Consider the following 57,671-nt stretch of genomic DNA (forward strand, 5'->3'; position numbering starts at 1 on the left):
CAGTCATTTTAGTATTCCCATTGTTGGTGTCGTACCTGCCATTAAACCCGCAACATTTATCACAAAAAATAATGTGATTGGTTTGTTAGCTACACCGGGAACCGTCGAACGAGCTTATACAAGCACGCTGATCGAACAATTTGCTGCTGGAAAGAAAGTATTGCGTATTGGTTCAACTAAGTTAGTGACACTCGCAGAAGATAAGTTGATGGGCAAAGTCGTTAAACAAGAAGAATTTAATAAAATACTCGCACCTTGGTCATCAGCTGAACTAAAAGATATACCTGATACTCTGGTATTAGGCTGCACGCATTTCCCATTATTAAAAGAGGAAATAGCGGCTTGTTTTACAAAACCTATTCAGTTAGTTGATTCAGGCGAAGCCATTGCTTTACGTGTGCGACAGTTGTTAGCTAATAGCTTAATAAGCAATGAAAAGGGTGAATTTAAACAACCGTTATTGCACCAAGCTTTTTATACAAAAGCCTTTACTAACTTAACTCATTTATCTGCCTTACAAAAAAGCTTTATGACTTATGGTTTTGAAAGCCTGAGTTTTTTCGATTGTTAATAATTAGTAAGTCTGAGCAATGTTAGTTTTGATTTTACAATTAAAACTTATTTTTTAAGTACAGTATAAGTACCGTTCTTAAGCCCTTTAATTGTCCACTCTCCAACGGAGTAACGAATCAATCGTAATGTAGGAAAGCCAATATTCGCTGTCATGCGGCGTACTTGACGATTACGACCTTCAGAGATAGTTAAGCTGATCCAGGTAGTTGGAATATTCGCTCGTTCGCGGATAGGTGGATAGCGCTCCCAAATATCTGGGTTATCCATAATTTTTGCTTTTGCAGGTAAAGTCAGTCCATCTTTTAATTCAACGCCGTTGCGTAATTTCTGTAAATCAGCTTCTGTTGGTACGCCTTCAACTTGCACCCAATAGGTTTTTTCTGTTTTTTTGCCTGGCTGAGTGATATCTGCTTGAAGCTTTCCATCATTGGTTAATACTAATAAACCTTCACTGTCTCTATCTAAACGACCTGCTGCATAGATATTTGGAATGTCGATGTAGTCTTTTAGGGTTTCACGATCACTCTCTGGATTACCTTCATCGGTGAACTGACTTAATACATCAAAAGGTTTATTGAATAAAACTATTTTCTGCATTGAAGCGGGTAATGCTTTTTTAGGAACAAAGGTCTTATGAGCTGCTTTTTTTACATTAAAATGCGAGGCTTTTTTGGGTTTACGTTTAGGTGTTGTTTTGGCCGTATTCTGGCCTGCTTTAAATGTGTTATTGGTTTTTTTTAATGGAGGTTTATTCACTTGTTGCCCTTTAAAGCAGTCAAAAAAAGCATTGTAACAGAATAATCTCTGTAAGCAGCGCATCTGTTAAATGCTTTTTTATCAATCCTTAATCGCTGTTCCTTTGAACACTAACAGGCATTAGTTCACAAATATTGATCACATTTTTACTTAAATCGCGTTGTTCGTGCTATGAAACTGGATAATTTTCATATTTTCGATATGATATGCGCGTAATTATTACGTAACAATTTGATAACATTTTTTTACGTGATTGATTCACTTCATAATCTTTATGTTAAAGGGAATAAAATGACAGATAAATCAGCAAAAATCATCTATACACAAACAGATGAAGCACCAGCGCTTGCAACTCACTCTCTATTACCTATTGTTAACGCATTCACTAAAGCCGCAAACATTGTTGTAGAAACGCGCGACATTTCTGTAGCTGCTCGAATTATTGCAAACTTCTCTGATAAGTTACCGCCAGCACAGCAGCAAGCTGATACGTTATCTGAATTAGGTGATTTAGCAAAAACACCTGATGCAAACATTATTAAATTACCGAATGTAAGTGCGTCAATTCCACAACTACAAGCGGCAATCAAAGAATTACAAGAGCATGGTTATGCATTACCAGATTACCCTGAAGTGGCAACAACTGCTGAAGAAAAAGATGCACAAGCGCGTTACGCTAAAGTATTAGGTAGTGCAGTTAACCCTGTATTACGTGAAGGTAACTCAGACCGCCGTGTTGCAGACGCTGTTAAACAGTATGCACAAGATAACCCACATCGTATGGGGAAATGGTCTAAGGATTCTAAATCACATGTTGCAGACATGACTGACGGTGATTTCTACAGCTCTGAGCAATCAGTTGTATTAGGTCAAGATGACGATGTTAAAATCGAATTCACTAATAAAGCGGGTCAAACTACCGTATTAAAAGCTTCAACACCGGTATTAAAAGATGAAGTGATTGATTCATCTCGCATGAGCGCTAAAGCGTTACGTGCTTTCTTTGAAAAAGAAATGACCGATGCTAAAGAAAACAACATCATGCTTTCACTACACCTTAAAGCAACCATGATGAAAGTGTCTGATCCAATTATGTTTGGTCACGCTGTAACGGTTTACTTTAAAGATGTATTCGCTAAACACGCTGACTTATTTAAAGAGTTAGGTGTTGATGAGCGTAACGGTCTAGGTGATGTATACGCTAAGATCGCTAATATCGATGCAGCTAAAAAAGCGGAAGTAGAAGCAGATATCCAAGCGGTTTATGCAACTCGTCCTAGTTTAGCAATGGTTGACTCTGATAAAGGTATCACAAACTTACACGTACCAAGTGATGTGATCATCGATGCATCTATGCCTGCTATGGTTCGTTCTAGCGGTCAAATGTGGAATGCAGAAGGTAACCTTGAAGATACTAAAGCATTAATCCCAGATCGTTGTTACTCAGGTATCTACGAAGAAACAATTAAATTCTGCCGTGAAAACGGTGCCTTTGATCCTGCCACTATGGGTAACGTATCAAACGTCGGTTTAATGGCTCAAAAAGCTGAAGAATACGGGTCACACGATAAAACATTCCAAATCGCTGAAGCAGGGACGGTTAACGTTATCGATTCTGCAGGTAATACACTGATGTCTCACGATGTTGAGCAAGGTGATATCTGGCGTATGTGTCAAGCTAAAGACGTTCCAATTCGTGATTGGGTTCGTTTAGCAGTTAGTCGTGCACAAGCAACTGGCCAACCAGCTATTTTCTGGTTAGACGAAAACCGTGCTCACGATAAAAATTTAATCGCTAAAGTAAATACTTACTTAAAAGATCACGATACTACTGGTTTAGATATTCAAATTTTATCACCTGTTGATGCATGTAAGTTCTCATTGCAACGTGTTAAAGAAGGTAAAAATACTATCTCTGTCACTGGTAATGTTTTACGTGATTACCTAACAGATTTATTCCCAATCTTAGAATTGGGTACAAGTGCTAAAATGCTTTCAATTGTTCCATTACTTAATGGCGGTGGTTTATTTGAAACAGGTGCTGGTGGTTCTGCTCCTAAACACGTTCAACAATTTGTTGAAGAAAACCACTTACGTTGGGATTCACTAGGTGAGTTTTTAGCATTAGCAGTGTCCATTGAAGATATTGCTGCTAAAACGGGTAATGAAAAAGCAGTTATTCTAGCTGAAGCATTACATGTAGCTAACGGTAAATTCTTAAAAGAAGATAAATCACCTTCACGTAAAGTGGGTGAGTTAGATAACCGTGGTAGCCATTTCTACTTAGCAATGTACTGGGCAGAAGCGCTTGCTACACAAACTAAAGATACTGAGTTACAAGCACAATTCAAACCATTCGCTGACGTGCTATTAAGCAATGAAGCCGTTATTGTAAAAGAGCTTAACGATGCACAAGGTGTTGCAGTTGACCTAGGTGGTTATTTCGATACTGACCCTGCTAAAGTATCTGCAGCAATGCGTCCAAGTAAAACATTAAATGCTGCAATCACGGCAATTTAATTCTATTTTTAATACTAATTAACGAGTATTGAATTTAGTTTGAATTTCCGGCAACAGCCTTTTAAAAACCCATTAAGTGATTCACTTAATGGGTTTTTTTATAGTTAAACTATTGATTATATGAAGTGTTTGCATTCGTTTATAAAATAAACAAATGTTAATTTGTCATTGTCTTTACTAGTGGTTTGATACTATTGCTGTTAATTATTAAAAAATGAGATTTATTTTGGTAAGTTTCCTGTAAAATTAAAAAGTAATCGAATTTTTAACCCTGTTTTTAGGTTACAGTTATGACCTAACTTTATTTTTTGTTATTTAAATTAGCAAAAACAATTAGCTTATTATTTTAAAATGTACGCTCAGCAAAGGATTTTTAATGCGTCTAACTTTGTTCAAAAAGATTTTAATCGCAATGCTTTTTATCAGTACCTCTATGGTTGTTGGTATGGCGTGGTTAATTAATTCAAGTTTCCAAACCGGACTTCAGAATTATTTGAACCAGGGCGATGAAGAAAAATTGCAATTAGTTGCAGAGCAGGTTGCGCCTTATTATTCCATTGAATATGGATGGGAAAAGTTAAAACCAGACTCTTGGTTTATGATCTTAGAAGACGTCTTTGCTCGACCAAAAAAATGGTTAAAAGAACCTGCAAAATCTCGAGCTAACTATATTGACCGTTTAAGTAAACGTATTGAACTAGTTGATCTTGAATCAAAATTTATTTTTAAAAATCGTAAGTTAAGAACAAGCTTAGATTTAATTAAAGTACCTATTCAATACCAAGGTGAAGTGGTTGGCTGGGTTGTGACTAAAAAACATAACTCAATGTCTGGTGCGTTAGAGCAAAGTTTCTATCAGCAGCAACAAAGTAACTTTTTATGGATTGTATTATTGGTTGCGTTACTTTCATTCCTACTTTCTTGGATACTAGTGCATCATTTACTTACTCCTCTGAAACAACTTCAAAGTGCAGCAAATTCACTACAGTCTGGAGATTACTCAACTCGTATTGAAGTTAAAGGGGAAGATGAGTTGGCCGCATTGTCTTGTCGTTTTAATGAACTAAGCCGTAGCTTACTGCATCAAAAAGAATCTAGAGAGCAATGGCTTGCGGATATATCTCATGAATTACGTACACCTATTTCAGTATTAAAAAGTGAAATCGAAGCTATTCAAGATGGTATTCGTAAACCTGAGCCCAAGTACATTGATTCATTGCATAACCAAGTGCAAAACTTGAGTCAATTAGTTAATGATTTATACGAATTGTCATTATCAGACTCTGGTGTTCAATTTGACCTCTCTCAGCGTGTGAGCGTCAGTAATATATTGAAAACAAGTTGTGCTCAATACCAATTACGTTGCCAAGAAAAACAAATTGAACTGCAAACTTTTATTGATCCTAAGAATAAACACTGCATTCAAGGTGATAAAAAATCATTAACGCAACTTTTCTCAAACGTATTAGAAAATAGTTTTCGTTATACCGATGGCCCAGGGCAATTAAGAGTTCATTTAAGTAATAAAGATAAACAACTTTATATTTGTATTGAAGATAGTGCTCCTTGTGTACCAACAGCGGCATTACCTAAACTATTTGATCGCTTATTCCGCGTTGATGAGTCGCGTAGTCGTTTGAGCGGAGGCTCTGGTTTGGGATTATCTATTTGTAAAAACATAGTGCATGCTCATCAAGGTGAAATGACTGCAAATTATTCTAAATTAGGTGGTTTAGCTATTACCATTACTTTTCCATTAGCATCAGTTCAAGACCAATAAGGAATTAAAATGGCACAACATATTTTGATTGTGGAAGATGAGGAATCTCTGGCTCAAGTTTTATCTGAGTATATTTGCCAATCAGGTTTCACTGCAGATGTCATTAACGATGGTGCCGATGTCGTTGACTGGGTGAAAAGTAATTCAGTTGATTTGATCCTCTTAGATTTAATGCTTCCTGGAAAAAATGGATTAGATATTTATAGAGAACTACGTACATTTACTAATGTGCCTGTTGTCATGGCAACGGCTAGGATTGATGAGATAGATCGTTTAATTGGCCTCGAGTTAGGCGCAGATGATTATATTTGTAAGCCTTACAGTCCGCGTGAAGTGGTTGTTCGAGTTAAAAATATTTTACGTCGTACTGGCGAAGGTGGAAAAGTATCTGAGCACGTATTAAGTATTAACGATACAACCATGAAAGTGCTGGTAAAAGGTAAAGAGGTTATTTTAACCCGTGCTGAATTTCGCTTATTACAGCACTTCTATAAGCACCGCGAACAAGTCTTTAGTCGAGAGCAGCTTATGTCTCAAATCTATTCTGATAACCGTATTGTTACTGATAGAACTATTGATAGCCATATTAAGAATTTGCGTAAGAAAATTCAAGATGTGGATTCAGAAGTGGATTGTATCCAATCAATTTATGGTGTGGGTTACAAGTTCGCGCTATAAACTTTACTTCTTATCAATCAGCTTATACCTCCTATAGGCTGATTTTACTGCTTATGCTTTTTTTTTATAAAATATACTTATCCTTTATTTCTCCATATTTTCTCCACAATGAATCTCTATAGTCTCTACATCGGCTCAATGATGTGAGCCTTAATTTGAGAGAAGAGGTTAATATGAAAAAATTAATTATATTGGGCGGTGTTGTTTTAATGACTGCAAGTTCGTTTTCAATGGCGGGAAATGGCGGAAAAGGCAAGCCTACATTTGAAAGCTTTGATACTAACAGTGATGGTGTTATTACTTTAGCGGAAGCGAAAGGTCGATTTGCTAAACGTTTTGCTAATATTGATACTGATAATAGCGATACAATTACTAAAGCTGAATTTGATAGCATGATGGCTAACAAAGGCAATAAACAAGGCAAGTCTAAAAAAAGTGATAAACAAGGTGGTTTTAAAAAGTTAGATGCCAATAATAATGGTGAAGTAACTGAAGCTGAATTTAATGCAATGGTTGCAGCACAAAAAGTGAAACAGGCAAAGCGAATCGACAGTCGTCCTACTTTTGCTGCTTTAGATAAAAATAGCGATGGTGAGCTTTCTGCAGATGAACTAAAAGCAATGCGTGATCATAAAAAAGACCATAAAGGGCATAAAGGCGGCAAAGGTAATAAACACAATTACCCTGCATTTAAAACGCTAGATGCTAACGCTGATGGTCAATTATCTGAACAAGAGTATGCATTAATTACTAAAGCGAAAAGAGGCTCTAAATTAACTATGTTAGATGCTGATCAAAATGGTACTGTTTCAGAGCAAGAATTTAATGCAATGCTTGAAGAAAAACAGTTAAAACGAATTGAGCGCGAAGCAAATCGTCCAACATTTGCAATGATTGACAGCAATGATAACAGTGTAATTACTGAAGATGAATTCACAGTGTTTCAACAAAAACGTGCTTCAGAAATGAAAAAGTAAGTAAATTTTAATTTACTTAAACGTTTAAAGGCTTGGTGATTTAAATCCCAAGCCTTTTTCTTTTTAACGCTTATCGTTCGCCTAAACCGCTAAACCTTTTTATCCATTTATCTCCCCAATGATATAAAGATAAGGCGAATAAAATTAATGTACTTCCTATCAACAAATGCAGGCTTATTGTTTCATTATTAAAAATAACACCTAAGCTAATTGCAAAAATGGGTGTGATTAATGTCGTTAATGAAACGCTACTGGCGCTTAAATGCTGCAAAATATAATAGTAAGCAACAAAACCCACTAGCGATCCAAAAATACCTAAATAACTAATAGCAGAGAGAGCTTGGATAGACCAAGTGATGTCGTCTAGCATTTCGCCGAAACAATACCAAGTCATTAATAATAACAATGTAGAAACATATAAGGTGCCGATAGTGGTTGAGAATGCATGTATTTTAATCTCAATGGTTTTAACTAAGACGGCGCTTAAACAAAAACTAAAAACAGCCAATGTGATACAAGCCAGCCCTATTAAATAGTTGCTTAGATTGACATGAGACTGGTTAAGTGAAGCATTAATATTGTTATAGAAAATAATGCATAAACCAATAATTGCGAAACTTAAAGCAATCATTTTAACGCGACTAAAAGGATCTTCTTTTAATATTTTTTGAGCTAATAATCCAGACACTATAGGTGATAAACCAAACATCAAAGAAATCATACCTGAGCTAATATAGCGTGCAGATAAATAGCTTAATGTCATCGCAAAAAATACGCCAAGTGATGAATAACAATAAAGCTTAATAGCTTGTTTATGCAATGGTAAAGTTAATCGAGATGTGATTAAAACCACGCTCGCAATAATAGTTGCAATCAACATGCGTAAAAAGAGAGCAAGTAGCGGATCACCTAAACCATTACTCCAAACAATAGCAAGTGGGGTAGTTGACCAAACTAAAACAACACATAAAAATGCAACGGGAACATACATTAGCAACTCCTTATTAGTAAGAAGCAGTGCAAAAAAACGGAATGAGATTTAATAAAAGTAGACCGCAGTTTTCACACTGCGGAATATAAATTTATTTAGTAGACAGCAGGAAACAACAAAGCAATATTATTGATGCGTCGTAGCCAAAACTGAGTTGATTGTGTGATTTTCAACATAAGTGCCTAAGGAAAATAAATTGGACTTTGATAGTCTATTTTTATTTAAATGATGTCAATGGGTTTTATTTAAAGGAAGGATAAGTGATGTGGCACAAGATAAAAAAACCGCCATCGGGCGGTTTGATTCAGCAGTTTTATTTTACAAAATATAAACGATTAAATGCCTAATTCTGCGAGTAGATCTTCATCTGCACTTGAAGTCGCTTCAACCTGTTTCGGCGCAGCGGGTGCTTTGCTTTTTTCTTTTTCTTCTTCAAGTAAAGTATCTAAATCAAATTTTTCACGTTCTTCAAAGGTTGGTAACTTAATAAACTCTGTTTTATCCATGGCTAATTCAAGATAAAAAATATTGTTTTTTGAAGTAGAGAAGGTCACTCGACGCGCTTGAGGGCGATCTAAGTTAGTATCAATCGATAATAAAACTTGTTTATTAATGGTTAACATTTTTGGTTGGTTTTGAGTTATTGATGTATGTAGTTCATGGCCAATTGCACCAGTAAAATCACCCACCATTTGGTTCATTAACTCACCCATCACATCACTTACTTCATCGGCTGTGTGTGATGTCGCAAGTTCATTTGCAGGTAACCCCATATTAACCATGTAATCTGTGTACAGCTCCATCGCAGCTTCAGCGCTGAAGTTTAAAATGACTAATCCAGAGAAACCACCATCAAATAATACAAAACATCCAATATCGGGTTTTAAACAGGTTTTGTTAATTTTTTGTACCATTGCAGAATAATTAATCTCATGAGCCGTCGCACTGCTAAGTACTGACTTCATCGAGTTACATAAGACTAATAAGATATCGTCTGTTGTTATTATTTTTGTTTTAGCCATATCTGTTTATTTTTCCTAAAAACTAATTGAACAATTGTCCTCTTATCCTAGGCTATTATTGAAATATAGGTAGCTTTATATTGGATATTTTACAAAAATGTTAACAGGTTAGGCTTTTTATCATTAATCGGATAATTTTTAACAACTTAGTTTGTATTTATTATGAATCAAAAGGGCAGTGACCATTGCTGACAATAAATACTTTGCAACTCATGAGAGTGAGTAGATAGAAAGTGTCAAAATATAAGATTTAAAAGAAGATCGAATGAGGTTATTTTTTACTAATTCTTTTAAATTTGGTACATATAATATAGTTTTAAGGTGCTAAGGGAGTTAATTACTTTTTTTAGAAACCTCTTATAAAAAATTATTAATTAAGCAAGGCACATAGGTCGATTTACCTAATAAAATTAATGATGAAAATGCCGAGTTTAATCGCTTAGGAGCTGATGATGATTTGCGCGAAAAACACCGATTAACGGAAATTTTATGAATATTAATAAGTTTATTTATGATCGTTTGAAAAGCGTATTAGCGTTAAGCTTAATACTCTTATTGTTCTCTTGTGATGAGCAGTCGACAGAACAACCAGTGGAGCTAAATAATGATAGATCATTAGAGTCCACATTTCCTCTTAAAATACGCCAAGAAAATTATGGTGATTCGACAGTATTTTCTACACCAAGGCTTCAGTTTATAGCTAAACTCGGTTCAGATAAAAAAAATACACTTTGGTCTATGAAATTAGATGGCTCTGATCGCCGACAAGTAGCTAATTCTGAACTGATTTTTAATGGACAAACGATAGTACATACACCTATCCGTTCTCCTGATAATCGATATGTGGCTGTATCAATGGATGGGCCGGATGGTTTTTTTCGTGGCATCCTCGATTTAAAAGATAAAACAGCTACCCGTATAATGAAAGGAGGTGGTTATCCATTTTTTAATTGGACGTCTGATAGTGAGAATGTAATTTTTTATAGTGATGCAGAGCATTATAATTATCATTTGCCAACAAAGAATCTCACTAAACGACCTACTATTTACTCATCAGGACTGTTTTTGTTACCAGATGATAAAGAGTTTCTTGCGATGAAGAGCGATGGCTTTTGGATACATCACTTTGATGGAACAGTTAAGAAAAAGGTTAAATTGGATGTAGGAGAAAATCGTAGAATTAAATTCCCTATTATTTCTCCTGATGGGAAAATTATTTATTTTATTTCTGAAGGTAAAGGGCCAATACAATCTCATTGGGCTTCAGTGGATAGTGGAGAATTATTAGCTAGTGAAATATCTAAAGAGCTATTAGGTAGTTCTTCTGCTAAGCCTATATTTTCTGTAGATTTAGAGTCGCTATTGTTTAGGCGAGGTAATTATTATCGTCAAGTGAATCTTATAACCAAAGAAATAAAAGATATTAATATGAAGGAGTTGGGGTTATGGGAAATGTGGGGAATCGGTAAAATTTCTCTTATTAATTATACTCCGAAAACTGATTTCTAATTGAAGCTTAAATTGAATGCAATTTATTGTGGGTTTATTATGAATTAAAAGGGCAGTGACCATTGCTGACAATAAATAATAAATTCTTTTAAGATTGGGCTCTGATATTTGTCTTTATGCCATACCAAGTATAAATCTCGGGACATATCAATTTCGATAGGTAGAGTCACTAGTCTTTTATCCTGTAAGGCGTGCCTTGCCGCAGTGCGTGACATGCAAGATAAACCTAAGCCCGCTGCACTACAGTTAATAATTGCTTCTGTGGTACTTAGCTCAAAGGTGATGTCGAGTTCATTTAAATATTGTCCAATATGATGGATAAAAAAGTCGCGCGTTCCTGAGCCTTTTTCTCGTAAGATCCAAGATTGTTTATTTAAATCTTCAAGGGTGATTTTTTGTTTCTTTAATAGAGGGTGTTCAGGATTCGCAACAATCACCATTTCATCTTTTATCCAAGTTTCTGTATGTAATTGTTTGTCCACTAATAAACCTTCAACTAGAGCAATATCAAGTTCATAGTCTTTAAGCTTTTCTCCGATAGAGGTGCTGTTATCAATACACATATATTGGTCATGATGATCTTTGTTACTTCTAAACTGCGCCAACAAAATAGGTAATAAATGATTGCCTACGGTATTACTTGAGCCAATACGTATCTGACCTTGGAAGTTATGATTATCAAACAAACTGGTAATTGCTTGGCTACGTTCGATTTGTTCGTCGGCAAGGGGTAACAAAGCACTACCCATTTCATTCATTAATAAACGGTTATTTTTACGTTCAAACAGTTTGTGACCTAGCTGTTTTTCGAGTTCAGCTAACGCCATGCTCACTGCCGGTTTACTTAAGAATAATTTTTCAGCAGCCGCTGTTAAGGTTTTTTCTTGCGCAATAGTAATAAATACATGTAATTGTTTAAGGGTAATATTCATAAGCTGCCAAATGTCTGAAGTAAACGTTCTATTTTAATTAACCTGGTTAAGGAGAGTGTAAACTATTTTGAATGAGTGTAGGGCTTAAAGATTTGGCTTCTTGTTATTAAGGTCTAGTTAGTAGGTTAAAAACACGACATGCAATATGAATCACCGAGGATATTCTTACATGTCGTGTGAGTGGAGGCTTAGTTTTTTGCGTCTAAACCTTGCTGCCAGAAAGCGACTTCCATTCTGGTGGCTGTTTTAAATATCTTAATCAGACGCTGGCCACGTTCGCTGTGAATGTCTATTTCAGCTAATAGTTGATCAAAATGAGCGGTACTTTCTGCGACACTTTGTTGAAATTCATCACCGCCATATAACGCTATCCAAGTTGAAAACGGATTACCAACGTGTTTAGTACTTGGGTCTTTTGTCAATAAACGACCTATTTCAGCATAACCAATCGAACAAGGCGCAAGTGCTGCGTATAAATCCACAAGATCGCCGCTCATACCGGTATCTAAAACATAACGTGTATAAGCCACTGTGCCGTAGTCTTCATCTTCCACTTCTAAATCAGTTTCGGTTAATCCCCAATCACTACAATAAGTAACATGATGGTTAATCTCAAAGTCTAATAAAGCATGTACGCTAGGTAAGGCTCTACGCATATCTGCTAAGCTGTCGGCTTTATAAATTGCTAACGCATAAGCGCGTGCATAGTGTTTTAGGAATAAAAAATCCTGCTTCAGGTAATGTAAAAAACAAGGCTGCGCTAAACTGCCATTAGCTAGCTGCATAACAAAAGGATGCTGTGTATAAGCTTGCCAATCAGATTGGCAGCTTTTAATTAAATCTTGATGATTCATGATTTACTCGTTCTTATTCAAAGATAGGCATGTAGTTTTTTGCTTTTGGTAAGCGCTTGATAAGCTTGTTATCAAACATAAACTGCGCGTAATCATCGTAACGTTTTAAATCGATAGCTGCAGGGCGTAAAGCAAAACGCGTTAACGTATCACGCCATGCACGTTTATTTAGTTCATTGTTTAGTGTGTCAGGTGCGTAACTTACAAATTCTTCCCACGCTTGTTGTGGATGATTAACAATGTAAATAGTGGCTTGTTCGATAGCGGCATTAAAAGCGTTGATCATGTTTGCATCGTATTTATTGGCATTGGCTACAAAGATTAATTCATCGTAGGCAGGAACGCCGTGTTCTTCTGGGAAATATGCTTTAGCAGTAAATCCTTCAAGTGCTAACTGATTCGTTTCAAAGTTACGTAAACCACCCCAAATTGCGTCTACTTTGCCAGATGCAAGTGATGAAGAAAGCGCCCAACCTACATTGATAATATCTACGTCTTTATATTCCACATCGACAGTTGCTAACATTTTACCAATAATTGCTTCTTCACTACCTGAAATAGCGATACCGATCTTTTTACCTTTTAACGCTTTCAGTGAATCAATTTTTCCGTTATCTAACACCATTAATGTATTAAGTGGTGTTGCGATTAGGGTTGCAGAGCGTACTAATGGTAAACCTTCTGCAATATCAATAATTAAACTTGGTTGGTAAGTGATTGCTAAATCTACATTACCTGCCGCGACTAATTTAGCTGGTAAGCTTGGATCCGCTGGTTCTTGAATATCAACCTTTAAACCTTGTGCTTCAAAGTAACCACGTTGTTGTGCAATCACAATTGGGCCGTGATTTGGGTTAACAAACCAATCTAACATTAATGACACTTTTTGTGTATCCGCTTTTGCTGTGAATGAAAGCAGGGTACTTACTGCTAGTAATAAAGTTAAAATTGAGCTTTTTCTCATGTTGTGTACTTCCTTTTTTATTGTCTATTTGGTGTTTAATGGTTGTATATTTGTTTGTTTATAAAAGATCAGACTTCCCAAGGGATGAATTTTTTTAACAGTTTGTCGGTGATGAAATATAAACAGACGGATAACGCGGATAAGATAAATAAGGCGGCAAACATCTCATCAATTAACATGCGAGCGTTTGCTTGTAGCATCAAATAGCCAAGGCCTTCACTTGAACCTATCCATTCGCCAGCAACAGCACCAATAGGCGCGATCACCACAGCAACACGAATACCTGAGGCTAAAGTGGGTAAAGAAGCGGGGAATTGAATACGACGTAACATCTGCCATTTCGTTGCACCCATGGTTTTAGCTAAATCTAAATAACCCATGGGCGTGTTTTTTAAACCGTCATAACAGCAAGTGGTGACGGGGAAAAAGATAATAATCGCCGCCATTACGACTTTTGATGAAATGCCATAACCTAACCAAAGCATTAAAATAGGGGCAATGGCAAAGACTGGAATCGCTTGGCTGATGATTAAAATAGGTAGTAACCAACGCTTGAGTGGTTTAAACAATAACATTTGTAATGCAAAGCATAAGCCCATAGACAAGCCTAACAATAAGCCAAAAATGACTTCCTGTGCCGTCACTAAACTGTGTCGAAATAATACATCGTGGCGTTCAATAAGGCGTTCAAATACTGATAACGGTGCTGGTAAAATAAATGAAGGCAGTTCAAATATAATTACAATAGCTTGCCAAATGGCGATAATAATTAGAAAGCTAATCGTTAAGCGTAATAGCATATAAAGCGGCTTATCAACTTGATTAATGCTTTTATTAAATTGCTTATGTAAATTATTTTGAAGCTTAGCAATAAGAAGAAGGTTACTCATAATCTGCCTCCAATCGCTCAATAATGGTTTGTTGTAAAGCGGCCGATTTTGCATCACTATTTCTAGGTGTTGTAGTAGAAGGAAGTGTTAATGGTTCTGCAAATGCGGGAGTGCCTTGCATAATATAAAGCTGGTTGGCTAACCTAATTGCTTCTTGTGGATCGTGGGTAATTAATACAACAGTTTTATCTTTCAGTAATTCACAGGCTAGATTTTGCAATCGATAACGAGTGACTGCATCCAATGCAGAGAAAGGCTCATCCATTAATACAATGGGTTTTTCTTGCATCAATGTTCTTGCTAAAGCAACGCGTTGACGCATTCCACCTGAAAGCTGTTGTGGCAATAAAGTTTCTTTGTCAGTTAATCCCACTTGCTGTAATAACTGCTTTGCTTTATTAATTTGTTGCTGTTTATCGCTTTGCGATTTTTTAGTATTGGCAGAAAACTTTTCACTCAGTAATACATTATCTAAGACAGTTAACCATGGCATCAATAAATCTTGCTGAGCCATATAAGCCACTTGCTCTTTTAAATCAATTTCAGAGCTTGTCGATAATGAGCCAGAAAACTGTACTTTGGTGTTAAGTAAATTCGCCAAATATCGCAATAAAGAGCTTTTTCCACAGCCACTTCGACCAAGAATACAGGTCCAATTAGATGCTAGAATATCCATATTTAATGACTTTAATATAGGCTCATTACTGTCGTTATAACGTAGTGTTACATCTCGAATAATGATGCTTGGAGAGGCTTGTTGCTGATTCATCATTGGTTATTCTGTTTGTAAAAATGATGAACAGGACCGTGACCTTGGCCAATCGAAAGTTGATCCGCATAGGTCAATGCTTGTGTAATGTAATCTTTACCGAGTAGCACTGCCTGCGTTAATTCATGTCCTTGTGCAAGGTATGAAGCAATAGCGGAAGACAATGTACAACCTGTACCATGAGTGTTGTTGGTAATGATTCGTTTAGCGGTTAGTTGTTGTACTGAATTGGGGGAAATTAGTAAATCATTACTCTCTTTGTCTTGTTGTAAATAACCACCTTTTAATAATACTGCTTTTGCACCTAGTTGGCGTAATCCTTCAACCATAGATTGCATTGCTTGTTCATTGATTGAAAGTTGAGACCCAATTAAAGCTGCGCCTTCTGGTAAGTTGGGGGTGATTAAATCAGCCATTGGTAGCAGTTCTGCTTTTAAGGTGTCGATAGCAGATTTTTCTAAGAGAAGGTCGCCATTACGGGTTACCATGACAGGGTCAACAACTAAAAACTTAGGTTGGTACTGTTTTAACTTTTTAGCTACCACTTTAATAATGTCAGCATCCGCTAACATGCCCACTTTTACTGCAACAATATTTAAATCACTAAAAACCGCATCAAGTTGTTTTTCAACGTGTTCAAGAGGAATAGGGTGAATAGCTGAAACAGAGAGTGTATTTTGTGCTGTGATCGCTGTGATTACTGAGCAAGCGTAGCTTCCGGTTGCTGACATTGCTTTAATATCTGCTTGAATACCTGCGCCGCCGCCACTATCAGATCCTGCAATGGTTAATACGATCGGTGTAGTATGTTGAGTATTGGCTGTGTTAACTTTGGTCATAATCGCTCCGAATACTGCTCACACGGAACTAGACTGCTCAAAGCAAAAGCTCATCACAGCAAACCAAATAATCTTAATTAAGTTATGTTTATCAAATAACATTAACTTTTTAAGATTTAACACAATGAATACATTCATTCTATAAAGCGGTTTTATAGAAAGTAGAATAAGTTCAATAAGCGGTATTTGGACATAGTTCCCTGCGCCAGTACTAACTGTATCAGGTTCAACGGGTATCGATTATTCGATCTCAGCCTTTTGGCTCCCCGACTATAAGTGGCTAAATGATAACAACTTCTGTTGAAAGCGCAATTGCTATCATAAAGTGATTTTGAATCTCGTTTGTATAATACCAATCACGATAAATAGCTTACCTATTTTGCTGGCTAAAACAGCCCACTTCTTCGTTATATTTTTATTTTGTAGATGTCGTAAAAGGAACAGCCATTAAAGTATTAAAGTGTTTTTATTTAATACTACCGATAGAGGGTTAACGAAGTTAACCTCTCGAAAGGTGTCAATTTATACCTTGAATTGAACTGTTTTTTCTTCATAAAATTTAGATAACATATTTAACGCAATCGGTATAAATAAGTCATCGGTTTTTGTGAAACAAAAATGCCGCTATAAAAGCGGCATTTTATGGTTGAATAAAACGTTGAGATTTTAAAAGAACTTCTTAAGTTGATCTTTTAATTTATCTTTAATCTCATCAGCAGATTTTTCTTTTAGTTTTTCCTGTTGACGTTTTAGCTCAGCTGCAGCTTTGTCTTTTAAAGCTTGTTTTTTTGCTTCTAATTCTGATTTTAAAGCACTTTCTGTATCCAGTTTGATAGAAGGATCGGCAAAAGGGCCGCTAATTAATAAAGGTATGGAGATACCGCCGAGATCCGCATAACTAGTTTCTTCAGTTGTTTTAGAAAGCGGTGTAATACCCAATTTATAATCAAGCGTTTGTTTGATTGTATTTGCTGTACCTGTTCCATCTAAACGTATTACTGGCGATAACATAAGTAACTTCTGATTATTCACAATACCTTTCGCTACCGTAAAATCTCCACTCAATGAAGCGAAGTCGGTTTTCTTCACGCGTTTATCTTCAGGTAAAGTTTGACCTTTTAGCTTTGCTTTGAAAACTCGCACTTTCTCTGAAAGATTAATGCCATAAACTTCGCCATCGAGTATCTTAAAGCTGCCTTTTGCATTAACTCCCTGTTGGATTTTTGTTGCTGTTAAGCCTTGTCCATTAGCCACTAAATCAAAATTTGCTTTACCACTTAATATTTCAAGTTTTGCTGCATCTTTTAATAAAGGTAATAGGGTTAGGTCCTTTATTTTAATTGTAGCTTGGTATTTGTTTTTACCATTGGCTTCATTAACCCAAGCATCCAAATAAAGTGAACCATCATATAAATTGATAGTTAATGGTTTTATTGATGCTTGACCATCTTTAACGATTAATTTATTGGTTATTTTCCCAACTTTTATGTCTTCATAAAGTAAACCATCAAGAGAAAAATCTCCTCTGATATCAAGCTGTTTCAATATGCTTAGGTCAGGTTCAACTTGTTCTGTGGTTTCTTCTGTTTGTGCTACTACTGGAGTTACTGCTTCTTGCTCTGTTTCGCTGGTTTCTGTTTTTTCTGGCAAATACGGATTTAAATCCCAAACATTACCCTTTAATGTATAGCGAATAACTGGAATTGCTTGTTGTTTAAAACTCAGTTCACCATCAAGATGTAGTTGGTTTAATTTTGATTGTAGTGACGTTATATTTAATTGTTGCGCATTAAGGTCGTAACTAATATCCGTTTCAATTTTTGTATTTATTTTGTTTTTATGAATGGCTGGTGCATCCAATTCTGCATCTAATTTAAATTTTTGTATCACGATGTTTGCAAAGTCAGTTACGTTAAGTTCTTTAAAAGAAAGGTTCAATTCACCTTCTAACGCCTCACCATTTAAAGTATTGTTCAATTCAAATTGCCCAATTCTTGCTGTTTGTTTTTTTACATTTGCAGTCAGATTTGTTTTTAATGAAGTGTTTAATTGGTTGTTTTCTAAACTTGTACCATTTAAATTCCCCGTTAAGGTAAATGCTTCAATACTTAAATCATTATCGTCTAATACAAGCATGTCGTTGATTTTTAAATCTAGCTCACCTGTTAGAAAATCTCCTGAAAATAAGGTGTTGAGTGCAATCGTCTTAATGTTTAATTGTTTATTTTTAATTTGATAGATTAAACCCGTTTTAAAGCTTGTATTAATCGTGGTGTCAGGCAAAGCTTGACTTAATACTTTACTTTCAATAATTAAATCGGAAAGTGTTAATTGGTTTAAATCCGAATCTATCAATAAGTCCGTATCTATTGATATTTCAGCTTCTACTTGCTGATTTTTTATGAGCGTTGTTAAGCTGAAGTGAGATTGTTGATCAAAGGCAAACTCATCTAAAATAAGGCGTTGAATGGCTATTTGTTGATATTCACCTTTTTGATGATCGCTTATTTGAAATTGAGCATTGGTAATTGTGATACCTGATAAAGCAAGCTGAGAAAGGTAAGTGTTCGATGAAGATTCCGATGTTTTTTCTTCTACTTTATCTTCCGTTGGAGTGGTATTTTTAACCGTTTCAGTTGGATTGACTGCATCGACTGGATGTAAGTTATCTAAGTTTGATAAGCCATCTTTATTCGTAATAAGGTTAAACTCTGCACCATCTAAAATAACTTCACCAATTTCTAGTTTACCTGTTATTAAAGGTAAGATATTAATTGAAACGGCTGCTTCTTTAATGGTTACAAGGGTTGTTTCTTCAAATTCTGGGCTGTTTTTTAAAATGACTTCGCCACTAGCAAAGCCTAAAACTGGATAGAAACTCCAACCAATATCGCCAGCAATTAATAAGTCTCTATTAAGTTTGTTTTTAACTTGCTCTTGAATTTCTTGTTTGTAATCGTTGGGATCAATAATGGCGATCGCAAGAACAACGCTGACAAATAGAAGGGCAAAGGTAATCGATGCCAATTTCAAAAACAATTTCATTAAACTATCCTTATTACAGAATTAAATGCTGAGGGTAAAGTCATAAGACTCAGATGTCTCAATAGTGTAATGCCTTTAAAACTTTATGACCATTATTTCATCATGTAATAGGCAATTCAGTCGTAAACTTTAACTGCTGCATAGCAAAACTTGAATTTACATCGGTTAAACCGGGGACGTTATTTAACAACTGCTGATAAAAGAGGTCATAGCTACGTATATCTTTAACAATTACTTTTAACAAATAGTCATATTCACCCGCCATTCTATAAAACTCTAATACTTGTGCGAATGTCTTTACTTGTTGTACGCATTGTTTCAACCATTCTTCAGAATGTTGTTGGGTTTTTATTTGCACAAAAGCAACCAGTTCAAGGCCAACTTTTTGAGGATCTATTAAGGCCACTCGTTTCTGAATGATGCCTTCCTGCTCTAAACGTTTGATTCTGTTCCAACATGGAGTGCTGGTTAAATTTAACTGCTCAGCTAATTGTTGTAATGATAATGAAGCATCTTGTTGCAATAGGGCGATAATCTTTTTATCTGTGCTATCTATATTCATGGAGATCCTTAGTCCTTAAGATTTATTTTCTTTAAAATCTATTTAAATGGAAATTTATTCTTTTATTTTTTCTTTATCAAGATTTTTAAGGCGTTAATTCTTTTTGTCGCAGGTTAACATTAACTTTTAAGTAAATGGGATAACTATGAATATTCAACGTCAATGGGTCGCTGAAGCGATTGCTAAAATTCAGGCTGATTTTCAACGCAGTGCAGATACACATTTAATTAAACTTGATTTACCTGACTTACAAGGCATTGATATCTATTTAAAAGATGAAAGTACGCATCCAACAGGAAGTTTAAAACATCGTTTAGCGCGTTCATTATTTTTATATGCATTATGCAATGGAAAAATTAACCAACACACTACGATTATTGAAGCTTCCTCTGGCAGTACGGCTATTTCTGAAGTTTATTTTTCTCGTTTGTTAGGGCTACGATTTATTGCCGTGATGGCGAAATCTACAAGCATAGAAAAAATCAAGCAAATACAGCATTACGGTGGAGAATGCTTTTTGGTGGATGCTACAGATCTTATTTATGCAAAATCAGAAGCGCTTGCTGAAGAATTGCAAGGATATTATATGGATCAGTTTACTAACGCAGAACGAGCGACTGATTGGCGCGGTAATAACAATATTGCCGATTCTATTTTCAAACAAATGAAAAATGAACCCAATCCAATCCCTAAGCATATTGTAATGAGTGCTGGTACAGGCGGGACGAGTGCAACTTTAGGTCGTTATATTCGTTACCATCAATTAACCACTGAGTTAACTGTTGTTGACCCTGAAAATTCGATTTTTTATGACTATTTTTTAACGGCTAATAAAGCGCTAACTCACAATAAGTATAGTTTGATTGAAGGAATTGGACGGCCTCGTGTTGAACCTTCATTTATCACATCAGTGATCGATCATATGATGCGTATTAGTGATAAAGAGTCGATTGCAACCATGTTATGGCTGGAGACATTACTAGGTAGAAGAGTCGGCCCGAGTACGGGAACAAATATGATGGGAGTACTTAAAATAGCGAAAAGAATGCATGAGCAAGGTGAAACAGGATCAATTGTCACCTTACTCTGTGATCGAGGAGACCGTTATCACAAGAGCTATTACAACCCTCAATGGGTTGCCTCGCATATTGGTGATATTAGCCAGCAACAGAACAACTTAACTGGATATTTTGTTTAACGTAAAGTGTGCTATCTAAACATTTTTCCTTGATAAGAGTTGCTTGTTGGAAAGATATGATTGATTTGCTGCTCATTTAAATGCCAATGCTGTTTCAATGAGGCGGCAATCCAATCAAAAGTATTGCTTGTTGGTTGTAAGTCACGTTGTTGGAATAATTGAGCTTGTTGTAAACCAGGCCATTTTCCTAATACTTTTCCGCCATTAATTTTACCGCCAGCTAAAAACAACGCACTGGCTGTGCCGTGATCGGTTCCTCTGGTGCCGTTTTCTTTAACCGTTCGGCCAAATTCAGTGGCAATAATCACTAAGGTATTATTCCACTGCTCTGCGAGTTCTGTTTTTAAAGCCTGCAGTCCTGTATCGAGCACTTTAAGTTGGCGTTCTAACTGTCCTGCTTGGTTTTTATGAGAATCCCATCCCCCGAGAGTTAGCATTGCACAATCAATATTGTCCTGTGTTAATAATTGTCCACAGGACTGACTAAGACTAACAAAGTTATTTTTTTGCGTTTTTTCCATGCTGTTTTTATCAAGCATGGCATCCATCGATAAACCTTCCTGTAACTTGGCTAATAAGTCAGGGGAATCTTGATACAAATGCTGTAGAGCTTGGTAAGTTTCTTGTTCGGCGTTAGGTAAACGAGAAGGATACCAAGTTTTACTTAGTTGGTTGGCTCCTCGTAAACTAATTGGTGTGGATTGTGAAATAGCAATGGCTTGTTTGTTTTTTGTTTGTACTAAACGAGCTAACCATCCATTTTCTAAATCCGGTACAGCTAATGCACTTTCCATATAATCCTGACCGTCAAAGTGAGATCGCTTCTTATATCCGGAGTAGGTTGCAACAATGGGTAATAATTGTTTTTGTTGGTACCATTGATGTAAATTTTTTAAAGAAGGATGCAGTGCATAGCCATTATCTAAAGGTAAGCACTTTCCTTTAATATGATTAAATAAGGTGGGCCTTAACGTTTGCAGTTCAGCTTCAAAAGTTGGCACTAAGGTATGTAGGGAATCTAACGCACCACGAAGCATAACCCAAACTACTTTAGGCTGCTTAGGATGATTAGTCAGTGCCAATAATGGTGTTTGGTAAACGACTAAACTTGCGGCTAATGCTTTTAAAAAATCACGACGTAACATTTTATTATCTCCTCAAAAACTCGGGGCTAAGTAAGAGTAGAGTGAGCGCTTGTTGACGACTTTCCGCTCGGGTAATGCTTTCATAACTATGTGTGCTCAAGGAGGTTAAAAATAAATTTTCAATAAAGGATTCAATATTAATGGTGCGTAATTGTTTTTTCGCTGCCAAGTTCGATGCCCAATTAATACGCGCGATTAATGCATTTGAGCCATTCCAATCTTCCTTTTGATCACTATAACCTGCTGGAGAGCCAGCTTTAAAAGGTTCTTGGCCTAACACTGATAGTGCGTTTTGAACTTGTTTGATTGGAAGCTTTTTGATGGCTAATGCACGATAAGTAGAAATAACGTATTCGCGAGGTGTTTTATATTTTTGTTGTTGAAGTTGCCATAATAAAGGGTGATTAATTAATGCTTTAAACACTGTTTTTAGGTGGCCATTACTATTATGCCAATGGGCTGTTAAATGGTTGATGAGTTCCTCAGGTGCTTGGTCGGTAATAAAATGTTGGATTATTTTAGTACAAACAAATCTTGCTGTATTAGGATGATTAGCAAGATCTTTAAGCATTTTTTCTCCTTGTTTAATGCCTTTTTCTGGATAGGCTTTACCCATTAAATGTCTAATGCCGGGTTCATGATGATAATTTCGGTATACAAAGCCCTGTTGTTTATCTTTATCGGGTCTTGATACGCTCCATCCAGTAATGCCTTTCGCGAGTTCTTTCACATCTTCTTGTTGATAACCACCATTTACGCCTAGCGTATGAAGCTCTAAAATCTCTCGTGCTAAATTTTCATTTAAACCTTTGCCATTTTTGGCTGAACGAGTGGAAGGACCGATGGATGTTTCATTGTTAAGATAGATTAACATCGCTGGGTGTTTACAAACGGCTAGTAATAATACTTCAAAGTGAGCAAATAAATTAGGTGCAATTGCTTCTCTTTCTAAGGTGGCAGCAAGGCCTTTCATTAATTGCCCCTGTGCGGTTACACTAAAATGGTTAGAAAAAAAGTCTAAACATCGCCAATTAAAACTATTAGCAGAGTTAATTGATTGCTCAAGCGCATCGGCGCTGAGGTCTTTATATATTGTTTGATGAGGATTTTGTGGCTGTTCAGCGTTATTCTTTAGTTTCTGTTGACGGAAGAGTTTAAGTGCTTTTCTATAATCTGAATGCAAGATTAAAATATCATTAGAGTGTAATAGCCGTTTATTAAATTCAACAGGAGGAAAAACCTCTAATTGATTTAATAGCCATGTTTTAGCTTGTCCTTGTATATTTTTAAGATCATCAGGACGAGCTCCTAAAGCAAAACGTTGTGTTGCTATGACTGCTTGATTTTCATTGGTAATTGATTGTGTATATTTCATCGCTGTTCGGCCTTTTATATACTGCGATATATTTTGAGAGAGAATAGCTTAGAAATTTATTTTGTATATAGGCGAAGATCATATAATAGAAAAGCTATGTGCAGCATATTAATCGTTAATTATTGACTCGCTATGCGATACTAGCCATTGTTTATATTTCTACTGGGGAACTTGTGCCAATTAACTCAAATAATTCCATTCTTCAAAGCGAATCAAATGACGTAGATCAAAGGTCAAACGTTGTAAAAGATGAATTAACCATCGCGACATTTAATCTTTTTAATTATCTTGCTCCGCCAGATGCATTTTATGACTTCGACCGTATTTATTCTGCCGAGCAATGGCAGAAAAAAGAAGCTTGGATTGCTTCTTATCTATGTACACATCAACCCGATATTATAGGTTTTCAAGAAGTTTTTAGTGCTGATGCGTTAGCAGCCTTAGTGAAACAAGAAGGTTATGAACATTTTGCCGTTGTAGATAAACCAACTGTCATCGATGATTTTATTTATCGAGATCCCGTCGTCGCATTAGCCAGTAAATTTCCTATTAAAGAAGTGTCTGCGGTCGCTGTCGATAATGAGCTTGCTTTACAACTTGGTTTAACTGAAGACTTTAACTTTAGTAGAAAAGTATTGAGATCCACTGTCGAGTTACCTCATTTGGGACTCTGTGATTGTTATGTTGTGCATTTTAAATCTAAGCGAGCGTCATGGCAGAGCGAAGTTGACGCATTAACTAGTTTAGAGGGCAATGTATTAAACCAATTTAAAGCACAAGTTGCTGGTGGTTGGGCATCCTCCATTCAACGTGGTAGTGAAGCAACTTTATTGATGATGAATATGCTTGAAAGAAGGGCGAAAACAGGTAATGCGATGTTGTTGATGGGAGATTTTAATAACCCAGTTAAAGATGGCATTCTCGCTCATTTATTAACGCCTAGCCTACTATTTAATAATGATGCAGCACAGCAAAGGCTTGTTAAATTCTATACGTTACGAGATGCATGGGATTTATATGAAACCAATAAATTAGCTCAACAATCACAAGAAGATGAGACCGTATTAATACGTCGTCCTTCTCATTACTTTGGTCAGAGTAGCTCTGTGTTAGATTATATTTTACTTTCTAGTGAATTTGATGCTCAAGAACAATCGAGCTTTTTTGAAGTAAGTGATTACATTAATACTGATAAACATTTAATTAATCCGATTTTTGATATCGATGGAGAAAGTACAGATCATGCTGTGGTAAGTATTAAATTAGCATTACGGAAATAGTTATTTTATTGAAAGTATAGATACAAAAAAACCAGAGCAGTTACTCTGGTTTCTTCATCTAATGGGATGTTTTGTTATTTTAAGCGGTATGCTTACGAATAACTGTTAACATCTCTTTTAATAATTTAGGGTTAGCTGCAACCACATTGCCTGATTTGAAGTAGTCATTACCACCTGCAAAGTCAGTCATCATTGCGCCAGATTCTTTCAATAATAATTCGCCAGCTGCGATATCCCAAGGTTTTAAACCAAACTCCCAGAATCCATCCATACGGCCTGTTGCAACGTATGCTAAATCTAAAGCTGCACTACCGCTGCGACGCATATCTGCAACATCAGTAAATAATTCTTGGAAAATATTTAAATAAGCTTCAAGGCTATGCTTTTGTTTAAACGGGAAACCTGTTGCTAGTAATGTACCGCCAAGAGTAGGGACTGTACTTGTACGTGTACGGTAACCATTGATTTGTGCGCTTTGGCCACGAACTGCTGAAAATAATTCATTGCGGATAGGATCAAAAACAACACCGACTTCAGTGCGTCCTTTAACTTTTAATGCGATTGAAACTGCGAAATGAGGAATACCGTGGATGAAATTTGTGGTTCCATCTAGCGGGTCAATAATCCATTGGTGATCTGTATCTGAACCATTATCAATGCCTGACTCTTCAGCTACAAAGCTATGGTCTGGGTAAGATTTGCGTAATGTTCCAATAATTGCAACTTCTGCTTCTTTATCAACACTGCTTACATAATCGTGAAGTGATTTTTCTTCAACTTCAACAGACTCTAAATTTTCATAACCTTTAACAATTACTTTACCCGCATTACGCGCAGCACGAATCGCAATATTTAACATTGGATGCATAGGATCACCATTAGATTTTAAAAGAACATGAAGGGAGATTCCTTCGGCGCGAAATTATACACAGGTCATACTATTGTGCAATATTTTAATTGTTTGAAATTTAGTCTAATAAATAGCCTTTTAATCTAAATTGAAGGTGCGCGGTGGTTTAGTTGTGTTTTAAACAATGCTAAACTTTGCGCTCAAAAAATTAACTGGTTTACGAAGGAAAAACGATGCTAGACAATGTTCGCATTATATTAATTGGTACTTCTCACCCTGGCAACATTGGTAGCGCGGCTCGTGCAATGAAAACCATGGGATTAACAGATCTTGTGTTAGTTGATCCTGAATGTGAAATTGATGGTAAATCAGTCGCACTTTCTGCGGGTGCAAGTGATGTATTAAAAAATCACAAAGTCTACAAAACGCTCGATGAAGGCATTGCTGATTGCGGTCTTGTTGTTGGGGCAAGTGCTCGTCCTAGAACCCTTGATTGGCCTATGTTAGATCCAAGAGAAATGGGTGTGAAAGTCGCTAGTGAAAGTAAACAGCATAAAGTTGCTTTGGTTTTTGGTCGTGAAAATAGCGGTTTGAGTAATGAAGAGTTACAAAAGTGTCATTTTCATGTGTTTATTCCTGCGAATCCTGATTATAGCTCGCTTAATTTGGCGATGGCTGTACAAACCTTAAGCTACGAAGTTCGTATGTCATTCTTAGCTTCTGAGTCTTTTCCTGAGGTGGTTGAAGAGTATCCTAGAGCTGCTGATTTTGAAGGAATGCTTGAGCATCTTCAAAAAACATTATTTGAAATTGGTTTTATTGTGCCAGCACATCCTGGATTAGTGATGGATAAATTACGCCGATTATTAAATCGTGCAAGACCTGAAATCAATGAGCTTAGAATGCTTCGTGGTATTTTTAGCAGCATGCAAAAATCAATTGCTCAAATACAAAAAAGCGATGATAAAGCACAAGATAGAGATAAATAAGTAACCAAACTAAAAGTAGGTTTTTTTACCTGACTAAATTTGTCGGGTATTTACTTGACTAAAATTGTCAGGTACTTATAATTAGCGCATTAGTCACTATTTATTTAATTACTTTTAGTTAAATAATATTTATTTATAGCGAACTCTATATGAAATTAACTTCAAAAGGCCGTTATGCGGTTACTGCGATGCTTGATGTCGCAATAAAAGAACACAATGGCCCTGTTCCACTTGCTGAAATTTCAGAAAGACAAGGAATATCTCTTTCATATTTGGAGCAATTATTCTCAAAGCTCAGACAGAGAGAGCTTGTGAGTAGTGTCCGAGGTCCTGGTGGCGGTTACAAATTAGGTAAAAGTAAATCAGAGATTTCAGTATCAATGATTATCGATGCAGTTAATGAAACAGTCGATGTGCGTAAATGCTCTGGTAAGGGTGGATGTCAGGAAGATGGAGTACAATGCTTAACACATTCTTTATGGGAGCAGTTAAGTACACGTATTAGTTCTTTTTTAGACAGCATCACACTTGAAGAGTTAATGGCGACTGAACATGTGCAACACGTATCCGAACAGCAGAACAACAAATTTACTAATAGCGAACTGCTTAATATTGTTACAAAATAAAAGCAGTGGAGAAAAAAATGAAATTACCAATTTATCTTGATTACTCAGCAACAACCCCCGTTGACCCTCGCGTTGTTGAAAAAATGGTGCAATATCTTTCTACTGACGGTGACTTCGGTAACCCTGCATCTCGTTCGCATCGTTTTGGTTGGCAAGCAGAAGAAGCGGTTGATATTGCTCGTGAACAAATCGCTGACTTATTGAATGCTGATTCTCGTGAAATTGTTTTTACTTCAGGTGCTACTGAATCAAATAACCTTGCGATAAAAGGTGCAGCGCACTTTTATCAGAAAAAAGGTAAGCATATTATTACTTCTAAAACTGAGCATAAAGCGGTTTTAGATACTTGTCGTCAATTAGAGCGTGAAGGCTTCGAGGTGACATATTTAGATCCTAGAGAAGACGGCATTGTTACACCGGAACAATTAAAAGAAGCATTACGTGATGACACGGTATTAGTAAGTTTAATGCATGTAAATAACGAAATCGGTGTGATTCAAGATATTGCCGCTTACGGTGAATTATGTCGTGCGAATAAAACCATTTTGCATGTTGATGCGGCACAAAGTGCAGGTAAAATTGAAATTGACGTACAAAAAATGAAAGTCGATTTGATTTCATTCTCTGCCCACAAAATGTACGGTCCTAAAGGTATTGGCGCCCTATACGTTAGCCGTAAACCGCGTATTCGTTTAGAAGCACAAATGCACGGTGGTGGTCATGAGCGTGGCATGCGTAGTGGTACATTAGCAACTCATCAAATTGTTGCTATGGGTGAAGCATTCCGTATTGCTAAAGAAGAAATGGCAAGTGAAAATGAACGTGTTTTAGCATTACGTACTCGTCTGCTTGATGGTGTAAGTGATATGGAAGAAGTTTATGTTAATGGTTCTTTAGAGAATCGTGTTGCCGGTAATATCAATATCAGCTTTAACTATGTTGAAGGTGAATCATTGGTAATGGCATTAAAAGATTTAGCTGTTTCTTCTGGTAGTGCATGTACGTCAGCAAGCCTAGAGCCTTCATACGTATTACGTGCGATTGGACGTGATGATGAGCTAGCACATAGTTCAATTCGCTTTAGCATCGGCCGTTTCACAACTGAAGCTGAAATTGATTACGCAATTAAAATTATCCGTGAAAATATCGGTCGTTTACGTGAAATGTCGCCTCTATGGGATATGTTCAAAGAAGGTATCGACATTAATAGTATTGAATGGTCACACCATTAATCATAACTAATACACACGTAAATATTATTTAACGAATTTAAGGAATAAAATCATGGCTTATAGCGAAAAAGTAATCGACCATTATGAAAACCCACGTAACGTAGGTTCATTCGATAAAGACGATAAAAGTGTTGCAACTGGTATGGTTGGTGCACCAGCTTGTGGTGACGTAATGAAACTGCAACTTAAAATTGATGCTAACGGTATCATTGAAGATGCTAAATTTAAAACTTACGGTTGTGGTAGTGCGATTGCATCTAGCTCATTAGTAACTGAATGGGTTAAAGGTAAATCATTAGAAGAAGCGGGTAAAATTTCTAATACTGAAATTTCAGCTGAGCTTGCATTACCGCCAGTAAAAATCCATTGCTCTATTCTTGCAGAAGATGCAATTAAAGCAGCAATTGATGATTACAAAAGTAAAAATGCATAAAAACATGGTGAAGTGATGATACTTATCATCGCTTTTACTTGTTGCTGATTTAAATAAACGGAGTCGATCTTGGCTATCACACTAACAGAACCTGCTGCAAAGCATGTATCAAACTTTTTAAAAAATCGTGGCTCAGGTTTAGGCCTACGCGTTGGTGTTAAAACATCAGGCTGTTCAGGAATGGCTTATGTGCTTGAGTTTGTCGATGTGCTAAATGACGATGATGAAGTCTTTACTAACTTTGGTGTTAATGTCATCGTTGATAAAAAAAGTTTACTTTATTTAAACGGAACTGAATTGGACTTTGTTAAAGAAGGTCTTAATGAAGGTTTCGAATTTAACAACCCTAACATTGATGGTGAATGTGGTTGTGGTGAAAGCTTTAGCGTATAAGCAAAGCGCATTGTAAATGTTCTCGAAGTCTGACTATGCTGCAGTATAGTCAGACTTTATTGTTTTATTCTTGCCTAGTTAGGAAATTGTTTTGAATTACTTTGAGTTATTTTCTCTACCTACAGATTATTCGATTGATAAAACTCGGTTATCTCAAACTTACCGTGACTTACAAAAACAATATCATCCAGATAAATTTGCAATGCAAGATGACAAAACGCGTTTACAGGCAATGCAAAAAAGCACTGAAATTAACGATGCTTTTGAAACCCTAAAAGATAGCTGTTTACGCGCTCAATACATATTGAAGTTAAGTGGCTTAGATATCGAATTAGAGCAACGCACATTACAAGATACTGATTTCTTAATGCAGCAAATGGAATGGCGAGAAAAAGTTGCTGATTTTACTGAAGACGATGAAGATGAAATCGAAGCCTTTAGTAAAGATATTTCAAAACTAGTTAGTGATTTAGAAGCTGATATTGAAACCGCATTAAAAAATAAAACGTTAGAGATCACCGCCAATCTAATCCGTAAATTAAAATTCATGCTGAAACTCCAGGTTGAACTTGAATTGTTAGAAGAGAAATTATTCGACTAGCGGTATCTAAAACATAATAGGATTATAAACGCATGGCATTACTCCAAATTGCAGAGCCTGGTCAATCGGCTGCGCCTCATCAACATAAATTGGCTGTTGGCATCGACTTAGGCACAACTAACTCATTAGTAGCGACAGTTCGAAGCGGACAAGCAACGACTTTGAATGATATCGATCAGCAAGATATGCTGCCATCTGTTGTTAACTATGCACTTTCAGAAGAAGATACACCGCAAGTGTTGGTGGGTAAAAGTGCATTAGAAAAATCAATTACAGATCCATTAAATACCTTGGTTTCTGCAAAGCGTTTAATGGGGAAATCATTAGCTGAATTAGATCAAACACATCTTCCCTATGAATTTTCAGCACATGAAAGTGGATTAGCACAAATTAATACTGTGTGCGGTCCTATTAACGCGGTTCAAGCTTCTTCTGAAATATTGAAAGTACTTGCTAAGCGTGCGACTGAAAGTTTGCAGGGTGAGTTAAGTGGTGCAGTGATCACTGTGCCTGCTTACTTTGATGACGCGCAACGTCAAGGAACTAAAGATGCTGCCCGCTTAGCCGGTTTACATGTTTTACGTTTGTTAAATGAACCCACTGCTGCTGCAATTGCTTATGGTCTGGATTCTGGAAAAGAAGGAATTATTGCCGTTTATGATTTAGGTGGTGGTACTTTTGATATTTCTATTTTAAATTTACATAAAGGTGTTTTCGAAGTATTAGCGACTGGCGGCGACTCAGCATTAGGTGGTGATGACTTTGATTTATGTATTGCTCAATGGATACAAGAACAAGCGAATATTAGTGGTGACATTACCCCACAATTGCAGCAAGAATTATTAAAAGTAGCACGAGCTGCTAAACAAGCTTTAACTGATCACGAAGAAGTCAGTGTAACCCTAGAGCAAGTTCAATGGTCTGGTGTTTTAAGTAAAGTATTATTTGAGCAGTTAATTACAAAATTAGTTAAGAAAACTATTCGTTCATGTAAACGTGCACTAAAAGATGCTGATGTAAGTTTGCAAGATGTTGTGGAAGTTGTGATGGTCGGTGGCTCAACACGTGTGCCACTGGTTCGTTCTGAGGTTTCTGCTTTTTTTGATAAGACATTATTAACAGGTATTGACCCTGATAAAGTGGTTGCTATTGGTGCGGCTATTCAAGCTGATATCTTAGTGGGTAATAAGCCTGATTCTGAAATGTTGTTATTAGATGTGTTACCGCTTTCGTTAGGCTTAGAAACCATGGGCGGATTAGTTGAAAAAGTGATCCCTCGAAATACAACCATTCCCGTTGCCCGAGCACAAGAGTTTACTACTTTCAAAGATGGCCAAACTGCCATGATGATTCATGTGCTTCAAGGCGAGCGAGAGTTAGTGGTTGATTGTCGTTCGTTGGCTAAATTTGTATTAACTGATATTCCTCCAATGGCTGCAGGTGCTGCGCATATTCGAGTCACTTTCCAAGTCGATGCGGATGGTTTATTAAGTGTGACTGCTATGGAAAAATCATCGGGCGTACAAGCTTATATTGAAGTTAAACCAACGTACGGTTTAAGTGATGATCAAGTGATGCAAATGCTATCTGATTCAATGACTTTTGCTGAAAAAGATATTCAAGCTCGTATGTTAGTTGAGCAACAAGTTGAAGCTAAACGTGTTGTAGAAAATTTACAAGCTGCTATCCAAAAAGATGGACAAGCATTACTGAATGAACAAGAGTATTCTGCAATAATAACAGCGATTGATGAGTTAACTGCGCTTGCTAATGGAAAAGATCTTGAAGCCATTAAAGAAGCGATTACATCAATTGATAAATTAACTGAAAATTATGCTGAAAAACGAATGGATGTATCAATCAAAGCTGCTTTAACGGGCCACACCGTTGATGATATTTAAGCGAAATTTAATAAAGAGAAAGGTTTTAAGATGCCAAAAGTAATATTTTTACCTCATGAAGAATTATGTCCAGACGGTTTAGTTGCTGAAGCGGCTGATGGTGAAACTGTTTTAGATGTTGCTTTAAAGAACCATATTCATATTGAACATGCTTGTGAAAAGTCTTGTGCGTGTACGACTTGTCATATCATTGTACGTGAAGGTTTTGATTCACTAGAAGAGAGCGATGAATTAGAAGATGATATGCTAGATAAAGCTTGGGGACTTGAGCCTGAGTCGCGTTTAGGTTGCCAAGCTTGTTTACAAGGTGAAGATTTAGTAGTTGAAATTCCAAAATATACGGTTAATATCGTATCGGAAAATCACTAGTTTTATTTTAAGGGGAACTTGATGATATTAAAATGGATAGATTCTTTAGAAATTGCATTAGCATTAATCGAACAATATCCTGAACAAGATCCTCTTGCGATTCGTTTTACGGATTTGCGTGATTGGGTAATTGCATTAGATGATTTTGACGATGACCCAGATGGCTGCAATGAACGTATTTTAGAAGCAATCCAACTCAGCTGGATTGATGAAAACGATTAGAAAATCAAAATAAACGCGAGCTTAGGCTCGCGTTTTGCTTTATTAAGGAACCATAATGAGCAAACCATTCTTAGTTACTTTATCAGATACAAAAGCCGATCCTATTTGGGGTGAAAAAGCCTTATTATCATTTGATCAACAACAAGCAACCATCCACCTTGATTATACCAGCGATATTTTATCTCAAGTACAAACTGCTGCACGTAAGCTTGATGGTATGTCGTTACCTAAAGTGAAATTAGTCGGTGAGCAATGGAATTCTGATTTGACCTGGGTATTCTGCCAAGGTTTCTACAATGCAAAAACAGGAGCAAATGTTGAGCTTCCTGAGTTAGATGATGAATCAATCAGTACGTTAAATAGTAAGAAATTAATCAGTGAATGGGTGAGAGAAACCATTAACTTAGGTCCTGCGGTTGTCACTCCTGAAGTGTTATGTGAAAAGGCGTGTTCAATATTAGAGCAAATCTGTGCAGATAAAGTGCCACTAACTTATAAGTTAATTGCTGGAGAGCAATTAGTTGCCGATGGGTATGTTGGCATTTATGAAGTGGGTAAAGGTAGTGTCAATATGCCTTGTATGCTTCAGTTAGATTATAACCCAAGTGGTGATCCTGATGCGCCAATTGATTATGCTTTGGTTGGCAAAGGCATTACTTTTGACTCTGGTGGTTACAGCTTAAAACCGAGTCCTTCAATGGCTGCAATGAAAAGTGATATGGGTGGTGCCGCAACCGTGACTGGCGCATTAGCATTAGCGGCTGCAAATGGTTTACAAAAGCGTGTTAAGTTGTATTTATGTTGTGCTGAAAATATGATCAGTGGTAAAGCTTTTAAACTAGGTGATGTCATTAAATATAAAAATGGCGTTACTGTTGAAGTGCTTAATACTGATGCCGAAGGACGTTTAGTCTTAGCCGATGGTTTAATTGCCGCGCAGGAAGATGGCGCTAAACAGATTATTGATGCAGCAACATTAACTGGAGCTGCAAAAGCGGCTGTGGGTCGCGATTATAACTGTATTTTGAGTATGGATGATGAGTTCACTGAGTCTGCTTTAGCTGCTTCAAAAGAAGTTAATGAAAAATTATGGCGTTTACCATTAGAGCCTTTCCATTTACAACAAATTGGTTCTGCGTTTGCTGATATAGCGAATATACATAGCGGTGGTGAAAGTATGGCCGGAGCATCAACTGCAGCAGCTTTCTTGGCTAAATTTGTAGAGCAACCTGAACAAAATTGGTTACACTTTGATATGTCAGGTAGTTATCAACTTGCTGCTAATGGTTTATGGGCTGTGGGTGGTAAAGGTCACGGTATAGAAACAATTAGTTCGTTATTACTTCAATCTGAACAGGTTGAATTAGATTAAATAAAGAACTGTTTTTGAAAACAGTGAGTTAAAAGCCAATACTTATTTTCAAAGTATTGGCTTTTTTATTGTTGGTTAACGTTGACTTATTACTGTTGCATCCACCTTTTGCAGTAAATTATTGTGAATTTAATTAAGCCGTTTCAAAAAATCTTTATAGGAAGCTCACTTTTATTATCAAAGTTTTTTATATCCTCTATTTTATGGATATTTATGCTATTATCTGCGTCTATTTACCCCCCGAATATCATTATTAGATTAGAGCGTTTTAGACATGATCCCAAATTTAAACCACCAAGAAAATATAAAGCAGGATACTTTTGCCTTTCTTAAAGCCTTAAGCGAAAGTGAGTATTCAGGTGAAATTGCCAAAAGTTACGCAAGTCGTTTAGCTGTTGCAACGGATAACAGTGTTTATCAATGTCTGCCTCAGGCAATTATTCATCCTAAATCGACTCAAGATATCATATTGATTTGTCAGCTTGCTCAGCAGACTGAATTTTCTGATATTCGTTTTTCACCGCGTGGTGGTGGTACTGGAACCAATGGTCAATCTTTAACCAATGATATTGTTTTAGATTTATCTAAGTATATGAATAATATACTTGAAATTAATGCAGAAGAAGGTTGGGTAAGAGTTCAAACAGGTGTTGTTAAAGATCAATTAAATGATTACCTCAGACCACACGGTTTATTTTTCTCGCCTGATTTATCAACAAGTAATCGCGCAACCATTGGTGGCATGATCAGTAACGATGCGTCTGGGCAAGGTTCTCTGATTTACGGAAAAACAAGCGATCATGTTTTAGGGTTAACCTCGGTGTTAATTGATGGAAGTTTATTAGAAACAAAACCATTAACGGCTGTTGATTTAATTGACCAAGTTGAACGTAACGATTCCATTGGTGCTATTTACCGTCAAGTTATTGATACTTGTGAAACTCAGCAACAAAATATTGAAGATACTTTTCCAAAATTAAACCGGTTTTTAACGGGGTACGATTTAAAACATGTTTATGACCATGAAACAGGTACTGTCGATTTAACGCGTATTTTATGTGGTGCAGAAGGATCATTAGCTTTTATCACTGAAGCAACATTGCACGTGCAAAAAATTCCAACTTACCGTACGTTATTTAATATTAAATACGATAGCTTTCAATCTGCATTACAAAATGCACCATTCTTAGTGAAAGCGAATGCGCTTTCTGTAGAAACTGTTGACTCTACTGTATTGAATTTAGCTAAAGAAGATATTGTTTGGCATAGCGTAAAAGAATTAATTAAAGACGTACCTGGACAAACGCTTGATGGTATTAATATCGTAGAGTTTGCAGAAGCGGACGAAGCCATTCAACAACAAAAAATCGATGCATTAATCGTGATGCTAGATGAGCTAATTAGCAATAAAGAAGCAGGCGTTATTGGTTATCAAATTTGCAGTGAGCTTGCTGATATTAATAAAATTTATGGTATGCGTAAAAAAGCGGTAGGGTTATTAGGTAAAGCAGATAGTCGTGCTAAACCCGTTGCTTTTGTTGAAGATACGTGTGTACCGCCTGAGAATTTAGCGCAATATATCATCGAATTCCGTCAGTTATTAGACGACAAAGGGTTACATTACGGCATGTTTGGGCATGTTGATGCTGGTGTGCTTCATGTGCGTCCTGCATTAGACTTATGCGATCCTGAACAAGAAAAATTGATGCGTGAAGTATCTGATAAGGTCGTAGAGCTAACTGCTAAATACAAAGGGTTGATGTGGGGCGAACACGGTAAAGGCTACCGTAGTGAATATGGGCCAGAGTTTTTTGGCGAAGTGTTATTTAATGAATTAAGAAAAATCAAAGCGGCGTTCGATCCAAATAATCGAGTGAACCCTGGGAAGATTTGTACCCCTTTTGATTCCACTGAAGAGTTAGTGAGTGTTGATGCTGTAAAACGTGGCGCATTCGATAGACAGATTCCAATTAAAGTACGTGAAAGTTACGCACAAGCCATTGATTGTAACGGTAATGGTTTATGCTTTAACTATGATACAAGCTCGCCAATGTGTCCTTCAGTTAAGGTGACTAGCGATCGAGTACATTCGCCTAAAGGTCGTGCTGGTTTAATGCGAGAATGGTTACGTCAATTAGCCAATAACGATATTGATGTATTACAACTTGAAAGTGATTTATACGCTGGTAAGAATGCGAGTGTATTTACTAAGTTTAAAAATACATTATCTAAACGCAGTGGAGAGTATGATTTCTCACACGAAGTGATGGAAGCAATGCAAGGCTGTTTAGCTTGTAAAGCGTGTACAAGCCAATGTCCAATTCAAGTGGATGTGCCAACATTTAGAGCGCGCTTTATCCATTTGTATCACGACCGTTATTTACGTCCATTAAAGGATTATTTTGTTGCTTACGTAGAACAATATGCGCCATTGATGGGGAAAATGCCGCGTTTCTTTAATTTCTTTACCGGTATGAAACTCACTTCAGTATTAACTGAAAAAATAGTGGGCATGGTTGATATTCCACAACTTTCATTTCCAACGTTAAAGTCTGCTTTAAAACAGCATGATATTACTGAGTTTGATCTTGATAAGTTACAGGCATTAACAACTGAGCAACGTGAAGAATATGTACTGATAGTACAAGATCCATTTACCACTTATTACGATGCGGATGTGGTGCGTGATTTATTGCTTACCATTAAAAAGCTAGGTTACAAACCGATTGTTTTACCTTTTAAACCAAATGGTAAACCACAACATATTAAAGGCTTTCTCAGTAAATTTGCTAAGACAGCTAAAAACTCTGCAGACTTTTTAAATCAAATGGCGAAGTTAGATATTCCATTGGTGGGTACGGATCCCGCTATGGTGCTTTGTTATCGTGATGAATATAAGCAAGCGCTAGGTGATAAACGCGGCACATTTAATGTGCAGTTATTCCAAGAATGGCTAAAACCACGTTTACAAGGTGAAGCGAAAGCCGCATCAAAAGCTGATTTTTATTTGTTAGGACATTGTACTGAGAAAACAGCTGAACCGACTTCAGGAAACGATTGGATTGCTATTTTTAAACACTTTGGTGGTTCGCTATCTGAAGTGGCTGTAGGTTGTTGTGGTATGGCGGGAACTTATGGCCATGATGCCGGTAAACTAGCAGATTCAAAAGCTATTTACAGTTTAAGTTGGGAAGCTGAAATAGCAAAACATGAACGCACTCAATGCCTTGCAACGGGGTATTCATGCCGTAGCCAAGTAAAACGTATTGAAGGTGAAACCTTGAAGCATCCTGTGCAAGCGCTATTAAGTTTACTTGAAAGCTAAATGATAGAGTGAAATGAACGTATAAGGATTCAATAATGAGTATTTGGAAAAAAAATACCGATTTAACGCGTTTAAATGCGATTAATGCAGATACGCTTATTGCATGGATTGGTATTGAATATACTCAAATTGGAGACAATTTTTTGAAGGGAACGATGCCCGTTGATAGCCGAACACATCAACCACATGGGGTGTTACATGGCGGTGCGTCCGTAGTGTTAGCTGAAACATTAGGTAGTGTTGCTGCTAATCTAGCGGTTCCCGATGATAAAGTCTGCGTTGGTTTAGAAGTTAACGCTAATCATATAAGAAGTATAAAAAAAGGCACGGTAACAGGAACGGCAACAGCTGTTCATATTGGTTACAGCACACAAATTTGGCAAATAGAAATTTGTAATGAACGTAATCAGTTAATTTGCACATCGCGATTAACCGTTGCGGTTATTGATAAACCCAAACATTAAAAGCTCATTTATTGAGTTTGTAAAAATAGAAGTTAAAGAGAATATTATGATTAAAGTAGGTGCTTATAACGAGCTTAACATCGTTAAAGAAGTGGATTTTGGATTATACCTAGAAGGTGGGCATGATTTTGGTGAGATCCTTTTACCAAAACGATATGTGACTGATGAAATGCAAGTTGGACAAAGCATTTCTGTGTTTTTGTATTTCGATTCAGAAGATAGATTAATCGCTACAACGCAACACGCTAAAGCAATCGCTGGTGAGTTTGCATCATTAAAAGTAATCGATACTAACCGTGCTGGTGCTTTCTTAGATTGGGGATTGCCAAAAGATTTATTGGTACCATTTAACCAACAGAAAGTAGCAATGAAAACTGGATTTAACTATGTCGTCTATGTTTATCAAGATGAGATTAGTGAGCGTTTGTTAGCGTCATCTAAACTAGATCGTTTTTTAGATAAAGAGCCTGCTGACTATAAAGTCGGTGAAAAAGTGGACTTGTTAATTGCAGATCGTACAGATATCGGTTTTAAAGCGATTATCAATCATAAACATTGGGGGGTTATTTTTGAAAGTGATGTCTTTGGTGATTTAGGTATCGGTAAAAAATGCAAAGGTTATATAAGACGTGTTCGCGAAGATGGAAAGATTGATCTAAGTCTAACGCAAACCGGTTATGCAAAGGTTGATGGATTATCTGACCGCATTTTATTAACGCTAAGACAGCATGATGGCTTTTTACCGCTCTCTGATAAAAGTACCCCTGAGCAAATTGCTAAAATATTAAAAATGAGTAAAGGTAATTTTAAAAAGGCTATTGGCCAACTTTATAAAAATGGCCATATTGTTATTGCTGATAACGGTATTACCGTCACTAATAAATAGTCAGTTACTTAGAGTTTTATATCTGAATTAAAAAAGCGCTTCGGCGCTTTTTTGTTACCTTTATTTATACCAATTACATTAAATAAGTGCTCTAAATTTTGTGCAGTAAAAATGGCTTATACCAATAGCGTTAAATATATTATCTAAATTTTGCAAAGAAAAAACAGTTCAATTCAAGGCGTAAATTGACACCTTTCGAGAGGTTAACTTCGTTAACCTTCTATCGGTAGTATTAAATAAAACACTTTAATACTTTAATGGCTGTTCCCTTTACTACATCTACAAAATAAAAGTATAACGAAGAAGTGGGCTGTTTTAGCCAGTAAAATAGATAAGTTATTTATCGTGATTGGCATTATTATCGATGATCATTAATCTATGCACATCAGTTAACTCATCACCAACCATAAAGCGACTAACATCATCATAGTCCCTGCAATTCGGTTTAATAATTTCACACTACTTTGTTGTTGTAATAAATGTCGTAAGGTTTTTCCACCCGTTGCATAAAGCAGCATACAAGTTAACTCAAAACATAAAATGATGGCGATCAACTGCGTGGCTTGTGGTAGTAAATCTGTATTCGTATTAATAAAAGGCGGTAGTAATGAAATCATAAATGCCCAACCTTTAGGATTTGCAATCGCTGTAATAAAGCCTTGAACGAATAAAGCTTTCCTATCAATATCTATCTCTTCCACAGCGGTTGTTGGGATCGCCATTTTTCCTAATGAACGCCACATTTGTATGCCCAAATATAATAAATATGCACCGCCTAAGTATTTCATAAATAAAAATAAATTAGGTCTAGTCAATAATAAAGCAGAAACACCTATCAAGGCAGAAAGCGCCACCAAACCAACACCAATTAATTCGCCGCCCATCATCCATAAACTGCGTTTAATACCAATTGTCATACCTAGGGTCATTGCTAATACCATGCACATACCGGGAGTGATTGAAACTGCAAAAAAAGTTGGGATAAATAGAAATAATAAGTTCTGATCCATAAGTGTCTCATTACGCATATAGAAGGAAAATGAAGCATTATTATAATCAGCTTAATATTATTTAAAACCAGTATTTATACATTTAGTTTTATATTTTTTACTAATTATTAAGCTTTTAAAAGGCGGATTTTTAAGTTAATTACTTTATTGATGTATTTATATTTCTTTACAATCCCGTTTTTTAAAAATATGGTGTTGCAACTAAGTTTGAGTTATTGCTTGAATAGCAATGTATTAAAAGCGTTGTAATTTATTGAAAGTATTGTGATTTTAATCTCGTTATGTTTTTCAGTCTGGACTTACACTCAAGCTATACCATTAAATTTTTATATTATTAGGAGACATTATGTCTGATGTATTTCATTTAGGATTAACAAAAAGTATGTTGCAAGGCGCTACCATTGCAATTGTTCCAGGCGACCCTGAACGTGTTAAAAGAATCGCTGATTTAATGGATGATGCTACTTTTTTAGCAAGCCATCGTGAATTTACGACTTATCTTGCTTTTGTTGAAGGGCAAGCCGTAGTGATTTGTTCTACTGGAGTCGGTGGTCCATCGGTTTCAATTGCCGTTGAAGAACTGGCACAACTAGGTGTACGTAGTTTTTTACGTGTTGGTACAACGGGTGCGATTCAGCCTCATGTTAATGTGGGAGATATTATCATTACCCAAGCCGCAGTAAGACTGGATGGTGCAAGTTTACATTTTGCACCAATGGAATTCCCTGCGGTATCGGATTATTATGCAACAACAGCATTAGTAAATGCTTGTAAAGGTCAAGGTATTACGCCTCATATTGGCGTGACCGCTTCTTCTGACACCTTTTATCCAGGTCAAGAGCGCTACGATACTGTTTCTAAACGTGTAACACCTCGTTTTAAAGACTCGCTTGTTGAATGGCAAAATATGGGGGTTTTAAATTACGAAATGGAAGCATCTACGTTATTCACCATGTGTTTGGCTAATGGTTGGCAAGCAGCTTGTGTTGCTGGTGTTATTGTAAATAGAACACAACAAGAGATTCCAGATGAAAGTACAATGAAAAAGACAGAAATTAGTGCTGTTTCCATTGTAGTAGATGCGGTGAAGATTTTGTTAAAGCAATAACAGGGTCATATTAGTAAATAACAAAATACTGCCTTTTAAAATACAATCATGCAGTTACCCAATAAAAATCGATACGATAACCGTATCGATTTTTGTTTTTATAACCTTATATTTAGTTGTCATTATCTCGTCGAAACAATTATTTTTATCTTGAAATGGCGGTATTTTAAGATTTTTAAAATATATTTCCCCTATTAATCAATGTTTTTTTGACTGACCATTTGGTTAACATTTTGTGTTTATTTTTAACCTTTGCTTTTTATTTGATTTTGTTTTTTAACATTCAAGCTTATTGTACTAACAATGGATTAATCGTATTTACAAGGTCGCTTGTATTAGTGAATCTTTTCGAGCAAATACTTTAACGCCTTTCTATAAGAGCCTTTATATAATAAGGATTTAGAGTTTTTTTGAAAAGGAAGGAATTAATCTTAAATTAAATTTTATGTATTTTTATCAATGTGAAAACGGTTTGTTATTTCTTTGTTTAAAGCTGTTTTCACTCATGAAATAAATCAAATTAACATCTTTTAAAGGTGTTTTTTTATTGGCCTATAACAAAAAAAACTAGACTGGTGTTAAGCACAGTAGGGATTGGCAGCTTAATCTTTTTGTATTAAATGTATTTGATTAAAATATAATTTATGGCATATTCATCTATCCGATTCTATTTGCTAAAAGGTTATGAGCAATGTCTAAACAATATTACCAAGAGCTTATTGAACTGCTAGATCAGTCGTATGCTCCTTATTCAGGCTTTAATGTCGCTTCTATTATTGTTTGTAAGAATGGTGATGTATTTAAAGGTGTCAATGTAGAGTCTGCTGCTTACCCTACGACTATTTGCGCTGAACGTAATGCAATCCATACTGCAGTTACAAATGGTAGTAAAAAAGGTGACGTACAAGCCGTATATATTTTAGCGCGTAACGATACGGGTGGCCTAATTCGAGCTTTTCCTTGTGGTTCATGTCGCCAAGTGATTGCTGAGCAGTCTGGCAATGACGCTATTGTTTATTGTTATAACGAGCTTGGCGAAGTTGCCGAGCATAGTATTGCAGAATTACTCCCACATGCCTTCTTAGGCGATGAATTATAAAATAACTCCTTATTTAACAATAGAATGCATAGCTTCTTTATTTAGCTAGTGCTGTGCATTCTTTTTGAATAATGAAGTAATAATTTTTAGTATTAAATACAAACGAATATATCGTTAATAGGTTGTTTCACATGGAAAGTAAATTAACACAATTAAGAAAAATGACGACAGTTGTCGCTGATACTGGTGATTTGAAAGCGATCAAAGAATGTTTACCTGAAGATGCTACAACCAATCCTTCTCTTATTCTAAAAGCGGCTGCATTACCTGAATATGAAAGTGCGATACAGGATGCCATTGCTTATGCAAAAGGGAAGTCTAACGATAAAAAGCAACAAGTCGTTTTAGCTTGCGATATGCTAGCTGTAAATATAGGTAAAGAAATTCTACAAACGATACCAGGTCGTATTTCAACTGAAGTTGATGCTCGCTTATCTTATGATCAACAAGCTTGTATCGATAAAGCGCGTGAATTGATTGCTATGTATGAAAATGCTGGCATTAAACGTGATCGCATCCTCATTAAATTAGCTGCTACGTGGCAAGGTATCCGAGCTGCGGAAGTATTAGAAGCTGAAAACATTAATTGTAACTTAACTCTGTTATTTTCTTTTGCTCAAGCACAGGCTTGTGCTGAAGCTAATGTATTCCTTATCTCTCCTTTTGTGGGACGTATTATGGATTGGTATAAAGCAAAAGAAGGCAAAGACTTCGAGGCTGAGGAAGATCCTGGTGTATTATCAGTAAGAAAAATTTATAATTACTACAAAGCGCACCAATATAATACTGTGGTAATGGGAGCAAGCTTCCGTAATGTTGGAGAAATTTTAGCATTAGCAGGTTGTGATAAATTAACCATCAGTCCACAACTATTAGCTGAGCTTGATCAAAGTAATGGTGTTGTAGAAAGAAAATTAGTGCCAGAACAACCTATTTTAGAAAAAGAACCTGTATTATCCGAATCTGCTTTCTTATGGGCACACCATCAAGATGCAATGGCAGTAGAGAAATTGGCTGACGGCATTCGTAGTTTTGCTGTCGATCAAGAAAAATTAGAAGTCATGATGTTAGATAGACTTTAATGAATTAAAACACCTTTTTAGGTGTTTTTTTGTAGTACGTTAAACCTTTAAATTTTTTAATAATAATAAAAAATAATAATAATAATTATAAACAACAACGGAGAATATTATGCAAATACTTATTGGCCTGATCGGCATTATATCGCTGATCGCTATAGCGGTTATCTTTTCGAGTAATCGAAAGGCAATCAATTACAGAACAGTAGGTGGAGCGTTTTTACTACAGCTTATCATCCCTGCAATCGTTATTTTTACCCCATGGGGTTCTTCATTTTTACAAGGTGTATCTGCAGGGGTACAAAGTGTAATTGATAGTGCAAATGCGGGTGTAAGCTTTTTATTTGGTGGTCTAGTATCTGGTAAAATGTTTGAAGTATTTGGTGGCGGCGGTTTTGTTTTTGCTTTTAAAGTACTGCCTATCATCATCTTCTTCGCATCATTTATGGCTGTTTTATACTACCTTGGCATTATGCAATTCATTATCAAAATCTTTGGTGGTGCATTACAAAAACTATTAGGTACAAGCCGTACAGAATCTATGTCTGCTGCTGCTAACGTATTTGTTGGTCAAACGGAAGCGCCTTTAGTTGTTAAACCTTACATTAAAAGCATGACTCGCTCAGAGCTATTTGCTGTTATGTGTGGTGGTTTAGCTTCTGTAGCAGGTTCGGTATTAGTAGGTTACGCATCTTTAGGTGTAAGTCTTGATTACCTTATCGCTGCATCATTTATGGCGGCGCCTGGTGGTCTACTAATGGCTAAATTAATGGAGCCAGAAACAGAAACACCTAAAACTGAATTAAGTGAAGAAGATTTAACCGATGCAGAAGCAGAAGAAAAACCTGTTAATGTTATTGATGCTGCTGCAAGCGGTGCTTCTTCAGGTCTTAAATTAGCATTAAATGTAGGTGCAATGTTAATTGCATTTATCGCATTAATTGCATTAATTAACTCTATCTTAGGGTCAGCTGGTAGTTTCGTTGGCATCGAAGGTTTAACGCTAGAAGGTATCCTTGGTTACTTATTCGCACCAATTGCGTTCTTAATCGGTATCCCTTGGTCTGAAGCGGTACAAGTAGGTAGTTTGTTAGGTCAAAAACTTGTTGTTAATGAGTTTGTTGCTTACATTCAATTTACTGGTATCAAAGAAACGCTAAGTGGGCATTCACAAGCTATCGTAACTGTAGCGTTATGTGGCTTTGCTAACTTATCTTCAATGGCTATTTTATTAGGTGGTTTAGGTGTATTAGCACCAAGCCGTCGCCCTGATATTGCTCGTTTAGGTTTAAAAGCTGTTGCCGCTGGTACGCTTTCTAACTTTATGAGTGCAACATTAGTAGGTATTTTCTACGTATTGGCTAATTAATATGTAAATTTATTCAGCGGGTATTTTTATACCCGCTATTTTTCATACCCATTATATTAACCAACTGAACTTCATTTCCTTTGTAAAGCTAAACTGCTCCTTAATTTGACTTAGCTGTTTAACCTAACTGTTTAAATGAGTTGTTTAATATAATTGGTATTCATATCTCGATAGGAAGTAACATGAATGATTTAAAAGAGACTGCTCGTCTTGCTCTTACATTGATGGATTTAACAACATTAAATGATGATGACACTGATCAAAAAGTGATTCAGTTATGTCTCAATGCTAAGACTCAAAGTGGTAATACAGCTGCGGTTTGTATTTACCCTCGTTTTATTCCAATTGCACGTAAAACATTAAAAGAAATGGGGGCAGCGGATGTGAAAATTGCAACCGTGACAAACTTTCCACATGGTAACGATGACTTAGATATCGCTTTTGCTGAAACGAAAGCCGCGGTAGCTTATGGCGCGGACGAAGTTGATGTGGTATTTCCGTATCAAGCATTGATTAATGGTAATGAGCAAATTGGGTTTGATCTGGTTGCAGGCTGCAAAGCAATTTGTGGTGAAAAAGTATTATTAAAGGTAATTATTGAATCGGGTGAGTTAAAAACCGATGCCTTAATTAGCCTTGCAAGTAAAATTAGTATTGATGCAGGTGCAGATTTTATTAAAACATCAACAGGCAAAGTACCAGTTAATGCGACATTAGAAGCTTCAAAGTTAATGCTTGAAGCAATTAAATTATCAGGTAAATCGGTTGGTTTTAAAGCTGCTGGTGGTGTTAAAAATGCACAAGTAGCTGGCGAATATATCCAGCTTGCTCGCAATATTATGGGAGATGACTGGGTCGATGCTACGCACTTTCGTTTTGGTGCGTCGAGCTTATTAGGAAGTTTACTTTCTGAGTTAGATCTGGCTAATAATAATCCAGAGACAACAGGAGAATATTAGATGAAACGTACCATTATATTACTATTAGATTCATTCGGTGTTGGTGCTTGTGATGATGCCGATACCTTTATTGGTTCACTTGATGATGGTCAAACATTCAATGATGTTGGATCAAATACATTAGGTCATATCGCAAAAGCTTGTGCTGAAGGTAAGGCTGAAAAAGGGCGTTCAGGACCTTTGTTATTACCAAACTTAAATAAGCTTGGACTGGCACAAGTTGGTTATGATTGTTCTGGTTACAAAATACCAGAATCAGATGAAACTATTGCTGAACATGCGATGTATGGTTATGCAAAAGAAATGTCGACTGCTAAAGATACGTCAAGCGGACATTGGGAAATTGCAGGTGTTCCTGTTCTTTTTGATTGGGGATATTTCCGAAATAAAACCAATAGTTTTCCAACAGAATTATTAGATGAATTAGTTAAAAGAGCTGATTTGCCTGGTTACTTGGGTAACTGTCATGCATCAGGCACAACAATTTTAGAAGACTTAGGTGAGGAGCATTTAGCGACAGGTAAGCCTATTTTCTATACTTCTATGGATAGTGTTTTTCAAATTGCCTGCCATGAAGAGAGTTTTGGTTTAGACCGTTTATATGAACTGTGTGAGTTGGCTCGTGAGTTAGTCGATGAATATCGTATTGGACGTGTTATTGCTCGCCCATTTAGCGGTTCAGAAAGCAGTAATTTTGCTCGTACTTCTAATCGCCACGATTATTCAGTGTCGCCTCCATCTCCTACTTTATTGGACAAAATGGAAGATGCTGGTGGTGAAGTCGTTAGTATTGGTAAAATTTCTGACATTTTTGCCGCTCAAGGTATTACTAAAGCGGTTAAAGCGTTTGGCGTTGATGGATTATTCGATGCGAGTTTAAATGAGTTTAAAAGCGCAACTAAAGACAGCATTATCTTTACCAATTTTGTTAACTTTGATGCTGATTTTGGGCATCGTCGAGATATCTCTGGCTACGCAAAAGCACTTGAATACTTTGACCAACGATTACCAGAAATGTTAGCTGAATTAGGCGAAGACGATATGTTAGTGATCACTGCCGATCATGGTTGTGACCCAACTTGGTTAGGGACAGATCATACCCGTGAACATATTCCAGTATTAGTTTACGGTAAATCATTACAAGGAAAATCAGTTGGTTTACGCGATACCTTTGCAGACATAGGTCAAAGTATTGCTGCATTCCATCAATTACCAACGTTAGAGTATGGTAAATCCTTTTTATAATAATTAGTGGAGAATAATAATATGGCAACACCTCATATCAATGCCGTTGACGGCGCATTTGCAGAAACTGTTTTCATGCCTGGTGACCCTTTACGCGCAAAGTATATTGCAGAAAAATTTTTAGATGATGCGGTTCAAGTAACAGACGTTCGCAATATGTTAGGTTTTACAGGGACTTATAAAGGTAAGCGAGTTTCTATTATGGGTAGCGGCATGGGGATCCCTTCATGTTCTATTTATGCAACAGAACTTATCCGTGAATACGGTGTAAAAAATCTTATTCGTATCGGTAGCTGTGGTGCAATTAGTGCTGATGTAAAAGTACGTGATGTTATTATCGGTTTAGGTGCTTCAACAGATTCAAAAGTGAATCGCACACGCTTTGCTGGACATGATTATGCTGCAATTGCTGATTACTCTTTATTAGAAAAAGCAGTACGCTCTGCAAAAGATAAAGAAATAGATGTTAAAGTAGGTAATATTTTCTCTGCGGATACCTTCTATACACCAGAGCCTGAAGTATTTGATATTTTAGAAAAATACAATATTCTAGGTGTGGAAATGGAAGCGGCTGGTTTGTATTCTGCAGCAGCAGAACAGGGCGCTAAAGCACTTTGTATCTTAACTGTATCAGACCATATTCGTAGTGGTGAGCAATTATCGTCGGACGAACGTCAAACAAGCTTTGATGAAATGGTATTAATTGCTTTAGATTCAGTACTTCTATAACCCTTAAACTCTATTTTTATTTGCGCAATTATTAAATTAAACAAGAAATAATTGCGCTTCTCACCTATTATTTACATTCTCAATCCTCTTTTATTGGAAAATTTTATGTTTACAACTTCATTGCCTATTACTGATCTACATCGCCACCTTGACGGCAACATTAGAATTCAATCAATACTAGAACTAGGTCAACAATTCTCAATGGACTTACCTGCGAATGAAATAGAAGCATTAAGACCCTTTGTACAAGTTGTTGAGAATCAACCTGATTTAATGGCTTTTTTACAAAAGCTAGATTGGGGAGTCGCTGTATTAGGTGATCTTGATGCATGTCGTCGTATCGCTTATGAAAATGTAGAAGATGCACAAATTGCTAACATCGATTATGCAGAACTACGATTTTCACCTTATTACATGGCGATGAAACATAATTTACCTGTGGCGGGTGTTGTGGAAGCTGTGGTTGATGGGGTGCAAGCGGGCTGTAGAGATTTTAATGTTAAAGCTAACTTAATTGGAATTATGAGTCGTACTTTTGGTGTAGAACGTTGTACTCAAGAGTTAGATGCATTGTTAACGCAAAGTCGACACTTAGTTGCAATCGATCTAGCTGGTGATGAATTAGGTCAGCCGGGGGCATTATTTAAAGAACATTTTACTAAGGTGCGTAATGCAGGGCTACAAGTTACTGTTCATGCTGGTGAAGCTGCTGGTGCTGAAAGTATTTGGCAAGCTATTAACGAACTAGGCGCGACACGTATTGGTCATGGTGTCAAAGCTATTGAAGATCCTCGTTTAATGGATTATCTGGCTAAACATGAGATTGGTATGGAATCTTGTATTACTTCTAATATACAAACAAGCACCATCACAGACATAAAAAAACATCCACTTAAAATATTTTTAGAGCATGGTATTAAAGCAACAATTAATACAGATGATCCTGCTGTGGAAGGTATTGAATTAAAACATGAATATGATGTGGCTGCACCGGCTGCTGGATTATCAGCTGAACAAATCACTCAGGCTCAGATTAATGGTGTTGATATTGCGTTTTTATCTGATCATGAAAAACAAGCATTAAGAACTAGCAAAGTAGGTTAAATTTACTACTACCTACTCTTAATAGGTAGTAAAGTTGCTGTTAATCAATTTTGAATCATCAAATTTGTATTAAAATGACTTTCTTAGTAAAAAAAATGTTAGTGTCTTAAAAAATTCTTATGTCGCTTATTTACCTTTAGAAAACTAAAGAAAATGAAGCGGATAAGATAACCTTGTTCTAATGATTTATGGAGATTCCATGTCTGATATTTTAAAAGCGATGGCGCAAAACTTTTTAGGTAAATCGCCTAAATGGTATAAGCAAATTATTGTTGCCTTCTTACTTATCAATCCTATCTTATTCTATATAGACCCGTTTGTTGCTGGTTGGGTTTTAGTCGTTGAATTTATTTTCACTTTAGCAATGGCATTAAAGTGTTATCCACTTCAACCTGGTGGCTTACTCGCAATTGAAGCGGTAATACTAGGGATGACCTCTGCAAAGCATGTTCAAGTAGAAGTAACGGCTAACTTTGAAGTCATACTTTTATTAATCTTCATGGTTGCTGGTATTTACTTCATGAAGGACTTGTTACTTTTTAGTTTTACTAAACTTGTTGTTACCATGAAAAGTAAAATTTTACTTTCTCTTACTTTTTGCTTGGTATCAGCGTTTTTATCTGCCTTCTTAGATGCATTGACGGTTATCGCAGTGATCATTGCGGTTGCGGTTGGTTTTTACTCTGTTTATCACAAAGTGGCTTCAGGTAAAGGGCAACAAGATGAGCATGACCATAGCAGTGACCACGGTTTATTGGAAAATCATCGCGTTGATTTAGAGCAATTCCGTGCTTTCTTACGTAGCTTAGTGATGCATGCTGGGATTGGTTCTGCGTTAGGTGGTGTTTGTACTTTAGTAGGCGAACCTCAAAATCTAATTATTGCAGAGCAAGCACATTGGCAATTTGTTGAGTTTGTTTTACGTATGGCACCGGTAACAATACCTGTATTGATTGCTGGTTTGTTAACTTGTATCTTAGTGGAAAAATTTAGTAAATTTGGTTATGGGGCTAAATTACCTGACTCTATTCGTAAAATACTAACGGATTTTAACGATGAAAAAAGCGCTAAAATGACTAGCCAAGATAAAGCTAAGCTAATCATTCAGGCGATTATTGGTGTGTGGTTAATTGTTGGTTTAGCAATGCATCTTGCCGCTGTTGGTTTAATTGGTCTTTCGGTTATTATTTTCGCAACAGCATTCACTGGGATCACCGAAGAACACGCATTAGGTAAAGCCTTTGAAGAAGCACTACCTTTTACTGCTTTATTAGTGGTTTTCTTCACTATCGTTGCGGTTATTATTGATCAGCATTTATTTAAACCTGTGATTGAACTGGTATTGCAATCGGAAGGGGACACGCAATTAGCGCTTTTCTATATTGCTAATGGTTTCCTATCCATGGTGAGTGATAATGTATTTGTGGGTACCGTTTATATTAACGAAGTGAAAACTGCATTAGCGGAAGGGTTAATTTCACGCCCGCAATTTGACTTGCTAGCGGTTGCCATTAATACAGGTACAAACTTGCCATCAGTCGCAACACCAAATGGCCAAGCGGCATTCTTATTCCTACTGACATCTGCAATCGCTCCTTTATTGCGTCTCAGTTACGGAACAATGGTATGGATGGCATTACCATATACACTTGTATTAACTGCAGTAGGTTTAATTGGAGTGATATACAATTTAGCACCAATGACAGACTTGATGCTTGAAATGGGATGGTTACAACCACATGTTCCTGGAGCCGTTATACCAGCGCATTAATTAACACGCTGTTAAGTTTGAAGTTCATTAGGCCCAGTTTTGTACTGGGCTTTTTTATGGCTGTCTAATACCAATCACGATAAATAGCTTCTCTATTTTGCACGGGAGAAATAGCTAAGTTTGAGGCGTAAGTGATGCCTTTCGAGAGGTTAACTAAGTTAACCCTCTATCGACAATACTAAGTAAAAACAGAACAGTTACTTATTATGATTGGTATAATACAATCAGTATTACTTTTGTAAGCTCTTTAAACGAATATCCGCTATTTTAAATTCTTCAATTTTCGCGGTATAACGCGCTTGGTCAAGTTTATTTTTTGTATAAACTAAAGCACTACCCATTTCTTGAGAGGCTTCTCTAAAGCGTCCTTGTAGGGCGAGATATTCTGCTCTTATTGCATATTCTTTAGCTTTCTCTTGCATTGTTTTATATAAACCGATTGCAACTTGGTGAGCTAATATATGTTTAGGGTGTGACCGTAAAAATAATTCAAGTTTCTTTTCAGCTAATTCATATTGCTTATCTTTCTGTAACGCAATAACTAGATTAAGTAGGATAACTTGATTATCTAAGAATCGTTTTTCATAGGTAGTTAATAAAGCAATGATCTCTTTTAGTTCACCCATTTCAATAGCAACATCACTGGCTAAATCGATATAAAATAAATTATCTGGGTCAGATTTTAATAATTGCTGGTTGATTTCATGTGCTTTTTTATAATCTTTATTTTGAAAATAAGCGAGTGCAAGGCCGTATTGAATCGGCTCTTTGAACTGATACTGTTGGTTTGTTAATTGTCTTCTATATTCACTAATTAATGCTGGAGCCGTTAAGCGATGATATCTAACCGTAATACGTGATTTGGCTAGTTGATAGTTCAAACTGTCTTCAACTTTACCTTTGCTTAATTGTCTTGCTCGTAGTCGAGCTTCTGTTATACGCGTATTAGTAAGAGGATGCGTTGAAAGCATTTGCGAAGGTGTTGATGAGTATTGGTATTTTGCTGCTAATTTACCGAAAAAAGTCGCCATACCATAAGGATCATAACCGGCATCTGCTAAGGTTTGAATTCCAATTCTATCTGCTTCAAATTCATGTGCACGAGTATAGTTAATGCTGCTTTGACTATTTAACGCAAGTGTTGTGGTTAATGCTGCAATACCTGCTGCAGGATTAACAAAAGATAATAATACAGAACCTACGGCAGCAGCTAAGGTTGCAGGGTTATTAAATGATTGTTGCTCTAGCATTCGAGCTAAATGCCTTTGAGTAATATGTGCGACTTCATGAGCGATAACGCTAGCAAGTTCACTTTCAGTCGTTGCATACAGGAATAAACCCGTATTTATTTTTACATGACCTCCTAAAAATGCAGCGGCATTAATATCTTCATCTTCAATTAAAAAAAACTCAAAAGGTAATTTGACAGATTCCGCATGTGAAACAATATTTTGTCCAAGCTGTGAAATATAATTGTTTAAAACAGGGTCATGAATAATAGGCAATGCTTGGTTTGCCATTAAATTAAATGCCCAACCATATTCTTTTTCTTGTTCAATGGTTAATGCAACAGAACCAGCGGTGCCGATTTCAGGTAAATCGTTATTAGCTAGACTGATTGGAGACAGGCATAATAGGGATACATACAAAGCGAATCTTAATGTTTTGTAAATCACATCCAACCCTTATTTTTTTAAATAGATGAAAATCATAAACAAGCATAAAGTTATTGCAAGTATTGATTGTGATAAGCGTGCTTAAAAGTAATAATTGATTTCCTATTAACGACTAACGATGGTGATAATGAAGCGTTTAGATTTACGAGAAATACGTTGCCCATTAGCATTGGTTTTATTAAAACAGCAATTATTAACACTCGAAACTAACCATACTCTTGAAGTATTATTTGTTGACCAAGCAGTAATGCAAGATATTCTGTTGTACTTAAATAAAAAAAATTACACTTATAACAGGGAAAAAAATAAACTATTTGTAACACTTTAATGTCACAGTACGACATTCTAATTTATTAATAGGTTCATTTTTTAAATTATTTTCAGTCCACTTTATTACAAGGATCAATAACAAATGATTTCACAGGTATCTCAATGGTATAGAGCACGCTTTGCCGATCCAAACTTAAGTGTTTTATTCCTACTGTTAATCTTCTCTTTTGTTGTTATGTATTTTCTGGGAAGTATTTTAACGCCTTTATTTGTGGCTATTGTTTTAGCTTATTTATTAGATTGGCCTGTTAGTTATTTAATGCGTTTTAAAATAAATAGAACATTTGCGACGCTTATTATAATGAGTATTTTTCTTTTCCTCTCTGTCTTCGCTTTTTTAGGGGTACTACCAACAGTATTTAAACAAGCCGCAGCATTTATTCGCGATACACCAATGATGTTAAACGAAGGGCAAGCATATTTATTAACTTTACCGAGTAAGTATCCTGACGCTGTTGACCCTGTCACGATTCGTCGTTTTATAGGCACGATTAGAACTTATTTACTAAACAGTAGTGGTTTCTTATTATCACGCTCTTTTGCTTCTCTTTTAGATATTGCAGCCTTATTGGTTTACACCATTTTAGTACCTTTAATGATGATTTTCTTGCTTAAAGATAAAAACTCATTAATCGCAAGTATGACTACATTCTTACCTAAGAACCGTAAATTAGCGGCTCAAGTTTGGTCTGAAATGAACGGTCAAATTATGAATTATATACGTGGAAAAATCATTGAAATCATCATTGTAGGTGTGGCAACGTATTTCACTTTTATGCTAATGGATTTACGCTATTCCGCATTATTAGCAGTGTTGGTGGGATTATCTGTATTAATCCCTTATATTGGTGCTGCTGCTGTTACAGTGCCTGTGGCTGTCACTGCATTATTTCAATGGGGAATCTCGCCTGAATTTGCTTATTTGATGCTTGCTTATAGTATTATTCAAGCGATTGATGGGAATTTAATTGTTCCCATTTTATTTTCAGAGGCTGTTAATTTACATCCCGTTGTTATTATCATATCAGTGTTAATTTTTGGAGGTCTGTGGGGATTTTGGGGCGTTTTCTTTGCTATTCCATTAGCAACATTAGTTAAAGCAATATTAAATGCTTGGCCTACGGTACAGAACGAAATTCATGCGGAGAATGAAGAGGCTAACTCTTTATAATTCTATTTAGGTAAACGAATTAACAGGCTGATTAAACTAAAGAGCAATTAATGCTCTTTAGTTCATTAGTTTTAGTTAAGAGTATTGGTGGTTATATAAGCTTAATTATCTTATTCGCCAGATTGTAAATAATCCAATACAACTTGATGATGATCTTTTGTTTTGAACTTATCAAAGACCTTTTCTACTATGCCTTGTTCATCGATTAAAAAGCTAATACGATGAATGCCATCATAGATTTTACCCATGAATTTCTTTTCGCCCCATACACCAAACTGATCTGCCACTGCATGGTCTGTGTCTGATAACAGTGGAAAGTTTAATTCCTTTTTAGTAACAAAGTTTTCAAGCTTCTTAACGGGATCTGGGCTAACACCTAATACAATTGTATTTAGGTCTGCAAGTTGCGCGTTAATATCTCTTAATCCACAAGCTTGGGTAACACAGCCTGGTGTCATTGCTTTAGGATAAAAGTAAACAAGTACTTTTTTTCCAGCTAAATCGGCTAAAGAAACGCTGTTACCATTGTCATCATCTAAAGTGAATTGTGGTGCTTTATCACCTTTAACTAGTCTGTTCATTTTACCTCTATTAAGTTAGTTTTATTGGGCTTACAAAGCCTTTAGGTTTAAGTGCAAGTAGGTCACTGTTTAATTTATCAATAACTTGCTCCGCGGTATGGCCCAATAATGTCGCGCCAATACCTGAGTGTCCTACTGATCCTAAAATTACCAATGCAGCATCTAATTCATTCGCTACATTACTAATTACATCTTCAGGGATCCCTTGATGTAAATGCGTGTTTTTAGGATCGATATTATATTTCTTAGCATACTCGTTTAACGTTTCTTGGTGAATTTTTTTTAGTCCATCTTCGTAATGGATTGGATCAAATTCAGGCAATTCCATCATGATATTCATGGGGGGGCTAGGATAAGCATTAACAATATGTACATTAGACTTGATCATCGCTGCAATATCATTGGCTTCCGTCAAAATTGATTCGCTTAAATCATGTTGCTCATCGTCCTGAATGCTTTTACAGTCAATTGCGCAAAGTATATTCGCATTTTCAGGCCACGAGTCTGCTTTTACTAATAGTAATGGAATAGGACATTTACGTAATAAATTCCAATCTGTCGGTGTGAATAAAATAGCACTCAATTGAGAGTGTGGGTGAGTCGACTTAATTAGTAAATCATATCCATTCTTTAGTATAAGTTGAATCGCCGCTTGGAAAGGGCGGTTATGCCAGCAAACCTCACAACTTATTTTTAAGCCTTGCTCTGCATAAGGTGCAGCCAGTGTATTTAACCATTCTTGGTTATCTTTTATGACAAGAGATTGCATGGTTTGACGTTCTTCTGCTGAACTTAGCGATGTCATTTCATAAGTTAAATCGTAGCAACTTAAAAACAAAGTTATTTTTGCATCTTGTTCTTTTTGAGCAATTTCAACTGCGCGTTGTAATGCAGGTTGTTGTTCTTGAGTTGGGTCTATATAAACTAAAATATTGCGATATTTAAGCATGTTAGCCTCCAAGATTATTAATAAACCATACTATAATTTAGTTTAAATTTTAGGAAACTGATAGGATATAAGCCAGAAAAACCAAATTAAGTTTACTCTGGCTATATAAGTGTGAGGTGGAGTTAAGCTTTAGGAGAAGCCGCTGCTAATTCAGCTAGTTGTACTTCATCTAATACTGTAATGTACTTGCCTTTTACGCCTATCATACCGCTTTTTTGGAAGCGTCCTAATAAACGACTGATGGTTTCAACGGTTAAACCTAAGTAGTTACCGATATCTCCACGTGTCATTGATAATCTGAATTCTTTTGGAGAGAAACCACGTGCAGCATAACGTACAGATAGGTTATGAATAAAAGAGGCTAATCTTTCTTCTGCATTTTTCTTAGAAAGAAGCAGGATCATATTTTGATCGCCAACAATCTCAGAGCTCATAAGGCGCAATATTTGCTGTCTTAACTTAGGCATAGTTGTAGATAAGTTATCTAAAGTATCGTAAGGGATTTCACAGATCATCGCTGTTTCAAGTGCTTGAGAGAAACTAGGATGAGTACCTGAACTGATACCATCAAAACCAACTAGGTCACCAGCAAGGTGGAATGCTGTGATTTGCTCATCACCTTGTTCTGTAATGGTATAAGATTTTAAGGTACCAGAACGAATTGCATATAAGCATTTCATTTCTTCACCAGCTTTAAAGATCTCTTGACCCTTCTGAATTGGTTTTTTACGTTCGATGATATCATCCAAACGATCTAATTCAGTTTCATTAAGCGAATAAGGGATACACAGCTGACTTATGCTGCAATCTTGACAGTGAATGGCACATCCGTTTATTTGTGAACGTCCTGAAGTACTTTTATCCATATAGACTCTTAATATTTTATTGATTTAGGTCATAGTATCACTTTACAAACGCCCTTTAAATACACAAATTAAGATAAATCGGGACGATGTAAAAGTTATGATAAAGCCTACATTTCTTTATTATTATATTTGATCTATCGCCACAGACAGTGTCTGTAAAGCAAATAAGGCCAACACTAAACCACTACCGTAACGAAACCATTGTTTATTAAGTAGTTTTTTTAGTTTATGGCTTAAAGAGCCAACTAACATCATCGCAGGTAAAGTGCCCAGACCAAATCCGAGCATGATCATTAAGCCATTAATGCCATCACCAGTACTGATTGCCCAGATTAAATTTGAATAAACGAGACCGCAAGGTAACCAACCCCAAAAAAAACCAAGAGGAAAAGCCAGAAGAGGGTGTTTTAACGGAAGGAAATATTGAGCAATGGGTTTAATAAATTTCCATAATAATTGCCCTGAGCGCTCTACAAATAATAAACCGTTCCAAATTCGGGCAATATAAAAAGCCAATAACAGCATCATAATGCCAGCAAAGATGCGTAAATAAATAAGCGATTCTTTACCGCCCATCCAAACCAGTAATAAGCTGCTACTTGCTGCAAAAACAAAGCCAGCAATAGAATAACTACTGATTCGCCCTAGGTTGTATAATAACAAGCTAAGTAAGCCATTTTTTTGTTGTGGATTGATAGAAAAACTTAATGCACTAGCAATGCCAGAACACATTCCAATACAATGTCCTGCACCTAATAAACCGACTAAAAAAGCACTGAAAAAGTCGTTAATGATCATGGCTTAATGATCCTTTTTCTCTGATGACTTATCCTCAGAAGACTTGCTTTCAGATAGTATTTTGTTTGTTTCTGAGGTTGATTTTGCATCGATAACATCTTCATCAAAAAGAATATTAACCGCTTCTCTGTCTAAATCTTCATATTGATTAGACTTGACCGCCCAAAAAAAGACAAGAACGGCTATCGCAACAAATATCATCGCAATGGGGATTAACACATAGATAATGCTCATTTTAATAACCTTAATGAATTACTAACCACAATTAACGAACTAAAGGACATGCCTAATACTGCAACATATGGTGGCACTAAGCCCATTACTGCTAATGGTACAATAATTAAATTATATCCTAGGGCCCAGCCTAAGTTTTCCTTAATGATATGCGTTGTTTGTTTGGCATTACTTGCTAATAATGCAACTTTTTGTAGGTCTGAACCCAGCAAAATAACATCCGCACTGTTTTTAGCAATATCGGTCCCTGTCGCTAATGCCACAGAAACATGAGCGCCAGCTAAAACAGGAGCATCATTAATACCATCGCCAATCATCGCGACCTGTTGCGTGTGTTGTAGTTTTTGAATATGAGCTAACTTCTGTTGTGGACTCACGCCTTTAACAACATTGTTAATGCCTAACTGCAGTGCGACTTCTTCGCTTTTATTGGAAATATCGCCAGTTAGAAGTGTGATATTCCAATTTTTTTGTTTACAAAAATCAATTAATGCTTGTGCTGATTCTCTAACCTCATCACCCAATTCAAAGGTTGCGACTAATTCACCGTCGATTGTTAAATACAATAATAATTCTTGGCTTAAACTTGTTTGTTGTATTTCACAAAACTTAGCGTGCCCTAATTTAACCTGATGCGCTTGTAAGTTATTGTTCCAAGTCGCTTGAAGTCCTTGGCTAGGAATGTTTTTAAGATCGCTTAAATTAATTTGTTGTGTTTGTAATTCAGAGAAAGCGACTGCAATAGGGTGCTCTGAAGTCTTTTCAAGGTTTGCTGCTAAATTAATACAATCCTGTTCACTGTATTGGCTATGAACCGTTGTTGTTAATAATTTAAAGTTGCCCTTAGTTAAGGTGCCTGTTTTATCAAAAACAATATGCTGAATTTGATTAATGGTTTCCAAAACATGGTGTTGTTTAATTAAGATCCCCTGTTTATTAAGCTGAGCGGTTGCACAAGTTAAGGCTGTTGGGGTCGCAAGTGATAAAGCGCACGGGCAGGTTGCAACGAGTACTGATAACGTGATCCAAAAGGCTTGCGCTGGATCGATGAAATGCCAAGTGGTATAAGTGATCGCTGCAATAATTAATAATGCGCCTACAAAATATCGTGAAACAATATCGGACATGATTTCGATACGAGGTTTATTTTCCTGCGCACTATTTTGTAATTGAATAATATCTGAAATAAGTGTGTTATTACCTACATTCACGACTTCAATAGTTAATGGGCTACTGATGTTCACTGTGCCTGCATATACTGTATCAAGCGC

The 57,671-nt window shown here is 36.3% G+C and carries 54 protein-coding genes and 1 riboswitch (2 of these 55 cut by a window edge); of the genes, 32 read left to right on the top strand and 22 right to left on the bottom strand.

The genetic code is table 11. From position 1 onward, the window contains the following. Nucleotides 1-571 carry the 3' portion of a glutamate racemase gene (gene murI / locus E2R67_RS02225; protein ID WP_243836930.1) on the top strand. 263 nt of this gene lie to the left of the window's left edge, so only the last 571 of its 834 coding nucleotides appear in the window; the start codon falls outside the window, past its left edge; the stop codon is at nt 569-571. 47 nt (nt 572-618) lie between these two features. Here murI and E2R67_RS02230 read toward each other — a convergent pair whose 3' ends face one another. Further along, nucleotides 619-1,329, bottom strand: coding sequence for an rRNA large subunit pseudouridine synthase E (locus E2R67_RS02230; protein WP_243836931.1), 711 nt, complete (start codon nt 1,327-1,329; stop codon nt 619-621). Nucleotides 1,330-1,620: 291 nt separating this feature from the next. Here E2R67_RS02230 and E2R67_RS02235 point away from each other — a divergent pair, with 291 nt between their 5' ends. From E2R67_RS02235 to E2R67_RS02250, 4 genes are all read left to right on the top strand, one after another. Beyond that, the gene (locus tag E2R67_RS02235; protein ID WP_134289312.1) at nt 1,621-3,849 is read left to right on the top strand and encodes an NADP-dependent isocitrate dehydrogenase; all 2,229 of its coding nucleotides are present in this window, start codon (nt 1,621-1,623) and stop codon (nt 3,847-3,849) included. A gap of 376 nt (nt 3,850-4,225) precedes the next feature. After that, complete coding sequence (locus E2R67_RS02240) at nt 4,226-5,629, top strand: ATP-binding protein (RefSeq protein WP_134289313.1); 1,404 nt, start codon at nt 4,226-4,228, stop codon at nt 5,627-5,629. 9 nt (nt 5,630-5,638) lie between these two features. After that, nucleotides 5,639-6,307, top strand: coding sequence for a response regulator (locus E2R67_RS02245; protein ID WP_134289314.1), 669 nt, complete (start codon nt 5,639-5,641; stop codon nt 6,305-6,307). 173 nt (nt 6,308-6,480) lie between these two features. Then, nucleotides 6,481-7,284, top strand: coding sequence for an EF-hand domain-containing protein (locus E2R67_RS02250; RefSeq protein WP_134289315.1), 804 nt, complete (start codon nt 6,481-6,483; stop codon nt 7,282-7,284). 70 nt (nt 7,285-7,354) lie between these two features. Here the strand turns inward: E2R67_RS02250 and E2R67_RS02255 are convergent, their stop codons facing one another. Together E2R67_RS02255 and E2R67_RS02260 are read right to left on the bottom strand one after the other, a co-directional pair. After that, nucleotides 7,355-8,275 carry a DMT family transporter gene (locus tag E2R67_RS02255; RefSeq protein ID WP_134289316.1) on the bottom strand — a complete coding sequence of 307 codons (921 nt, stop codon included), beginning with the start codon at nt 8,273-8,275 and terminating at the stop codon, nt 7,355-7,357. A 335-nt stretch (nt 8,276-8,610) separates the two neighbouring features. After that, nucleotides 8,611-9,297 (bottom strand): DUF3334 family protein, encoded by a 687-nt coding sequence (locus tag E2R67_RS02260; RefSeq protein ID WP_134289317.1) that lies wholly within the window; start codon nt 9,295-9,297, stop codon nt 8,611-8,613. Between the two features lie 489 nt (nt 9,298-9,786). Between E2R67_RS02260 and E2R67_RS02265 the strand changes: the two genes are divergently transcribed. Further along, a complete protein-coding gene (locus tag E2R67_RS02265) occupies nt 9,787-10,806 on the top strand; it encodes a TolB family protein (RefSeq protein WP_134289318.1) in 1,020 nt (339 codons plus the stop codon). Nucleotides 10,807-10,850: 44 nt separating this feature from the next. Here the strand turns inward: E2R67_RS02265 and E2R67_RS02270 are convergent, their stop codons facing one another. The 8 genes from E2R67_RS02270 to E2R67_RS02305 form a co-directional block, all read right to left on the bottom strand. Further along, a complete protein-coding gene (locus E2R67_RS02270; RefSeq protein WP_134289319.1) occupies nt 10,851-11,738 on the bottom strand; it encodes a LysR substrate-binding domain-containing protein in 888 nt (295 codons plus the stop codon). Nucleotides 11,739-11,926: 188 nt separating this feature from the next. Further along, a complete protein-coding gene (locus E2R67_RS02275) occupies nt 11,927-12,592 on the bottom strand; it encodes a TenA family protein (RefSeq protein WP_134289320.1) in 666 nt (221 codons plus the stop codon). A gap of 13 nt (nt 12,593-12,605) precedes the next feature. After that, nucleotides 12,606-13,556: an ABC transporter substrate-binding protein gene (locus tag E2R67_RS02280; RefSeq protein WP_134289321.1), complete on the bottom strand. Its 951-nt coding sequence runs from the start codon at nt 13,554-13,556 to the stop codon at nt 12,606-12,608. Nucleotides 13,557-13,624: 68 nt separating this feature from the next. Continuing rightward, the gene (locus tag E2R67_RS02285; protein ID WP_243836933.1) at nt 13,625-14,356 is read right to left on the bottom strand and encodes an ABC transporter permease; all 732 of its coding nucleotides are present in this window, start codon (nt 14,354-14,356) and stop codon (nt 13,625-13,627) included. A gap of 82 nt (nt 14,357-14,438) precedes the next feature. Then, nucleotides 14,439-15,218: an ABC transporter ATP-binding protein gene (locus E2R67_RS02290; protein WP_134289323.1), complete on the bottom strand. Its 780-nt coding sequence runs from the start codon at nt 15,216-15,218 to the stop codon at nt 14,439-14,441. After that, a complete protein-coding gene (gene thiD, locus E2R67_RS02295; RefSeq protein ID WP_134289324.1) occupies nt 15,215-16,054 on the bottom strand; it encodes a bifunctional hydroxymethylpyrimidine kinase/phosphomethylpyrimidine kinase in 840 nt (279 codons plus the stop codon). Before thiD ends, E2R67_RS02290 begins: the two co-directional genes overlap by 4 nt. A gap of 180 nt (nt 16,055-16,234) precedes the next feature. Continuing rightward, nucleotides 16,235-16,333, bottom strand: a riboswitch (TPP riboswitch). A gap of 387 nt (nt 16,334-16,720) precedes the next feature. Then, a complete protein-coding gene (locus E2R67_RS02300; RefSeq protein ID WP_134289325.1) occupies nt 16,721-19,099 on the bottom strand; it encodes an AsmA family protein in 2,379 nt (792 codons plus the stop codon). 100 nt (nt 19,100-19,199) lie between these two features. Continuing rightward, entirely contained in the window at nt 19,200-19,661 is a 462-nt protein-coding gene (locus E2R67_RS02305) for an Lrp/AsnC family transcriptional regulator (protein ID WP_134289326.1), read from the bottom strand. Between the two features lie 151 nt (nt 19,662-19,812). On the opposite strand from E2R67_RS02305, the gene E2R67_RS02310 reads away from it, so the two are divergent. Beyond that, nucleotides 19,813-20,859 (top strand): PLP-dependent cysteine synthase family protein, encoded by a 1,047-nt coding sequence (locus tag E2R67_RS02310; RefSeq protein WP_166739296.1) that lies wholly within the window; start codon nt 19,813-19,815, stop codon nt 20,857-20,859. Between the two features lie 11 nt (nt 20,860-20,870). Here E2R67_RS02310 and E2R67_RS02315 read toward each other — a convergent pair whose 3' ends face one another. After that, nucleotides 20,871-22,004 (bottom strand): DUF1501 domain-containing protein, encoded by a 1,134-nt coding sequence (locus E2R67_RS02315; protein ID WP_134289328.1) that lies wholly within the window; start codon nt 22,002-22,004, stop codon nt 20,871-20,873. Nucleotides 22,005-22,008: 4 nt separating this feature from the next. Further along, entirely contained in the window at nt 22,009-23,379 is a 1,371-nt protein-coding gene (locus tag E2R67_RS02320) for a DUF1800 domain-containing protein (RefSeq protein ID WP_134289329.1), read from the bottom strand. A gap of 260 nt (nt 23,380-23,639) precedes the next feature. Here E2R67_RS02320 and E2R67_RS02325 point away from each other — a divergent pair, with 260 nt between their 5' ends. Next, complete coding sequence (locus E2R67_RS02325) at nt 23,640-24,659, top strand: endonuclease/exonuclease/phosphatase family protein (protein WP_134289434.1); 1,020 nt, start codon at nt 23,640-23,642, stop codon at nt 24,657-24,659. A gap of 79 nt (nt 24,660-24,738) precedes the next feature. Here E2R67_RS02325 and suhB read toward each other — a convergent pair whose 3' ends face one another. Then, nucleotides 24,739-25,527, bottom strand: a complete 789-nt coding sequence (suhB, locus tag E2R67_RS02330; RefSeq protein ID WP_134289330.1) for an inositol-1-monophosphatase — start codon at nt 25,525-25,527, stop codon at nt 24,739-24,741. A gap of 215 nt (nt 25,528-25,742) precedes the next feature. Between suhB and trmJ the strand changes: the two genes are divergently transcribed. The 13 genes from trmJ to E2R67_RS02395 all read left to right on the top strand — a co-directional run bounded on the left by trmJ (nt 25,743) and on the right by E2R67_RS02395 (nt 38,322). Then, nucleotides 25,743-26,498 (top strand): tRNA (cytosine(32)/uridine(32)-2'-O)-methyltransferase TrmJ, encoded by a 756-nt coding sequence (gene trmJ, locus E2R67_RS02335; protein WP_134289331.1) that lies wholly within the window; start codon nt 25,743-25,745, stop codon nt 26,496-26,498. 149 nt (nt 26,499-26,647) lie between these two features. Then, complete coding sequence (gene iscR / locus E2R67_RS02340; RefSeq protein WP_134289332.1) at nt 26,648-27,124, top strand: Fe-S cluster assembly transcriptional regulator IscR; 477 nt, start codon at nt 26,648-26,650, stop codon at nt 27,122-27,124. A 17-nt stretch (nt 27,125-27,141) separates the two neighbouring features. Continuing rightward, on the top strand, nt 27,142-28,356 hold the full coding sequence (locus tag E2R67_RS02345) for an IscS subfamily cysteine desulfurase (RefSeq protein WP_134289333.1): 1,215 nt from the start codon (nt 27,142-27,144) through the stop codon (nt 28,354-28,356). A gap of 52 nt (nt 28,357-28,408) precedes the next feature. After that, nucleotides 28,409-28,789: a Fe-S cluster assembly scaffold IscU gene (gene iscU / locus E2R67_RS02350; RefSeq protein ID WP_134289334.1), complete on the top strand. Its 381-nt coding sequence runs from the start codon at nt 28,409-28,411 to the stop codon at nt 28,787-28,789. 69 nt (nt 28,790-28,858) lie between these two features. Then, the gene (gene iscA / locus E2R67_RS02355; RefSeq protein WP_134289335.1) at nt 28,859-29,182 is read left to right on the top strand and encodes an iron-sulfur cluster assembly protein IscA; all 324 of its coding nucleotides are present in this window, start codon (nt 28,859-28,861) and stop codon (nt 29,180-29,182) included. A gap of 91 nt (nt 29,183-29,273) precedes the next feature. After that, on the top strand, nt 29,274-29,783 hold the full coding sequence (hscB, locus tag E2R67_RS02360; RefSeq protein ID WP_134289336.1) for a co-chaperone HscB: 510 nt from the start codon (nt 29,274-29,276) through the stop codon (nt 29,781-29,783). 32 nt (nt 29,784-29,815) lie between these two features. Next, a complete protein-coding gene (gene hscA / locus E2R67_RS02365) occupies nt 29,816-31,684 on the top strand; it encodes a Fe-S protein assembly chaperone HscA (protein ID WP_134289337.1) in 1,869 nt (622 codons plus the stop codon). 30 nt (nt 31,685-31,714) lie between these two features. After that, nucleotides 31,715-32,053 (top strand): ISC system 2Fe-2S type ferredoxin, encoded by a 339-nt coding sequence (gene fdx / locus E2R67_RS02370; RefSeq protein ID WP_134289338.1) that lies wholly within the window; start codon nt 31,715-31,717, stop codon nt 32,051-32,053. A 21-nt stretch (nt 32,054-32,074) separates the two neighbouring features. Further along, nucleotides 32,075-32,275 (top strand): Fe-S cluster assembly protein IscX, encoded by a 201-nt coding sequence (gene iscX, locus E2R67_RS02375; RefSeq protein ID WP_134289339.1) that lies wholly within the window; start codon nt 32,075-32,077, stop codon nt 32,273-32,275. Between the two features lie 55 nt (nt 32,276-32,330). After that, nucleotides 32,331-33,647: an aminopeptidase PepB gene (gene pepB, locus E2R67_RS02380; protein WP_134289340.1), complete on the top strand. Its 1,317-nt coding sequence runs from the start codon at nt 32,331-32,333 to the stop codon at nt 33,645-33,647. Nucleotides 33,648-33,921: 274 nt separating this feature from the next. Further along, entirely contained in the window at nt 33,922-36,972 is a 3,051-nt protein-coding gene (gene ydiJ, locus E2R67_RS02385) for a D-2-hydroxyglutarate dehydrogenase YdiJ (protein WP_134289341.1), read from the top strand. 35 nt (nt 36,973-37,007) lie between these two features. After that, nucleotides 37,008-37,436: a hotdog fold thioesterase gene (locus E2R67_RS02390; protein WP_134289342.1), complete on the top strand. Its 429-nt coding sequence runs from the start codon at nt 37,008-37,010 to the stop codon at nt 37,434-37,436. A gap of 46 nt (nt 37,437-37,482) precedes the next feature. Continuing rightward, a complete protein-coding gene (locus E2R67_RS02395; protein WP_134289343.1) occupies nt 37,483-38,322 on the top strand; it encodes a CvfB family protein in 840 nt (279 codons plus the stop codon). A gap of 389 nt (nt 38,323-38,711) precedes the next feature. Here E2R67_RS02395 and E2R67_RS02400 read toward each other — a convergent pair whose 3' ends face one another. Then, nucleotides 38,712-39,332 carry a LysE family translocator gene (locus tag E2R67_RS02400; RefSeq protein WP_134289344.1) on the bottom strand — a complete coding sequence of 207 codons (621 nt, stop codon included), beginning with the start codon at nt 39,330-39,332 and terminating at the stop codon, nt 38,712-38,714. Between the two features lie 346 nt (nt 39,333-39,678). Between E2R67_RS02400 and udp the strand changes: the two genes are divergently transcribed. The 9 genes from udp to nhaB all read left to right on the top strand — a co-directional run bounded on the left by udp (nt 39,679) and on the right by nhaB (nt 49,795). Then, the gene (gene udp / locus E2R67_RS02405; protein WP_134289345.1) at nt 39,679-40,440 is read left to right on the top strand and encodes a uridine phosphorylase; all 762 of its coding nucleotides are present in this window, start codon (nt 39,679-39,681) and stop codon (nt 40,438-40,440) included. Between the two features lie 691 nt (nt 40,441-41,131). Continuing rightward, nucleotides 41,132-41,539 (top strand): cytidine deaminase, encoded by a 408-nt coding sequence (cdd, locus tag E2R67_RS02410; protein WP_134289346.1) that lies wholly within the window; start codon nt 41,132-41,134, stop codon nt 41,537-41,539. A 131-nt stretch (nt 41,540-41,670) separates the two neighbouring features. Further along, a complete protein-coding gene (tal, locus tag E2R67_RS02415; protein ID WP_134289347.1) occupies nt 41,671-42,621 on the top strand; it encodes a transaldolase in 951 nt (316 codons plus the stop codon). Nucleotides 42,622-42,730: 109 nt separating this feature from the next. Then, entirely contained in the window at nt 42,731-43,987 is a 1,257-nt protein-coding gene (locus E2R67_RS02420; RefSeq protein WP_134289348.1) for a NupC/NupG family nucleoside CNT transporter, read from the top strand. A 182-nt stretch (nt 43,988-44,169) separates the two neighbouring features. Continuing rightward, the gene (deoC, locus tag E2R67_RS02425) at nt 44,170-44,946 is read left to right on the top strand and encodes a deoxyribose-phosphate aldolase (protein WP_134289349.1); all 777 of its coding nucleotides are present in this window, start codon (nt 44,170-44,172) and stop codon (nt 44,944-44,946) included. Then, complete coding sequence (locus tag E2R67_RS02430) at nt 44,947-46,191, top strand: phosphopentomutase (protein WP_134289350.1); 1,245 nt, start codon at nt 44,947-44,949, stop codon at nt 46,189-46,191. A 21-nt stretch (nt 46,192-46,212) separates the two neighbouring features. Continuing rightward, entirely contained in the window at nt 46,213-46,920 is a 708-nt protein-coding gene (deoD, locus tag E2R67_RS02435; RefSeq protein ID WP_134289351.1) for a purine-nucleoside phosphorylase, read from the top strand. A 105-nt stretch (nt 46,921-47,025) separates the two neighbouring features. Then, on the top strand, nt 47,026-48,024 hold the full coding sequence (gene add, locus E2R67_RS02440; RefSeq protein ID WP_134289352.1) for an adenosine deaminase: 999 nt from the start codon (nt 47,026-47,028) through the stop codon (nt 48,022-48,024). 199 nt (nt 48,025-48,223) lie between these two features. Further along, nucleotides 48,224-49,795 carry a sodium/proton antiporter NhaB gene (gene nhaB, locus E2R67_RS02445; RefSeq protein ID WP_134289353.1) on the top strand — a complete coding sequence of 524 codons (1,572 nt, stop codon included), beginning with the start codon at nt 48,224-48,226 and terminating at the stop codon, nt 49,793-49,795. A 230-nt stretch (nt 49,796-50,025) separates the two neighbouring features. On the opposite strand, the gene bepA is transcribed toward nhaB, so the two are convergent. Next, nucleotides 50,026-51,471: a beta-barrel assembly-enhancing protease gene (gene bepA, locus E2R67_RS02450; RefSeq protein ID WP_166739293.1), complete on the bottom strand. Its 1,446-nt coding sequence runs from the start codon at nt 51,469-51,471 to the stop codon at nt 50,026-50,028. A 127-nt stretch (nt 51,472-51,598) separates the two neighbouring features. Between bepA and E2R67_RS02455 the strand changes: the two genes are divergently transcribed. Next, nucleotides 51,599-51,799, top strand: coding sequence for a sulfurtransferase TusA family protein (locus E2R67_RS02455; protein ID WP_166739294.1), 201 nt, complete (start codon nt 51,599-51,601; stop codon nt 51,797-51,799). A gap of 84 nt (nt 51,800-51,883) precedes the next feature. Continuing rightward, a complete protein-coding gene (locus E2R67_RS02460) occupies nt 51,884-52,972 on the top strand; it encodes an AI-2E family transporter (RefSeq protein WP_134289355.1) in 1,089 nt (362 codons plus the stop codon). Between the two features lie 110 nt (nt 52,973-53,082). Here the strand turns inward: E2R67_RS02460 and bcp are convergent, their stop codons facing one another. From bcp to E2R67_RS02490, 6 genes are all read right to left on the bottom strand, one after another. Further along, a complete protein-coding gene (gene bcp, locus E2R67_RS02465) occupies nt 53,083-53,553 on the bottom strand; it encodes a thioredoxin-dependent thiol peroxidase (RefSeq protein ID WP_134289356.1) in 471 nt (156 codons plus the stop codon). Nucleotides 53,554-53,563: 10 nt separating this feature from the next. After that, nucleotides 53,564-54,502: a universal stress protein UspE gene (gene uspE / locus E2R67_RS02470; RefSeq protein WP_134289357.1), complete on the bottom strand. Its 939-nt coding sequence runs from the start codon at nt 54,500-54,502 to the stop codon at nt 53,564-53,566. 122 nt (nt 54,503-54,624) lie between these two features. After that, nucleotides 54,625-55,368, bottom strand: a complete 744-nt coding sequence (locus tag E2R67_RS02475) for an FNR family transcription factor (RefSeq protein ID WP_134289358.1) — start codon at nt 55,366-55,368, stop codon at nt 54,625-54,627. Nucleotides 55,369-55,491: 123 nt separating this feature from the next. After that, nucleotides 55,492-56,166: a sulfite exporter TauE/SafE family protein gene (locus E2R67_RS02480; protein WP_208379440.1), complete on the bottom strand. Its 675-nt coding sequence runs from the start codon at nt 56,164-56,166 to the stop codon at nt 55,492-55,494. A 3-nt stretch (nt 56,167-56,169) separates the two neighbouring features. After that, nucleotides 56,170-56,400, bottom strand: a complete 231-nt coding sequence (ccoS, locus tag E2R67_RS02485; RefSeq protein ID WP_134289359.1) for a cbb3-type cytochrome oxidase assembly protein CcoS — start codon at nt 56,398-56,400, stop codon at nt 56,170-56,172. Further along, a protein-coding gene (locus E2R67_RS02490) for a heavy metal translocating P-type ATPase (RefSeq protein ID WP_134289360.1) crosses the window boundary here: on the bottom strand, nt 56,397-57,671 show its 3' portion. The gene runs 1,131 nt beyond the window's last position; 1,275 of the gene's 2,406 nt are visible here — the last part of the coding sequence; its start codon lies beyond the right edge, outside the window; the stop codon is at nt 56,397-56,399. Before E2R67_RS02490 ends, ccoS begins: the two co-directional genes overlap by 4 nt.

Source organism: Psychromonas algicola (assembly GCF_004378355.1).
GTDB lineage: Bacteria > Pseudomonadota > Gammaproteobacteria > Enterobacterales > Psychromonadaceae > Psychromonas.

Excerpts from the sequence above, each read along its gene's own strand:
- add (WP_134289352.1), top strand. The coding sequence starts at position 47,026 with ATGTTTACAACTTCATTGCCTATTACTGATCTACATCGCCACCTTGAC.
- E2R67_RS02245 (WP_134289314.1), top strand. The coding sequence starts at position 5,639 with ATGGCACAACATATTTTGATTGTGGAAGATGAGGAATCTCTGGCTCAA.
- udp (WP_134289345.1), top strand. The coding sequence starts at position 39,679 with ATGTCTGATGTATTTCATTTAGGATTAACAAAAAGTATGTTGCAAGGC.
- tal (WP_134289347.1), top strand. The coding sequence starts at position 41,671 with ATGGAAAGTAAATTAACACAATTAAGAAAAATGACGACAGTTGTCGCT.
- E2R67_RS02395 (WP_134289343.1), top strand. The coding sequence starts at position 37,483 with ATGATTAAAGTAGGTGCTTATAACGAGCTTAACATCGTTAAAGAAGTG.
- cdd (WP_134289346.1), top strand. The coding sequence starts at position 41,132 with ATGTCTAAACAATATTACCAAGAGCTTATTGAACTGCTAGATCAGTCG.
- E2R67_RS02460 (WP_134289355.1), top strand. The coding sequence starts at position 51,884 with ATGATTTCACAGGTATCTCAATGGTATAGAGCACGCTTTGCCGATCCA.
- E2R67_RS02315 (WP_134289328.1), bottom strand. The coding sequence starts at position 22,004 with ATGTTACGTCGTGATTTTTTAAAAGCATTAGCCGCAAGTTTAGTCGTT.
- E2R67_RS02250 (WP_134289315.1), top strand. The coding sequence starts at position 6,481 with ATGAAAAAATTAATTATATTGGGCGGTGTTGTTTTAATGACTGCAAGT.
- iscU (WP_134289334.1), top strand. The coding sequence starts at position 28,409 with ATGGCTTATAGCGAAAAAGTAATCGACCATTATGAAAACCCACGTAAC.
- E2R67_RS02255 (WP_134289316.1), bottom strand. The coding sequence starts at position 8,275 with ATGTATGTTCCCGTTGCATTTTTATGTGTTGTTTTAGTTTGGTCAACT.
- E2R67_RS02275 (WP_134289320.1), bottom strand. The coding sequence starts at position 12,592 with ATGAATCATCAAGATTTAATTAAAAGCTGCCAATCTGATTGGCAAGCT.
- hscA (WP_134289337.1), top strand. The coding sequence starts at position 29,816 with ATGGCATTACTCCAAATTGCAGAGCCTGGTCAATCGGCTGCGCCTCAT.
- E2R67_RS02430 (WP_134289350.1), top strand. The coding sequence starts at position 44,947 with ATGAAACGTACCATTATATTACTATTAGATTCATTCGGTGTTGGTGCT.
- suhB (WP_134289330.1), bottom strand. The coding sequence starts at position 25,527 with ATGCATCCAATGTTAAATATTGCGATTCGTGCTGCGCGTAATGCGGGT.
- E2R67_RS02300 (WP_134289325.1), bottom strand. The coding sequence starts at position 19,099 with ATGAAATTGTTTTTGAAATTGGCATCGATTACCTTTGCCCTTCTATTT.
- uspE (WP_134289357.1), bottom strand. The coding sequence starts at position 54,502 with ATGCTTAAATATCGCAATATTTTAGTTTATATAGACCCAACTCAAGAA.
- deoD (WP_134289351.1), top strand. The coding sequence starts at position 46,213 with ATGGCAACACCTCATATCAATGCCGTTGACGGCGCATTTGCAGAAACT.
- E2R67_RS02480 (WP_208379440.1), bottom strand. The coding sequence starts at position 56,166 with ATGATCATTAACGACTTTTTCAGTGCTTTTTTAGTCGGTTTATTAGGT.
- E2R67_RS02290 (WP_134289323.1), bottom strand. The coding sequence starts at position 15,218 with ATGATGAATCAGCAACAAGCCTCTCCAAGCATCATTATTCGAGATGTA.
- ccoS (WP_134289359.1), bottom strand. The coding sequence starts at position 56,400 with ATGAGCATTATCTATGTGTTAATCCCCATTGCGATGATATTTGTTGCG.
- E2R67_RS02280 (WP_134289321.1), bottom strand. The coding sequence starts at position 13,556 with ATGAGAAAAAGCTCAATTTTAACTTTATTACTAGCAGTAAGTACCCTG.
- iscX (WP_134289339.1), top strand. The coding sequence starts at position 32,075 with ATGATATTAAAATGGATAGATTCTTTAGAAATTGCATTAGCATTAATC.
- E2R67_RS02240 (WP_134289313.1), top strand. The coding sequence starts at position 4,226 with ATGCGTCTAACTTTGTTCAAAAAGATTTTAATCGCAATGCTTTTTATC.
- iscR (WP_134289332.1), top strand. The coding sequence starts at position 26,648 with ATGAAATTAACTTCAAAAGGCCGTTATGCGGTTACTGCGATGCTTGAT.
- E2R67_RS02455 (WP_166739294.1), top strand. The coding sequence starts at position 51,599 with ATGAAGCGTTTAGATTTACGAGAAATACGTTGCCCATTAGCATTGGTT.
- E2R67_RS02475 (WP_134289358.1), bottom strand. The coding sequence starts at position 55,368 with ATGGATAAAAGTACTTCAGGACGTTCACAAATAAACGGATGTGCCATT.
- E2R67_RS02235 (WP_134289312.1), top strand. The coding sequence starts at position 1,621 with ATGACAGATAAATCAGCAAAAATCATCTATACACAAACAGATGAAGCA.
- E2R67_RS02420 (WP_134289348.1), top strand. The coding sequence starts at position 42,731 with ATGCAAATACTTATTGGCCTGATCGGCATTATATCGCTGATCGCTATA.
- E2R67_RS02260 (WP_134289317.1), bottom strand. The coding sequence starts at position 9,297 with ATGGCTAAAACAAAAATAATAACAACAGACGATATCTTATTAGTCTTA.
- E2R67_RS02285 (WP_243836933.1), bottom strand. The coding sequence starts at position 14,356 with ATGCTATTACGCTTAACGATTAGCTTTCTAATTATTATCGCCATTTGG.
- E2R67_RS02345 (WP_134289333.1), top strand. The coding sequence starts at position 27,142 with ATGAAATTACCAATTTATCTTGATTACTCAGCAACAACCCCCGTTGAC.
- ydiJ (WP_134289341.1), top strand. The coding sequence starts at position 33,922 with ATGATCCCAAATTTAAACCACCAAGAAAATATAAAGCAGGATACTTTT.
- fdx (WP_134289338.1), top strand. The coding sequence starts at position 31,715 with ATGCCAAAAGTAATATTTTTACCTCATGAAGAATTATGTCCAGACGGT.
- E2R67_RS02305 (WP_134289326.1), bottom strand. The coding sequence starts at position 19,661 with ATGAATATAGATAGCACAGATAAAAAGATTATCGCCCTATTGCAACAA.
- deoC (WP_134289349.1), top strand. The coding sequence starts at position 44,170 with ATGAATGATTTAAAAGAGACTGCTCGTCTTGCTCTTACATTGATGGAT.
- E2R67_RS02320 (WP_134289329.1), bottom strand. The coding sequence starts at position 23,379 with ATGAAATATACACAATCAATTACCAATGAAAATCAAGCAGTCATAGCA.
- E2R67_RS02390 (WP_134289342.1), top strand. The coding sequence starts at position 37,008 with ATGAGTATTTGGAAAAAAAATACCGATTTAACGCGTTTAAATGCGATT.
- bcp (WP_134289356.1), bottom strand. The coding sequence starts at position 53,553 with ATGAACAGACTAGTTAAAGGTGATAAAGCACCACAATTCACTTTAGAT.
- trmJ (WP_134289331.1), top strand. The coding sequence starts at position 25,743 with ATGCTAGACAATGTTCGCATTATATTAATTGGTACTTCTCACCCTGGC.
- E2R67_RS02270 (WP_134289319.1), bottom strand. The coding sequence starts at position 11,738 with ATGAATATTACCCTTAAACAATTACATGTATTTATTACTATTGCGCAA.
- pepB (WP_134289340.1), top strand. The coding sequence starts at position 32,331 with ATGAGCAAACCATTCTTAGTTACTTTATCAGATACAAAAGCCGATCCT.
- nhaB (WP_134289353.1), top strand. The coding sequence starts at position 48,224 with ATGTCTGATATTTTAAAAGCGATGGCGCAAAACTTTTTAGGTAAATCG.
- E2R67_RS02265 (WP_134289318.1), top strand. The coding sequence starts at position 9,787 with ATGAATATTAATAAGTTTATTTATGATCGTTTGAAAAGCGTATTAGCG.
- thiD (WP_134289324.1), bottom strand. The coding sequence starts at position 16,054 with ATGACCAAAGTTAACACAGCCAATACTCAACATACTACACCGATCGTA.
- E2R67_RS02400 (WP_134289344.1), bottom strand. The coding sequence starts at position 39,332 with ATGGATCAGAACTTATTATTTCTATTTATCCCAACTTTTTTTGCAGTT.